At 67.9% G+C, this 51,000-nt stretch carries 58 protein-coding genes, 4 tRNA genes and 1 pseudogene (1 of these 63 cut by a window edge); 32 read left to right on the forward strand and 31 right to left on the reverse strand.

The annotated features are described in order from the left end of the window. The 6 genes in view from AWC03_RS20215 to AWC03_RS20240 are tightly spaced (at most 42 nt apart) and all read right to left on the reverse strand, a layout consistent with a single transcriptional unit that may run on beyond the window. Positions 1 to 2,220, reverse strand: partial view of an arabinosyltransferase domain-containing protein gene (locus tag AWC03_RS20215; RefSeq protein WP_085242495.1) — the 5' portion only. It extends 1,047 nt beyond the left edge of the window; the window shows 2,220 of its 3,267 coding nt (coding positions 1-2,220); its start codon is at positions 2,218 to 2,220; its stop codon lies beyond the left edge, outside the window. A gap of 10 nt (positions 2,221 to 2,230) precedes the next feature. After that, on the reverse strand, positions 2,231 to 4,117 hold the full coding sequence (locus AWC03_RS20220) for a galactan 5-O-arabinofuranosyltransferase (RefSeq protein WP_085242496.1): 1,887 nt from the start codon (positions 4,115 to 4,117) through the stop codon (positions 2,231 to 2,233). A gap of 2 nt (positions 4,118 to 4,119) precedes the next feature. Beyond that, positions 4,120 to 4,884 carry a decaprenylphospho-beta-D-erythro-pentofuranosid-2-ulose 2-reductase gene (locus AWC03_RS20225; protein ID WP_085242497.1) on the reverse strand — a complete coding sequence of 255 codons (765 nt, stop codon included), beginning with the start codon at positions 4,882 to 4,884 and terminating at the stop codon, positions 4,120 to 4,122. Between the two features lie 11 nt (positions 4,885 to 4,895). Then, positions 4,896 to 6,287: a decaprenylphosphoryl-beta-D-ribose oxidase gene (locus tag AWC03_RS20230; RefSeq protein ID WP_085242498.1), complete on the reverse strand. Its 1,392-nt coding sequence runs from the start codon at positions 6,285 to 6,287 to the stop codon at positions 4,896 to 4,898. A 32-nt stretch (positions 6,288 to 6,319) separates the two neighbouring features. Next, positions 6,320 to 6,748: a GtrA family protein gene (locus AWC03_RS20235; RefSeq protein ID WP_085242499.1), complete on the reverse strand. Its 429-nt coding sequence runs from the start codon at positions 6,746 to 6,748 to the stop codon at positions 6,320 to 6,322. A gap of 42 nt (positions 6,749 to 6,790) precedes the next feature. Then, positions 6,791 to 7,270, reverse strand: coding sequence for a GreA/GreB family elongation factor (locus AWC03_RS20240; RefSeq protein WP_085242500.1), 480 nt, complete (start codon positions 7,268 to 7,270; stop codon positions 6,791 to 6,793). Positions 7,271 to 7,456: 186 nt separating this feature from the next. Here AWC03_RS20240 and AWC03_RS20245 point away from each other — a divergent pair, with 186 nt between their 5' ends. Continuing rightward, entirely contained in the window at positions 7,457 to 7,810 is a 354-nt protein-coding gene (locus AWC03_RS20245; RefSeq protein ID WP_085242501.1) for a DUF732 domain-containing protein, read from the forward strand. A 1-nt stretch (position 7,811) separates the two neighbouring features. Here AWC03_RS20245 and wzm read toward each other — a convergent pair whose 3' ends face one another. The 5 genes from wzm to AWC03_RS20270 are packed head-to-tail and all read right to left on the reverse strand — an operon-like array spanning position 7,812 to position 12,998. Continuing rightward, positions 7,812 to 8,642 carry a galactan export ABC transporter permease subunit Wzm/RfbD gene (wzm, locus tag AWC03_RS20250; RefSeq protein WP_085242502.1) on the reverse strand — a complete coding sequence of 277 codons (831 nt, stop codon included), beginning with the start codon at positions 8,640 to 8,642 and terminating at the stop codon, positions 7,812 to 7,814. Next, on the reverse strand, positions 8,639 to 9,667 hold the full coding sequence (gene glfT1, locus AWC03_RS20255; RefSeq protein ID WP_085242503.1) for a galactofuranosyltransferase GlfT1: 1,029 nt from the start codon (positions 9,665 to 9,667) through the stop codon (positions 8,639 to 8,641). Before glfT1 ends, wzm begins: the two co-directional genes overlap by 4 nt. Next, positions 9,664 to 10,461: a galactan export ABC transporter ATP-binding subunit Wzt/RfbE gene (wzt, locus tag AWC03_RS20260; protein WP_085242504.1), complete on the reverse strand. Its 798-nt coding sequence runs from the start codon at positions 10,459 to 10,461 to the stop codon at positions 9,664 to 9,666. The genes glfT1 and wzt overlap by 4 nt, the downstream gene beginning before the upstream one ends. Before the next feature lie 11 nt (positions 10,462 to 10,472). After that, on the reverse strand, positions 10,473 to 10,979 hold the full coding sequence (locus AWC03_RS20265; RefSeq protein WP_085242505.1) for a bacterial proteasome activator family protein: 507 nt from the start codon (positions 10,977 to 10,979) through the stop codon (positions 10,473 to 10,475). Positions 10,980 to 11,000: 21 nt separating this feature from the next. Continuing rightward, on the reverse strand, positions 11,001 to 12,998 hold the full coding sequence (locus tag AWC03_RS20270; protein WP_085242506.1) for a DUF6541 family protein: 1,998 nt from the start codon (positions 12,996 to 12,998) through the stop codon (positions 11,001 to 11,003). A gap of 127 nt (positions 12,999 to 13,125) precedes the next feature. On the opposite strand from AWC03_RS20270, the gene AWC03_RS20275 reads away from it, so the two are divergent. Further along, positions 13,126 to 14,322, forward strand: a complete 1,197-nt coding sequence (locus tag AWC03_RS20275; protein WP_085242507.1) for a cysteine desulfurase-like protein — start codon at positions 13,126 to 13,128, stop codon at positions 14,320 to 14,322. 149 nt (positions 14,323 to 14,471) lie between these two features. Here the strand turns inward: AWC03_RS20275 and AWC03_RS20280 are convergent, their stop codons facing one another. After that, positions 14,472 to 15,440 (reverse strand): NAD(P)H-quinone oxidoreductase, encoded by a 969-nt coding sequence (locus AWC03_RS20280; protein WP_085242508.1) that lies wholly within the window; start codon positions 15,438 to 15,440, stop codon positions 14,472 to 14,474. A gap of 35 nt (positions 15,441 to 15,475) precedes the next feature. On the opposite strand from AWC03_RS20280, the gene AWC03_RS20285 reads away from it, so the two are divergent. Then, a tRNA-Ser gene (locus tag AWC03_RS20285) sits at positions 15,476 to 15,562 on the forward strand. 6 nt (positions 15,563 to 15,568) lie between these two features. On the opposite strand, the pseudogene AWC03_RS27945 reads toward AWC03_RS20285, so the two are convergent. From AWC03_RS27945 to AWC03_RS20305, 4 genes and pseudogenes are all read right to left on the reverse strand, one after another. Next, positions 15,569 to 15,727 (reverse strand): annotated as a pseudogene (locus AWC03_RS27945) (Rv2629 family ribosome hibernation factor); the annotation flags it as partial. 252 nt (positions 15,728 to 15,979) lie between these two features. After that, positions 15,980 to 16,171, reverse strand: a complete 192-nt coding sequence (locus AWC03_RS20295) for a hypothetical protein (RefSeq protein ID WP_085242509.1) — start codon at positions 16,169 to 16,171, stop codon at positions 15,980 to 15,982. Between the two features lie 29 nt (positions 16,172 to 16,200). Beyond that, positions 16,201 to 17,439 carry a lipase LipE gene (gene lipE / locus AWC03_RS20300; protein ID WP_085242510.1) on the reverse strand — a complete coding sequence of 413 codons (1,239 nt, stop codon included), beginning with the start codon at positions 17,437 to 17,439 and terminating at the stop codon, positions 16,201 to 16,203. A gap of 25 nt (positions 17,440 to 17,464) precedes the next feature. Further along, positions 17,465 to 18,289 (reverse strand): crotonase/enoyl-CoA hydratase family protein, encoded by an 825-nt coding sequence (locus AWC03_RS20305; RefSeq protein WP_085242511.1) that lies wholly within the window; start codon positions 18,287 to 18,289, stop codon positions 17,465 to 17,467. A gap of 23 nt (positions 18,290 to 18,312) precedes the next feature. On the opposite strand from AWC03_RS20305, the gene AWC03_RS20310 reads away from it, so the two are divergent. Beyond that, positions 18,313 to 18,897, forward strand: coding sequence for a TIGR03086 family metal-binding protein (locus AWC03_RS20310; protein WP_208859306.1), 585 nt, complete (start codon positions 18,313 to 18,315; stop codon positions 18,895 to 18,897). A 149-nt stretch (positions 18,898 to 19,046) separates the two neighbouring features. Here the strand turns inward: AWC03_RS20310 and AWC03_RS20315 are convergent, their stop codons facing one another. Then, entirely contained in the window at positions 19,047 to 19,508 is a 462-nt protein-coding gene (locus tag AWC03_RS20315; RefSeq protein ID WP_085242513.1) for a DUF4334 domain-containing protein, read from the reverse strand. 10 nt (positions 19,509 to 19,518) lie between these two features. Further along, on the reverse strand, positions 19,519 to 20,586 hold the full coding sequence (gene hisC / locus AWC03_RS20320; protein ID WP_085242514.1) for a histidinol-phosphate transaminase: 1,068 nt from the start codon (positions 20,584 to 20,586) through the stop codon (positions 19,519 to 19,521). Between the two features lie 84 nt (positions 20,587 to 20,670). Here hisC and AWC03_RS20325 point away from each other — a divergent pair. Together AWC03_RS20325 and AWC03_RS20330 are read left to right on the forward strand one after the other, a co-directional pair. Beyond that, positions 20,671 to 20,762 (forward strand) — tRNA-Ser (locus AWC03_RS20325). 30 nt (positions 20,763 to 20,792) lie between these two features. Beyond that, positions 20,793 to 20,865: transfer RNA gene (locus AWC03_RS20330), tRNA-Arg, on the forward strand. 39 nt (positions 20,866 to 20,904) lie between these two features. Here AWC03_RS20330 and AWC03_RS28150 read toward each other — a convergent pair. Together AWC03_RS28150 and AWC03_RS20335 are read right to left on the reverse strand one after the other, a co-directional pair. Then, positions 20,905 to 21,030 carry a hypothetical protein gene (locus AWC03_RS28150; protein ID WP_276327147.1) on the reverse strand — a complete coding sequence of 42 codons (126 nt, stop codon included), beginning with the start codon at positions 21,028 to 21,030 and terminating at the stop codon, positions 20,905 to 20,907. 291 nt (positions 21,031 to 21,321) lie between these two features. After that, complete coding sequence (locus AWC03_RS20335; protein WP_249025924.1) at positions 21,322 to 22,320, reverse strand: phosphotransferase family protein; 999 nt, start codon at positions 22,318 to 22,320, stop codon at positions 21,322 to 21,324. A gap of 196 nt (positions 22,321 to 22,516) precedes the next feature. Here AWC03_RS20335 and AWC03_RS20340 point away from each other — a divergent pair, with 196 nt between their 5' ends. The 5 genes from AWC03_RS20340 to AWC03_RS20355 all read left to right on the forward strand — a co-directional run bounded on the left by AWC03_RS20340 (position 22,517) and on the right by AWC03_RS20355 (position 26,413). Continuing rightward, the gene (locus tag AWC03_RS20340) at positions 22,517 to 23,455 is read left to right on the forward strand and encodes a class I SAM-dependent methyltransferase (RefSeq protein WP_085242516.1); all 939 of its coding nucleotides are present in this window, start codon (positions 22,517 to 22,519) and stop codon (positions 23,453 to 23,455) included. A gap of 129 nt (positions 23,456 to 23,584) precedes the next feature. Next, positions 23,585 to 23,833 (forward strand): hypothetical protein, encoded by a 249-nt coding sequence (locus AWC03_RS20345; protein WP_085242547.1) that lies wholly within the window; start codon positions 23,585 to 23,587, stop codon positions 23,831 to 23,833. Positions 23,834 to 23,843: 10 nt separating this feature from the next. Next, complete coding sequence (locus AWC03_RS27515; RefSeq protein ID WP_090419013.1) at positions 23,844 to 23,999, forward strand: DUF6131 family protein; 156 nt, start codon at positions 23,844 to 23,846, stop codon at positions 23,997 to 23,999. A 151-nt stretch (positions 24,000 to 24,150) separates the two neighbouring features. After that, complete coding sequence (locus AWC03_RS20350; RefSeq protein ID WP_085242548.1) at positions 24,151 to 24,855, forward strand: response regulator transcription factor; 705 nt, start codon at positions 24,151 to 24,153, stop codon at positions 24,853 to 24,855. Then, a complete protein-coding gene (locus AWC03_RS20355) occupies positions 24,833 to 26,413 on the forward strand; it encodes a sensor histidine kinase (protein WP_244275098.1) in 1,581 nt (526 codons plus the stop codon). The genes AWC03_RS20350 and AWC03_RS20355 overlap by 23 nt, the downstream gene beginning before the upstream one ends. Here AWC03_RS20355 and AWC03_RS20360 read toward each other — a convergent pair. Continuing rightward, the gene (locus AWC03_RS20360; protein ID WP_085242517.1) at positions 26,406 to 26,882 is read right to left on the reverse strand and encodes a lipoprotein LpqH; all 477 of its coding nucleotides are present in this window, start codon (positions 26,880 to 26,882) and stop codon (positions 26,406 to 26,408) included. The genes AWC03_RS20355 and AWC03_RS20360 overlap by 8 nt on opposite strands. Positions 26,883 to 27,054: 172 nt before the next feature. Between AWC03_RS20360 and AWC03_RS20365 the strand changes: the two genes are divergently transcribed. Next, a complete protein-coding gene (locus AWC03_RS20365; RefSeq protein ID WP_167542685.1) occupies positions 27,055 to 28,935 on the forward strand; it encodes an alkyl/aryl-sulfatase in 1,881 nt (626 codons plus the stop codon). Positions 28,936 to 29,008: 73 nt separating this feature from the next. Here AWC03_RS20365 and AWC03_RS20370 read toward each other — a convergent pair whose 3' ends face one another. From AWC03_RS20370 to AWC03_RS20390, 5 genes are read right to left on the reverse strand one after another with little or no spacing between them, the layout of a single operon-like run. Then, positions 29,009 to 29,980: an NADPH:quinone oxidoreductase family protein gene (locus AWC03_RS20370; protein ID WP_085242519.1), complete on the reverse strand. Its 972-nt coding sequence runs from the start codon at positions 29,978 to 29,980 to the stop codon at positions 29,009 to 29,011. Further along, complete coding sequence (locus AWC03_RS20375) at positions 29,980 to 30,582, reverse strand: TetR/AcrR family transcriptional regulator (RefSeq protein WP_085242520.1); 603 nt, start codon at positions 30,580 to 30,582, stop codon at positions 29,980 to 29,982. The genes AWC03_RS20370 and AWC03_RS20375 overlap by 1 nt, the downstream gene beginning before the upstream one ends. Next, positions 30,579 to 31,886: an acyl-CoA dehydrogenase family protein gene (locus AWC03_RS20380; RefSeq protein ID WP_085242521.1), complete on the reverse strand. Its 1,308-nt coding sequence runs from the start codon at positions 31,884 to 31,886 to the stop codon at positions 30,579 to 30,581. Before AWC03_RS20380 ends, AWC03_RS20375 begins: the two co-directional genes overlap by 4 nt. Before the next feature lie 41 nt (positions 31,887 to 31,927). Then, positions 31,928 to 32,692: an SDR family NAD(P)-dependent oxidoreductase gene (locus AWC03_RS20385; RefSeq protein ID WP_085242522.1), complete on the reverse strand. Its 765-nt coding sequence runs from the start codon at positions 32,690 to 32,692 to the stop codon at positions 31,928 to 31,930. A 1-nt stretch (position 32,693) separates the two neighbouring features. Next, complete coding sequence (locus AWC03_RS20390; protein WP_085242523.1) at positions 32,694 to 33,740, reverse strand: phosphotransferase family protein; 1,047 nt, start codon at positions 33,738 to 33,740, stop codon at positions 32,694 to 32,696. 146 nt (positions 33,741 to 33,886) lie between these two features. Between AWC03_RS20390 and AWC03_RS20395 the strand changes: the two genes are divergently transcribed. Both AWC03_RS20395 and AWC03_RS20400 read left to right on the forward strand, forming a co-directional pair. Next, positions 33,887 to 34,495, forward strand: a complete 609-nt coding sequence (locus AWC03_RS20395) for a histidine phosphatase family protein (protein WP_085242524.1) — start codon at positions 33,887 to 33,889, stop codon at positions 34,493 to 34,495. Positions 34,496 to 34,504: 9 nt separating this feature from the next. Next, on the forward strand, positions 34,505 to 35,551 hold the full coding sequence (locus AWC03_RS20400) for a phosphotransferase family protein (RefSeq protein WP_085242525.1): 1,047 nt from the start codon (positions 34,505 to 34,507) through the stop codon (positions 35,549 to 35,551). Between the two features lie 6 nt (positions 35,552 to 35,557). On the opposite strand, the gene AWC03_RS20405 is transcribed toward AWC03_RS20400, so the two are convergent. Further along, a complete protein-coding gene (locus AWC03_RS20405) occupies positions 35,558 to 35,911 on the reverse strand; it encodes a LapA family protein (protein ID WP_085242526.1) in 354 nt (117 codons plus the stop codon). A gap of 100 nt (positions 35,912 to 36,011) precedes the next feature. On the opposite strand from AWC03_RS20405, the gene AWC03_RS20410 reads away from it, so the two are divergent. Genes AWC03_RS20410 through AWC03_RS20430 form a run of 5 tightly spaced genes read left to right on the forward strand, consistent with a single transcriptional unit; the run spans position 36,012 to position 40,061 of the window. Further along, positions 36,012 to 36,959 (forward strand): ABC transporter substrate-binding protein, encoded by a 948-nt coding sequence (locus AWC03_RS20410; protein WP_085242527.1) that lies wholly within the window; start codon positions 36,012 to 36,014, stop codon positions 36,957 to 36,959. Next, positions 36,956 to 38,047, forward strand: a complete 1,092-nt coding sequence (locus tag AWC03_RS20415) for an ABC transporter ATP-binding protein (protein ID WP_085242528.1) — start codon at positions 36,956 to 36,958, stop codon at positions 38,045 to 38,047. The genes AWC03_RS20410 and AWC03_RS20415 overlap by 4 nt, the downstream gene beginning before the upstream one ends. Before the next feature lie 3 nt (positions 38,048 to 38,050). Then, complete coding sequence (locus AWC03_RS20420) at positions 38,051 to 38,737, forward strand: ABC transporter permease (RefSeq protein ID WP_085242529.1); 687 nt, start codon at positions 38,051 to 38,053, stop codon at positions 38,735 to 38,737. Next, the gene (locus AWC03_RS20425) at positions 38,734 to 39,465 is read left to right on the forward strand and encodes an ABC transporter permease (protein ID WP_085242550.1); all 732 of its coding nucleotides are present in this window, start codon (positions 38,734 to 38,736) and stop codon (positions 39,463 to 39,465) included. The genes AWC03_RS20420 and AWC03_RS20425 overlap by 4 nt, the downstream gene beginning before the upstream one ends. Before the next feature lie 41 nt (positions 39,466 to 39,506). Further along, a complete protein-coding gene (locus tag AWC03_RS20430; protein ID WP_420845686.1) occupies positions 39,507 to 40,061 on the forward strand; it encodes a putative glycolipid-binding domain-containing protein in 555 nt (184 codons plus the stop codon). Here AWC03_RS20430 and AWC03_RS20435 read toward each other — a convergent pair. Next, positions 40,024 to 40,968, reverse strand: coding sequence for a prephenate dehydrogenase (locus tag AWC03_RS20435; protein ID WP_085242531.1), 945 nt, complete (start codon positions 40,966 to 40,968; stop codon positions 40,024 to 40,026). The two genes, AWC03_RS20430 and AWC03_RS20435, sit on opposite strands and share 38 nt — an antisense overlap. A gap of 128 nt (positions 40,969 to 41,096) precedes the next feature. Between AWC03_RS20435 and AWC03_RS20440 the strand changes: the two genes are divergently transcribed. The 3 genes from AWC03_RS20440 to AWC03_RS20450 all read left to right on the forward strand — a co-directional run bounded on the left by AWC03_RS20440 (position 41,097) and on the right by AWC03_RS20450 (position 42,306). Further along, a complete protein-coding gene (locus tag AWC03_RS20440) occupies positions 41,097 to 41,618 on the forward strand; it encodes a tRNA adenosine deaminase-associated protein (RefSeq protein ID WP_085242532.1) in 522 nt (173 codons plus the stop codon). A 110-nt stretch (positions 41,619 to 41,728) separates the two neighbouring features. Further along, entirely contained in the window at positions 41,729 to 42,187 is a 459-nt protein-coding gene (locus AWC03_RS20445; RefSeq protein ID WP_085242551.1) for a nucleoside deaminase, read from the forward strand. Positions 42,188 to 42,216: 29 nt separating this feature from the next. Further along, a tRNA-Ser gene (locus AWC03_RS20450) sits at positions 42,217 to 42,306 on the forward strand. Between the two features lie 37 nt (positions 42,307 to 42,343). Here AWC03_RS20450 and AWC03_RS20455 read toward each other — a convergent pair. Both AWC03_RS20455 and AWC03_RS28350 read right to left on the reverse strand, forming a co-directional pair. Further along, on the reverse strand, positions 42,344 to 43,477 hold the full coding sequence (locus AWC03_RS20455; protein ID WP_085242533.1) for a tyrosine-type recombinase/integrase: 1,134 nt from the start codon (positions 43,475 to 43,477) through the stop codon (positions 42,344 to 42,346). Beyond that, complete coding sequence (locus AWC03_RS28350; RefSeq protein ID WP_211279259.1) at positions 43,464 to 43,940, reverse strand: helix-turn-helix domain-containing protein; 477 nt, start codon at positions 43,938 to 43,940, stop codon at positions 43,464 to 43,466. Before AWC03_RS28350 ends, AWC03_RS20455 begins: the two co-directional genes overlap by 14 nt. Before the next feature lie 121 nt (positions 43,941 to 44,061). Between AWC03_RS28350 and AWC03_RS20465 the strand changes: the two genes are divergently transcribed. From AWC03_RS20465 to AWC03_RS20500, 8 genes are all read left to right on the forward strand, one after another. Further along, positions 44,062 to 44,256: a helix-turn-helix domain-containing protein gene (locus AWC03_RS20465; protein ID WP_142278448.1), complete on the forward strand. Its 195-nt coding sequence runs from the start codon at positions 44,062 to 44,064 to the stop codon at positions 44,254 to 44,256. A 151-nt stretch (positions 44,257 to 44,407) separates the two neighbouring features. Further along, positions 44,408 to 44,614 carry a hypothetical protein gene (locus AWC03_RS20470; protein WP_085242534.1) on the forward strand — a complete coding sequence of 69 codons (207 nt, stop codon included), beginning with the start codon at positions 44,408 to 44,410 and terminating at the stop codon, positions 44,612 to 44,614. Then, entirely contained in the window at positions 44,611 to 45,348 is a 738-nt protein-coding gene (locus AWC03_RS20475) for a bifunctional DNA primase/polymerase (protein WP_085242535.1), read from the forward strand. The genes AWC03_RS20470 and AWC03_RS20475 overlap by 4 nt, the downstream gene beginning before the upstream one ends. 164 nt (positions 45,349 to 45,512) lie before the next feature. After that, positions 45,513 to 46,970 (forward strand): hypothetical protein, encoded by a 1,458-nt coding sequence (locus tag AWC03_RS20480; protein WP_211279260.1) that lies wholly within the window; start codon positions 45,513 to 45,515, stop codon positions 46,968 to 46,970. Then, on the forward strand, positions 46,967 to 47,395 hold the full coding sequence (locus AWC03_RS20485) for a helix-turn-helix domain-containing protein (protein WP_142278449.1): 429 nt from the start codon (positions 46,967 to 46,969) through the stop codon (positions 47,393 to 47,395). Before AWC03_RS20480 ends, AWC03_RS20485 begins: the two co-directional genes overlap by 4 nt. Next, a complete protein-coding gene (locus AWC03_RS20490) occupies positions 47,350 to 48,285 on the forward strand; it encodes a hypothetical protein (RefSeq protein WP_085242537.1) in 936 nt (311 codons plus the stop codon). Before AWC03_RS20485 ends, AWC03_RS20490 begins: the two co-directional genes overlap by 46 nt. A gap of 93 nt (positions 48,286 to 48,378) precedes the next feature. Continuing rightward, complete coding sequence (locus AWC03_RS20495) at positions 48,379 to 48,702, forward strand: hypothetical protein (RefSeq protein WP_085242538.1); 324 nt, start codon at positions 48,379 to 48,381, stop codon at positions 48,700 to 48,702. A gap of 260 nt (positions 48,703 to 48,962) precedes the next feature. Then, on the forward strand, positions 48,963 to 49,463 hold the full coding sequence (locus tag AWC03_RS20500) for a phage terminase small subunit P27 family (protein ID WP_085242539.1): 501 nt from the start codon (positions 48,963 to 48,965) through the stop codon (positions 49,461 to 49,463). Here AWC03_RS20500 and AWC03_RS27315 read toward each other — a convergent pair. Further along, the gene (locus tag AWC03_RS27315; protein ID WP_158089986.1) at positions 49,447 to 49,593 is read right to left on the reverse strand and encodes a hypothetical protein; all 147 of its coding nucleotides are present in this window, start codon (positions 49,591 to 49,593) and stop codon (positions 49,447 to 49,449) included. The two genes, AWC03_RS20500 and AWC03_RS27315, sit on opposite strands and share 17 nt — an antisense overlap. Before the next feature lie 280 nt (positions 49,594 to 49,873). Between AWC03_RS27315 and AWC03_RS20505 the strand changes: the two genes are divergently transcribed. Both AWC03_RS20505 and AWC03_RS20510 read left to right on the forward strand, forming a co-directional pair. After that, positions 49,874 to 50,314 (forward strand): Panacea domain-containing protein, encoded by a 441-nt coding sequence (locus tag AWC03_RS20505; RefSeq protein ID WP_085242540.1) that lies wholly within the window; start codon positions 49,874 to 49,876, stop codon positions 50,312 to 50,314. A gap of 143 nt (positions 50,315 to 50,457) precedes the next feature. Continuing rightward, entirely contained in the window at positions 50,458 to 50,763 is a 306-nt protein-coding gene (locus AWC03_RS20510) for a hypothetical protein (RefSeq protein ID WP_085242541.1), read from the forward strand. Positions 50,764 to 51,000: the final 237 nt, after the last annotated feature.

The raw sequence follows: 51,000 nt of genomic DNA on the forward strand, positions 1-51,000 counted from the left end.
AAGCGCCTCCAGATTGGACCGACCCACCGACCACGCGGGGTACTGATCGACCATCGCCAGGGTCAGCGACGCGACTTCGAACACCACCAGCGCCCACGTCGCGATTGCCAACGGGGACTGGATGATTCCCGCTGCCCGCGCCCCGTACCGAGTCCGTGGTGGGCCGTTATCGGGCGACACGAAGTGGAACCACGCCGCCAGCGCCAGCACCACGACGGTCAGCCCGAGCAGCGCGGTGGCGAACGCATAGTGCCATGCCGGGAACGAATTCGACCACGGCACACCGAAATTCGATACGTACCACCAGCCGTTGACGCTGGCGAACGACAGCGCCACCAGGAACAGCACCGCCGCGGCGAACATGGTGCGGTTGCGGCGGGACCGCATCGCCGCCGCGGTCACGGCGACCGCGGCCAGCGCACCCAGCGACCCGGCCAGCCCGGCGAACACGCCGAAGTGGTGGGTCCACTTGGTCGGGGTGAACATCATCGCGATGAACGAGATGATGGTGATCCCGACGATGCGGCGGCTCGGCCCCGCGGCCGTGCCCGGAATCCGGCCCTTGCGCAACGACATGGCGACCGTGATGCCGAGCGCCAGGACGAGCGCCAACACGGCGAAGCGGCGGGCGACCGATCCGTCGGGGCTGGCCATGAACAGCCGCTCGTAGCGGATGTGTTCGTCGAACCAGCTCAGGCTGGGCCCCACGGCGCGCTTGAGCATGCTGGCCTGCACCTCGCCGGCCAGGGTCTGGTCGCGGAAGATCAGGATGGCGGTGACGGTGACCGCGGCGAACAGGGGCGCGACCAACGGCAGCGCGCCGAACAGTTTGGATCGGCGGTGCAGGATGGTCCGCAACGGCCCGATCGCGACCAGCAGGGCACCGATCGAGGCGATGCCCGTCGGCCCGGAGAACAGCGTCAGGGCGCCGATGATGCAGGCGACCGCCACCGGCAGCAACCGGCTGGTGGCCACCGCGCGTTCGACCGAGCACCAGGTCAGCAGGATGCCGAGCGCGATGATCGGCTCGGGCCGCAGGCCGTTGTTGAGCGGCAGCCACACGGCCAGGAACATGCCGGCCGCCGTCCAGGCCGCCCCGCGGTTGTGTTTGACGGCGTGGCCCAGGCGGGGAATGACCTCGCGGCTGATTACCCACCAGCACGTCAGCGCCATCGCCAGGGTGGGCAGCCGCATCCAGATGCTGGCGGTGCTGACGTGCGCCCACAGGGCCAGCAGGTCGTAGTACCAGCCGAAGGGGGCCTCCGGCGTGCCGAACCAGCGGTAGTAGTTGGCCATGTAGCCGGCGTGCTCGGACACCCGGGCCATGGTCAGGATGTAGCCGTCGTCGGAGGTATTGGCGCCGACGAACTGCCACCACACCAGCACCGCGATCACCAGCGCGTCCAGCGCGCTGACCGACCACCAGCGCGACGGCAGGAAGCGATGGTGCCGGGTGCCGTCGGCGGTGTCGAGCAGGTGCAGCGCGACCAGGGCGGCGGCGGTCAGCACCACCCCGAGGATCATCGCCGCCATCTTCAGCTGGCTGGGGCTGCTGCTGTAGCGGGTGTCGATGGTCGCCGAGAAGCTCAGGCCCGCCGGCGCCGGCCCGGTGAGGTCGGTGAACACGCCGACGATCTGGGGCCGGAAGTCGTAGCCGCTCTTCTCCCCGCGCAGCGGCGAGCCGGGGTGCTGTGCGTTGGGGCCCTGGGCCAGCCCGACGAACTCGGCGGTGACCTTCTCGGCGTGCGCGGTGAAGGTCAACCGCTGGCAGGCCGGGCTGAGCACCTGGCTGAGCGGGGCGGTCACCACCGCGACGTTGCGCACCACGACCACCAGGTAGTCGTTGGCGCGCTGGATGAGCAGCCCGCGGTCCACGGCCTTGGGGGCCTGCTTGGGCACCGTCGACAACAGCACCGTCTTGCCGGCGTTCTGCGGGCCGGTCAGCCCGGCGGCGGCCTGGCACGGCACGGTGACGCTGAGGTCGGTGGCCACGTACCCGATCAGCGGCGCGTCGACGCTGCCGAAGGTGCCGTTCTGCGGCCAGTTGAGCTGCGCGGTGGTCTGGTTGACCGGCAGCAGTGGGGTGGCGATGGCCAGCAGCGTCCCGAGCAGCCCCGCGACGGTGGCCACCAACCGGGCGATCCGGTGGTTGGCACCCCTGTCGGTCACGGTGGTAGATGCTAGTTCTTCGACGCCCGGCGGCGAGGTGTCGGTGCTCATCAGCGGCCCGTCAGTGGCTTGCCGGAGGTTTGCGGACGGCCACCACGAACGGGCCGGCGCCGTGGACGACGAACTGGGGGCTGTCGAAGAGTGCGGCCCGCAGATCGACGGTGTAGCGGCGGACGTTGGGCTGGTTGGGGTAGACGTCCTCGGCGAGCCGCAGCGTGTAGTTGCCGTTCGCACCGCGGCGCATGAGGAAGACCGTGGGCGGCGGCCAGGGGCAGGTGTCCAGCGCGTGGATGAGCTCGTCGGCGGACTTGAGCTTGGACCACTTCTTGATCTGGGCGGCCCGCAGGTCGAACTGCGCCAGCGGGTTGGCGTAGTGCGACGTCAGCCCCTGGAATCCCCAATAGGGATAAAAGGACAGGAAGCTGTAGTCGGCGGTCATCACCACGGTCTGGTCGCGGGGCCTGCCGGTCACGGTCGCAATGGTGTGGTCGATGTCGGGATAGAACTTCTCCGAGCTCGGCGGCCGCCGGTCGCCGCGCTGGCCGTTGCCGTCGGTGTCGGTGTAGGCGATGGTGAGATCGGGGCGCAGCACGTCGGGAATGTCCTGGCTGAACGCGATCGCGGCGGCCAGGCCGACGGCCCCGGCGACGGGAAGGGCGGCGCGGCTCCGCGCGGACAGCGCCCGCGCCGCTTCGACGAACCCGAACGCCCCCGCGGCCACCAGCAGCACGGTCAGGGTGGGCTGGAGCCGGAACGACAGCAGCGTGGTGCGCGCCAGCGTGGTCAGCATCGACAGCAGCGACCACACGTAGACGGCCAGCACGCCGATGGCCAGGGCGCCGGCCCGCACCGAGGATCGGGCGCGCAGCACCAGCCACAGGGCGCCGAGCAGGCAGATCGCGCCCAGCAGGGAGAACTGCAGCATCGGGAAGGTCAGGACGGCGCCGTCGGCCGGCAGATAGTGAAAGGCGCTGCCGGAGTTGCTGATCGGGCTTCCGGCCGCCCGGACCAGGAACGGCAGCCAGGTGGTGGCGGCGATGACCGCGGCCAGGACGGCGATGACGGCCAGCCGGCGCAGCGGGTCGAGGGCGGCCCTGACGCCGCCCGGCCTGTTTTGATGCCAGCGCAGGACCGCCAGCCACAGCGCCATCAGCGCGACGGTGAAGGCGCCGAACCCGAACAGCAGCGAATACCAGGTGGCCGTCCAGCCGAGGAACAACCCGCCCCCCGTGACGGCGGCCCAGCCGCCCCCGCGCTCGTCGCCGCGCAAGCCCGACCACGTCAGCACCAGCACCGGGGGCAGCAGCACGGTGATCATCGCCGAGTAGGGCTCGGGCGAGCCGTAGGCGAGCGTGGCCGCCGCGGTCGCCGTCGTGACGATCAACGCGTACTCGAAGCGGACCATCCGCCACCACAGGACCAGCGCGACGGCGACGGCGACGGTGATCGAGGTGATCGCCCACGGCTTGTAGATCTCCCAGGCGGGCGTGCCGCTCAGCGCCGCGGCCCGACCGCCGATCCAGAACCAGCCCGGCGGGTAGAACGGCGGCAGCCCGAGGTAGGTCATGTCGCGCAGGGCCGGGCTGTCGGCGAACCGGGTCAGGTACTCGGTGCGGAACTGCTGGTCGACCGAGATGCCGAACAGATAGAGCTTGGTCGCGCCCAGCGGCATGCCCAACGTCACGACGGTGAACGCGGACACGAAGGCCAGCCCGCCGAGCTGGGCCGCCCAGCGGTACCGGCCGGACCGCCCCCACGCCCAACCGACGGCGACCAGGCCGGCCAGGCAGCCGACCTGCCCCACCGTGGTCAGCGCGTGCAGCTGGTTGGAGGACGGGAAGGCCGGCCACTGCACGCGGGCGATAGCCGCCAGCGACACGGCCGCGACGACGACGGCCACCGCGGCCGCCAGCGCGATCTGGCCCAGGGCGGCCAGCGCGTTACGCATGATCAGATCGGCAGCTTGCGGAACACGCTCCGCGGAATGTGTCGCAACACCATCATCACGTAACGGAATGCTGCCGGCGCCCAAACCAATTCCTTACCCTTTGCGGCGGCGGTCACCGCGAGGTTGGCGACATACTCCTTGTCCACGGTGAGCGGGGCCTCCTTGACGTGCGCGCTCATCCGGGTACGCACCTGACCCGGGCGGATCACCAGAACGCGAACCCCGTACTCGCGCAGCGCTTCCCCGAGTCCCAGATAGAAGCCGTCCAACCCCGCCTTGGTGGAGCCGTAGACGAAGTTGGACCGCCGCACCCGCTCCCCGGCGACCGTGCTCATCGCGATGATCTGGCCGAACCCCTGGGCGCGCATCTTCTCGCCGAGCAGCACCCCCACCGAAACGGCGGCCGTGTAGTTGATCTCGGCGGCCAGCACGGCCTTGTGCTGGTCCTGCCACAGCTCTTCGGCGTCGCCGAGGATGCCGAAGGCGACGATCGCCACATCGACGTCACCGTGGGCGAACGCCTCCTCGATCATCTTCGGGTGGCTGTCGGGGTCGGTGGCCTCGAAGTCGATCAGCTCCACCGACCGCGCGCCCGCCGCCTTCATCTGGGCGACGGCGGCATCGCGGCCCGGGTCATTGGGCATGGCGGCCAGCACAATTCGGGCGTGCGCGTTCTGCAGGTAGCGCTCGCAGATGGCCAGCCCGATCTCGGACGTGCCGCCCAGCAGCAGGATGGTCTGCGGATTCCCCACCGCATCTAAAACCATTGACGCACCATTTACAGCAGCTCCAAACGTCGGGCCATGTCCGATGCGAACACCCCGGAGGGGTCCACCTTGCGCCGCACGGCGATCCATTCGTCGATGCGCGGGTACATGGCGTGGAAGGTCTCGGCACTCACCCGGGAATCCTTGGCGGTGTAGACGCGGCCCCCGAATTCCAGTACACGCCGGTCGAGTTCGTTGAGGAACTCGTTGATGCCCGGCTTGTTGGGGAAGTCCATCGCGACGTTCCACCCGGCCATCGGGAAACTCAGCGGCGCGCGGTTGCCCGGGCCGAAAAGTTTGAACACGTTCAGCGCCGAATAGTGGCCACGGGTCTGGATCCAGCGGATGATGGCCTTGAATTCGTCCATCGCGTCCGGCGGCACCAGGAACTGGTGCTGGGCGAAACCCATTGGGCCGTAAGCATTGTTCCAGCCGCTGACCAGGTCGAGCATGTGGTAGAACTGCGACAGATTCTGGATCTTGCCGGTGTAGTTTCCGCCGAGCCGGTAGTACACCTCGCCGATGGCCATGAACGAGAGCTTGTTCATCGCGCTGACCGGGAACACGTCGGGCACCGTGAGCAGTTGCGGCGCATCGAATTTCAGCGGGTTCTTGGCCAGCTTCTTGGGCAGTTGGTCCAGCTTGGCCAGGCTGCCGCGGCTGATGGCGGCGCGGCCCAGCTTGGGCGGCGGGCTGATCAGGTCGAACCACGCGCTGGAATAGGTGTAGTTGGCCTCGCTGCCGTCGAGGTGGGCCGCGACCGTCTCGTCGAGGTCCTTGGTGGCCAGCCCGTCGGCGATGAAGTAGGCCGTCTCCGTCGGCGTCATCTCGATGGTGGCGCGCAGGACGATTCCGGTCAGGCCGTTGCCGCCGACGGTGACCCAGAACAGCTCGGCGTCGTCCCCGTCGGGGGTGAGGGTGCGGACGGTGCCGTCGGCCATCAGCAGGTCCATCGAGCGCACGTGGTTGCCGAAGCTGCCCGCGCTGTGGTGGTTCTTGCCGTGGATGTCGCACGCGATCGCCCCGCCGACGGTGACCTGTCGGGTGCCCGGCAGCACCGGAACCCACAGGCCGAACGGCAGGGCGGCCTTCATCAGTTGGTCCAGGCTGACGCCGGCGTCGACGCCGACCAAGCGGGTGTCGGCGCTGATCGAGTGGATGCGGTTGAGCCCGGTCATGTCGATCACCAGGCCGCCGCCGTTCTGGGCGTTGTCGCCGTAGGACCGGCCCAGGCCGCGCGCGATCACGCCCCGCCCGTGCGGGCCGCCGGATTCGGCCACCCGGGCGACCGCTTTGGCGATCAGCTCGGGGTCGCGGGTCGAGAGCACCTCGGCCACCGACGGCGCGGTGCGGCCGAAGCCGGTCAGCCGGGTGGTGGTGGTCGGAACGTCGGTGCTCAACATCGTCAAAGAGGGTACCGCTTGCGGACGTCGGCTCAGCGGATGCGGAAGATTACCGCTCGCTGGACGATGAAGTTGATCACCGTCGCGGTGCCCTGGGCGATCACGAACGCGACCGGGATCGCCCACCCGCGGTAGTGCAAAAGCGCCAGGCACAGATGGTTGAGCCCGACCTGCACGGCGAAGGTGATGGCGTAGAGGAGCATGACCGCGACGAAGCGTGCGGTGCTCGGGGCCGCCTGGAACGTCCACCGGCGGTTGATCAGGTAGGCGGTGATGGTGCCGACGACGAAGCTGGTGGCCTTGGCCAGGTCGACCTGGACGCCCACCGCCTTGTAGAGGATCAGGTACAGGCTGAAGTCCACGACCCCCGCCAGGCCGCCGGTGACGACGAACCGCGTCACCTGTGTCGTCAGGCTCAGCTGCGGGCTGGGCGGCGCGGCATCGGGCAGCGGGGCAACCATTGGGGGGAGTCTATCGGGGCGGCCGGAACGGCCGGGGACGCGTCAGCGGGGGAGTTTGACCGCTATCAACTCGACCTGCTCCTCGCCCTGCGGCGTCGAGTAGGTCACCGTGTCGCCCGCCTTGTGCCCGGTCAGGGCCTGGGCCAGGGGGCTGCGCGCGGTCAACGTCTCGCCTTCCCCGCCGGCGGGCGTCTCCTCCACGATCGAGATCACGCGCATCGTGACCACCTCACCGTCGGAGAACCGCAGGGTGACCTCGGTCCCGCCGGGCAGCGTCTCGGATTCGTCCGGTTGCGACGGCCCGGCCCGCAGCCGGCGGTCCAGCTCATTGATCCGGTCGCTGAGCCCGACCAGCTCCTCGGCGCGCTGGATCGCCTCGGCCGCATCGCCGTGATCGCCCACCATGCCGCGGTCGTTCCTGACCTCGACCTCGAGGCGGTCGCGCCGCTGCCGCAGCCGCTCCAGCTCCGCGGCCAGGCTCTCCCGTGCCGCGTCCGCCGCTGATTGGACCTTCTTGCTCACGTCGATGGACCTTTCGTCCAGTTTGCTCAGGTGGCGTTCCAGTGTTGCACCACGGCGCGGCGGCCGCCACCATTATCGGGCAAGCGCCCATCCGCGTTGCGTAACCGATATTCGAGTGGTTTGCGGGATCCCACAACGACTTCTCGGAGCCGCCCACCGGACGCCACGGTCCCTATCGTTGTCACTATGAACGTCGATCTCCGGGCGCTGGGTGCGGGCCTGCTGTGCGCCGCGGTGTTCTGCTCGCCCCCGGCGGCGGCGGATCCGCCCGACGACGCCTTCGTCGGCGCCTTGGCGGAGAACGGGATCGTCATGAACGACCCGGACACCGCGATCTCGATGGCCCACACCGTCTGCGCCGGGCTCGACAAGAAGCAGAAATCGAGCGTCCTGGCGATGAAGGTGATGAAGGACGCCAACCTCTCGGCCCGGCAGGCGGGGTTCTTCGTCGGGGCGTCCGTCTCCGCCTACTGCCCGCAGTACAAAGGGCAGACCGACGGTTCGCTGGACTGGCTGAATGTGCCGCCCCCACTGATGTGAGCTACACCCAGTACGGCACCCGGGCGCGGTACTGCCGCATCGCGAACGCCGCCAGCACCCAGCCGACGACCGTCAGTGCCACCACCACCGCCCAGTGCCGCAGCTCCTGGTGGGCGCCCAGCAGCGGGGCGCGCACGATGTCCAGGTAGTGCAGCAGCGGGTTGAGCTCGACGATGCTCGACCATCGTCCGGCGCCCTGCTGCCTCAAGGTGTCGTCGTTCCAGATGATCGGCGTCATGAAGAACAGCAGCTGGACGACCGAGAACAGCAGCGGACCGATATCGCGGTAGCGGGTCGCCAGGATGCCGAAACACAGTGACACCCAGATGCAGTTGAGCACGATCAGCCCCAGCGCGGGGATCACCGAGAGGTCTGCCCACGACCACGGCTTGGGGAAGATGATCGCGATGACGACGTAGATGACGATGTTGTGCGCGAACAGGATCATCTGCCGCCACACCAGCCGGTAGACGTGCACGCTCAGCGGCGTCGGCAACTGCTTGATCAGTCCCTCGTTGGCGACGAAGACGTCGGCGCCCTCGAGGATGGCGGCGTTGATCAGGTTCCAGATGATCAGGCCCAGCGTGACGTACGGCAGGTGCACCGAGAGCTCGAGGTGAAACAGCTTGGAGTACAGGCCGCCCATGGCGACGGCGGTGGTGCCGGTCGCGATGGTGATCCAGAACGGTCCCAGCACCGAGCGGCGGTAGCGCTGCTTGATGTCCTGCCAGCCCAGGTGCAGCCACAGCTCGTGCCGGCGGAAACCGGCCACCAGATCGCCCCGGGCACGGGTGAAGGTCCGCGACTGGGCCGCGGCGTCGAGAAACGTCACTGGGGTCCTCCAGGTTCCGATGGTGGCGACCCGCTTCGCCCGGCTTCGCCGCGCTCGCGATCGCCACGACGTTCCGATGGTGGCGACCCGCTTCGCCCGGCTTCGCCGCGCTCGCGATCGCCACCAGGCTTGCCGAATTGCTCATGGCGTCCCAAGCGGCGCAAGCGAATCCATTCGGCCAGGCCCTTGGGGTCGCGCCGGGTCACCAGGAAGTACCAGCCGAACCGAACCCACTCCTGAATCAGGAGCTTGCGCAGGCCCGGTTGTGCCAACAGGTAGCCGCGGTTGCGATAGGTGTAGAACCGCTTGTTGGGGTCGTCGGGGTATTGGGTGTGCATGCGACCGCCCAGGATCGGGCGGAATTCCGCCGAACCGCACGGGTGCAGGTAAACCGCGTCCAGGCAGGTGCCGAACGGCAGGCCCGATCGCACCAGCCGCCGGTGCATTTCGACCTCGTCGCCCCGGATGAACAGCCGCAGGTCGGGGACGCCGATCGCTTCGAGGGTGGTCGCCCGGAACAGCGCGCCGTTGAACAGCGAGGCTATCCCGGGCAGCAGGTCCTGTCCCGCTTCGGTGCGCAATTCGCTTGCGCGCCTGCGCCATACCAGGCCGCGGCGCAACGGGAATGCGAGCCGCTCCGGGTCGTCGGAGTTGCACACCATCGGCGACACCTCGGCCAGCGCGTGCCTCTCGGCGCACGCCAGCAGGGTGGCCAGCACGTGCGAGTCCTGTGGGCGCCCGTCGTCGTCGGCCAGCCACACCCAGTCGGCGCCCTGGGCCAGCGCGTGCAACATCCCCAGCGCGAAACCGCCTGCGCCGCCGAGGTTTCGGCGGGAGGCCAGATAGGTGGTCGGGATCGGTTGCGCGGCCACCAGATCGCCCACCCGGCCGGAACCGGGGCCGTCGTTGTCGATCACGATCAGGTGGTCGGGTAACCGGGTCTGGCTGCTCAGCGTGCCCAGCGACTTGGCCAGCTCGTCGGGGCGCCGGTGGGTGACGACGACGGCGATCACGGTCTCGGTCATATCTCGTTGCGCGTTTCGGCCAGCACCTCGCGCACGTGCCGGGCCGCGTCCTCCCCCTCGTAGGCGCGCACCACCTCTTCGATTCCGCCGGCCATCCGGATCACGCCGTGGTCGATCCACATCGCGGTCTTGCACAGCCGCGCGAGGAATTCGTTGGAATGGCTGGCGAACACCAGGATTCCGGACCGTTCCACCAGGCTCTGCAGCCGGGACTGGGCCTTCTTCATGAAGTCGGCGTCGACCGCGCCCAACCCTTCGTCGAGCAGCAGGATCTCGGGGTCGATGCTGGTGACCACGCCCATCGCCAGCCGCACCCGCATTCCGGTGGAGTAGGTGCGCAGCGGCATCGACAGGTAGTCACCCAGTTCGGTGAACTCGGCGATCTCGTCCACCTTGGCCATCATCTGCTTGCGGGTCTGCCCCAAAAACAGCCCGCGGATGATGATGTTCTCGTAACCGGAGATCTCGGGGTCCATCCCGATCCCCAGGTCGAAGATGGGAGCTACCCGTCCGGTGACCTCCGCCCAGCCGCGGGTGGGTTCGTAGATGCCCGAAAGCAGCCGCAGCAGAGTCGATTTCCCGGCGCCGTTGTGGCCGACCAGGCCGACTCGGTCGCCCAGCTCGAGCGACAGGGTGATGTCCCGTAGCGCCTCGACGACGACGACGTTGGAGCTGTTGCGCCCGATCGTGCCGCCCGCCTTGCCCAGGAACGCTTTCTTCAGGGAGCGCGACTTCGCGTCGAAAATGGGAAATTCCACCCACGCGTTGTGCGTCTCGATGTGAGGACCCGCCACCGTGCTGCGCTTTACAGGTACTGACCGTGTCCGGATCCGCCGGGCTTGCCGACGCCGGGGGGCAGCGCGCCCTGACGCATGTTCTCCAGCTGCGCGCGGGCGGCCATCTGCTGGGCGAACAGCGCAGTCTGGATGCCGTGGAACAGCCCTTCCAGCCAGCCGACCAATTGGGCCTGGGCGATGCGCAGTTCGGCGTCGGACGGCGCCGCGTCCTCGTTGAACGGCAGGGTGAGGCGGTCGAGCTCTTCGCGCAGTTCCGGCGCCAGGCCCTCCTCGAGTTCGCGGATGCTGGTGGCGTGGATCTCACGCAGGCGGTTGCGGCTGGCCTCGTCGAGCGGTGCGGCACGCACCTCCTCGAGCAGTTGCTTGATCATGGTCCCGATGCGCATCACCTTGGCGGGCTGCTCAACCAGATCGGTCAGGGAGCGCTCGTCGGAGTCGTCCTCCGTCACCGCCGTGGTCCGCGGGTCGACGTCGCCGATGATCTCGATGCCATCGTCGTCGTTGCGGGTACTCAATCCATCACCATCCTTTGCGGACTAAGAGTGCGGCGCCGCGCCGCTTCCGCGCCATTCGTAGATTCGGGCTCCACCATTGTCGTAGATCAGCGCCCACGACGGTGATTTATCCAGTGACACTAGTCCGTCGGGTACGGCGAACCCGCGGACCGTCGGCCGGCTGGTGTAGATGTACCGGATATTGAGCGCTTTGATCGCCTCGACCACCCGCGGGTCGGACTCGCCCTTGCGGGCGTAGGCCCAGAAGATGTAGCGGTTGGGGCCCGGGCCCATCTGCTGGGGGTAGTCGTAGTGGGTCCACAGCGGGTGCAGGTCGGCGACGGCGTACATCCACGCGGTGCCGTCGGTGTTGGCGTTGCCGATCACGGTGTTGTGCGCGCCGGGCAGCGTGGCCAGATAGGCCATGGCCATCAGGTCGCGTTGGTCGATCATCACCGAGTCGTACTTGTCGCCGAATAGGAACAGGTGTCGATAGAAGTAGTGGCGGGCGGTCAAGACGGTCGTCGCCACCAGCAGGACCGCCGTGGCGGCGGTCCACACCGGTGCGGGTTGGGGGCACCTCCCGCTTGTGGGGGACGGTTTGAATCGGCCGGCGACCCGTTTGGCGCCGGCCACCACCACCATGACGATCACGAACAACGCGACCCCGGCCATCGGTTGCAGCAGCAGGGTGATCGCGGCCGAGATCCGACGCGGGTCCTTGTAGAAGAACTCCCCGAACGCGCCGGCGATCGCGCCGACCGGGCCGCCGAGCGGGGTTCCCGCGTCGACCTCGACCACGACGAGCAGGAGCCACACCGCCAGCGGCCACCAGATCCTCTTGTAGGCGAAGAAGGCGCCGCCGATGATCGCGAGCGCCATGAGCCCGTACTGGTACGGGAAGTCGTTGAGGTGGCGCGAGTGCTGGAAGACGGCGTCGAACAGGCCTCGCTTCTTGCTGAGGTAGGTGAGGAACGAGTGCCCGGCGATGATGTCTTCCTGCTGACGGACGCTGATGAACTGCGGCAACAGGATCAGCGCGGTGGCCACGGCCACGCCGGCAAGCGTCACTGCGTCGGCGACGCGGCCGCGGACCGGGCGCCGCAGCACGTCCAGCATCCACCAGGCGACGACGAACAGCACGACGATGAACCCGCCGGTCAGGTGGACCGACATCACCCCCACGAAGGCCAGCACGGCGGCCGGGATCCGGTCGCGGTGGCGCAGCGTCGAGGCGATGAGCACGAACGTCGGCACGACGACCCCGTAGGCCGCCAGGTTGGGCATCGCGGCGACACCGAATTCGACATAGGGGAGGGCGGTGAACGACACCGACAGCGCGGCGGTGGTGGCGGCCGCGCCGGCGGTGAGCCATTGGCCCCAGTGCGGGCGCAGCAGCCGCCAGGCCAGCATCGCCGCGCTGGTGGGGAACAGCCAGACCGACACCGCCACCGAACCCAGCGTGTAGCCGGTGGTCGGCGCCGCCCCGGTGAGCTGACAGAACACCGCCACCCACGCGTGGAACACCGACGGGTAATACAGGGTCTGGTGCGTTTCGACGTTGCGCAGCTCGCCCATGTGGGTGGACGATGCCTGCCCGGTGTCGAGGATGAAGCGCACCTCGTTGGCGTGCCAGACGGCGTCCCAGGTGCTGGGGATGGTCTGCCAGTGGGTGGCCAGGCCGCGGTAGGCCGCCCACATGATGAGCAGGGCACCCAGCAGCACCCCGGCCGCCACCGTGATCGCGGGCCAGCCCCCGATGCCGCGGGCTTCGGCCGCGGTGTCGCGATAGCGGCCGAGCAGTAGCTGCAGGACCGTCATCACCAGGCACACCACGACCAGCGTGGCCAGCGCCGTCCAGCCGTTCCAGGGGATTCCGACCGCGCCGAACGGGATGATCGCCAGCGCGACCGCACCGTAGGTCAGCGCCGGGCCCACCGCGACCGCGATGGGCCAACTCAGCTGACTGACACGTGCGATGATCGCTCCGGGCGCTATCAGCAAAAACAATGCGATCAGCGTTCCGAACCAGAGCCCCACTCGACTAGTATGGCTGGCCGGGTGTCCTGGCTCGGGAAGCCACCGGCTGGCCGCAACGGCTCGAGCGTTCCGGGCACCCGCTACCGTCACGGTTTCGCCGAAATGCGCAAGCTCTAAGGTGGCTGGCATGGCTTACGACGTCGCCCGGGTGCGCGGACTGCATCCGTCATTGGGTGACGGGTGGGTGCACTTCGATGCGCCTACCGGGATGCTGATCCCCGATTCGGTCGCGACCACCGTTTCGACGGCCTTCCGCAGGTCCAGCGCCACCACGGTCGGTGCGCATCCCTCGGCGCAGCGCAGCGCCGCCATCCTGGAGGCGGCGCGGGCGGCGGTGGCCGACCTGTTCAACGTGGATCCGGCGGGCGTGGTGCTCGGGGCCGACCGCGCGATCCTGCTGTCGGCGCTGGCCGAGGCGTCGTCCTCGCGGGCGGGGCTGGGCTATGAGGTGGTGGTCAGTCGCCTGGACGACGAGGCGAACATCGCCCCCTGGCTGCGGGCGGCGCACCGCTACGGCGCCAAGGTCAAGTGGGCCGAGATCGACATCGAGACCGGCGAGCTGCCGACGTGGCAGTGGGAGGGCCTGATCGGCAAGTCGACCAGGCTGGTGGCCGTCGCATCCGCGTCCGCGACGCTGGGCACGGTCACCGACCTGCGGGCGATGACCAAGCTGGTGCACGACGTCGGCGGGCTGGTCGTGGTCGACCATTCCGCCGCGGCGCCGTACCGGTTGCTCGACGTGCGGGAAACCGACGCCGACGTGGTGGCGGTGAACGCCCTGGCATGGGGCGGTCCGCCGATCGGCGCGGTGGTGTTCCGCGACCCGGCGCTGCTCAATTCGTTCGGCTCCATCTCGACCGACCCGAAGGCGACCGGCGCGGCGCGCCTCGAGATCGGTACGCACCAGTTCGGTCTGCTGGCCGGGGTGGTCGCCAGCGTCGAGTATCTGGCGGCGCTCGACGAGTCGGCCCGCGGCAGCCGACGCGAACGCCTGTCGGTGTCGATGCAATCGGCCGGTGCGTATCTGAACCGGGTCTTCGATTACCTGATGGTGTCGTTGCGGTCACTGCCGTTGGTCATGGTGATCGGCCGTCCGGAGGTGCGGATCCCCGTGGTGAGCTTCGCCCTGAACGGCGTGCCCGCCGAGCGGGTGGTGCAGCGGTTGGCCGACAACGGGATTCTGGCCGTCACCAACGAGAACTCCCGCGCGCTCGACGTGCTGGGCGTCAACGACGTTGGCGGTGCGGTGACCGTCGGGCTGGCGCACTACTCGACGACGGCCGAGGTCGACCAGCTGGTGCGCGCGCTGGCGTCCCTGGGCTGAGCCGCTCAGACCGTTAACACTCGAGAGTGCAGCCATGGCTTTCGGTGTGCGCTCACGGCGGGGATGCCGCCAAAATGGCGCCCGCACAGCACGCTCGAAGCCCTAGGCGCACACTCGACGGGCCGGGCTCGGTAGAAGTCGCGAGCCGCTCAGACCGTGAGCACGATCTTTCCGGTGACCTCGCCCGACGTCAGCCGTTGGTGCGCCTGAGCGGCCTGCTGAATCGGCATGCGCGCGCCGATGATCGGCCGGACGCGGCCCTCGGCGATCATCGGCCACACCTCCCCGATCACCGCCTGCACGATCTCGGTCTTGCTGTTCGGCCCGGTCACCGGGCGGGCACGCAGCGTGGTGCCGATGACGCGGGCGCGCTTCGCCAACAGCTTGCCGATGTTCAGCTCGCCCTTGATGCCGCCCTGCATGCCGATGATGACCAGCTGCCCGTCGGTGGCCAGGGCGTCGACGTTGCGGTCCAGGTAGGCCGCCCCCATGATGTCGAGGATCACGTCCGCGCCGCCGCTTTCGCGCAGCCGCTCGACGAAGTCCTCGTCGCGGTAGTTGATGGTGATCTCGGCGCCGAGCTCGCGGCAGAATTCCAGCTTCTCCGGCGAGCCGGCGGTCACGGCCACCCGGGCGCCCAGCGCCCGCGCGACCTGGATCGCGTGGCTTCCGATGCCGCTGGCGCCGCCGTGCACCAGCAGCAGCTGGCCCTTGCCCAGGTGGGCGGTGAGCACCAGGTTCGACCACACGGTGCAGGCCACTTCCGGTAGCCCGGCCGCGTCGATCAGGTCGACGCCGTCGGGGATCGGCATCACCTGGCCGGCGGGGACGGCGACGTACTCGGCGTAGCCGCCACCCGCCAGCAGCGCGCAAACCTGTTGTCCGGCAGGCCAATTGGTGACGCCGTCACCGGTCTCGGCGACCACGCCGGACACTTCCATGCCGATGATGTCGCTGGCGCCCGGCGGCGGGGGATATTTGCCGGCGGCCTGCAGCAGATCGGCCCGGTTCACGCCGGCAGCGGCGACCTTGATCAGCACCTCGCCGGGCCCGGCGGATATGTCCGCCACGTCTTGCCAGGAAAGCTGATCGGGGGATTCGGCGACGATGGCGCGCATGGGGCCACGCTACCGACCCCCGTTACCCTTATAGCGGTGGCGTGGCAGAGCGGCCTAATGCACTCGCCTTGAAAGCGAGAGACGGCTAACACCGTCCGGGGGTTCAAATCCCTCCGCCACCGCGCGTGTCAGCCGGCGCTCTGGTGCAGCGTCGGCGCGTAGCGAAGCAGCGCGCCGACCCCGTCGGCCGGGGCGATCCGCTCGTCGGTGCGCACCAGTGACGCCCCGACGGAAATCGCGAACAGCGGCAGGGCCTCATCGGCCCGCAGCGTCTTGCCCGCGGCCGCTGCGGCCGATCGGCGGGGCGCAGGCCCAGAACGGCACGCCCGATGTCCTCGATCACCGCCGTATCGGCGCCCTGTCTTCCCAGTTCTTCTTCCAGCCCACGCCATTTCAGCTCGAGCTGAGCTTCGGCGTCGTGGGTGTCGTGCGAGTCGTCGAAGTAGAGCGAGGCGAATGGCGCGGGGGCCTCTAGCAGCTTGCGGAAGCGTTCAGAGTCCATGTCTTTTCGGGTGCCCCGCGTGTCGGGGTGCAAAACCCTAGTAGCTGCGGTCGCCTTCGCTGTGGTCGAAGAAGCGCCATGCGCCGTTGGCCTCGACTTCCATGCGCCAGCCCAGTTCGTTGCCCTCGACGGCCTCGTCGGCGAACCACGCGTGTGCCTTGTCGGCGCTTTCGATGTCCTTGGTCGCGACAACGTCGCCCTTGGGGTTGAGCACTCGGTAGGTAGCCATGGCGGCAGTGTTCCCACCGTCGGGTGCCCTCAATCGGTGGCGATCTCGGCAGCGATGGTGTCCATCAGGGCGGTGTAGCGCTTGGCTTCCGGGTCGCGCCCGGGCTTGCCGCTGCTGATCACGCCGGCCGCCAGCCCGCGCGCGGGGTCGGCCCAGATCGCGATGTTGACCAGGCCGAGGTTGCCGAACGCGTGGGGAGCGTGCAGGCCGAACGGCCCCCACCGGTCGGTCCCCAGGATGAAGCCGGTGCCCCAGCGCGCGGGTTGCAGCCCGACCGCGAAATCCGGTCGCAACCGCCGGCATTCCCTGACCGCGCCGTACATCGTCTCCGGGCTCACCACCCGCACGCCGTCGAGATTGCCGCCGCGACGCCATATTTCGGCGAACCGGGACATTTCGTTGGCGGTCGACACCGTGTTGGACGACGGGATGATCGTGTTGAGAAAGAGCGGGGTGTTGGTGATCGGGATCATCTCGTGCACGGTTCCGCCGATCGCCTTGCGGAAGATCTGCGCCACTATCGGCGGGAGCGGGCGGCCCGTCGCGTGGCTGGGCGCGACCAGGGGCAGGTCCTCTTTGGCGACACCGAAATTCGTCCACCGGAAGCCGAGCGGATCGAGGATCTCCGTTGCGAGGATCTCGCGAATCTCCTTGCCGGTGGCGGCGTACACGATCTCGCGGACGAGCGGGCCCCAGGTCAGCGCGTGGTACATGTGGAACAGCCCGGGCCGGTAGATCGGCCGCAGCTCGCTGAGCTTCTGCTGCGCGTATTCGTGGTCGTCCGCGCGTTTGACATCCGGCTTGGGCCCGGTGGGGAAGGGCAGCCCGGCGCTGTGCGTCATCACGTGCCGAATGGTGATGCGGTACTTGCCGTGACTGGTGAAGGTGGGGATGTAGTCGCAGACGCGGTCGTCGAGTGAGAAGACGCCGCGCTCGACGAGCATGTGCACCACGGTCGCCGCGATGCCCTTGGCGGCCGAATAGACGCAGAACGGCGTGTCGGTCGTGACCGGGATCTTCTCGGCGTCGGGTGCGTCGCTCGGGGCGTTGCCCCAGCCGTGGCCGATCGCCCGGTTGAGTACCACGCGCCCGTGCCGCCGGATGCACAGCTGGATGGCCGGGTGGAAGCCGGCCTGGTACCAGTGGCGCGTGGCGGCCCAGATCCGCTCGACGGCGGCGCTGTCGATCTCCGAGTGGTCCTCGTCGCCGATCGCCGTCACGGCGTCCAAGTCGGCCGGGAGGCGGATCTTGCCGTCTGGTGTCGTCACCTCAGCGAGGGTACGTGGCCGCGGATCACTCCCCGGTGAACTGCGGGGGGCGCTTCTCGAAGGTCGCCGCGATGCCCTCGGTCAGGTCCTTGGAGGGCAGGAAGGCGGCGTTCCATGCGGCGACGTAGCGCAGGCTCTCCGATACCGCGGCGGTGCGCTGCTGGTCGAGGACGTCCTTGACGCCGTGGACGGTCAGCGGCGGGTTGGCGGCGATCTCGGCCGCGGTGGCGCGCGCGGCCGCCAGCGCGGCCTCGGCGTCGGCGTAGACGTCGTTGACCAGGCCGATCTTCTCGGCCCGGGCCGCGTCGATGTCCTTGCCGGTCAGCGCCAGTTCGCGCAGGTGCCCGTCGCTGAGGATGTACGGCAGGCGGGCCAGGCTGCCGACGTCGGCGACGATGGCCAGCTTGACCTCGCGCACCGAGAATTTGGCGTCGGCGCTGGCGTAGCGGATGTCGACGGCGGAGATCAGGTCGACGCCCCCGCCGATGCACCAGCCGTGCACCGACGCGATCGTCGGGGTGCGGCAGTCCGCGACCGCGGTGATCGCGCCCTGCATGCGCTTGACCTCGCGGTGGAAGACCGCGCGCGGGCCGGCCAGGGCGTCGCCGGACAGCAGCGGGGTGAAGGAGCCGCCCATCGCGGGTACGTCCAGCCCGTAGCTGAAGTTCTTGCCCGAGCCGGTCAGCACGATGGCCCGCACCTCGGGGTCGGCGTCCAGGGTCGCGAACAGCTCCGGCATCTCCGACCAGAACGCCGGGCCCATCGCGTTGCCCTTGCCCGGCCCGATCAGCGTCACCTGCGCAACGTGATCTTTGGTCTCCACCGTCACGGATTCGTATGCTTGCGCCATATCGAGACCGTAGCGTGGCAAAGATGGCTCCTGATTTGCGGCCCGGCCCCCATTCCCCGCCCACCGACGAACTGCACAGCGCCGAGGACACACTCGGGGTGTTGCAGCGGGTGCTGCACACGATCGCGGCCGACGACCTGCCGCGGCGGACGCCGTGCGCCGAGTTCGACGTGGCGCAGCTGACCGAGCATCTGCTGAAGTCGATCGCCGGGCTCGGGGGCATGGTGGGCGCGGAGATGCCGGCGCGCGAGCAAGGCGATTCGGTGGAACGGCAGGTGGTCGCCGCGGCCCGGCCGGCGCTGGATGCCTGGCATCGGCGCGGGCTGGACGGCACGGTGCCGTTCGGCAACAGCGAGCTGCCCGCCAAGACGGCGTGCGGCATCTTCTCGGTCGAATTCCTGGTCCACGCCTGGGATTACGCCGCGGCGGTGGGCCACGAGGTCAACGCCCCGGAACCACTCTCCGAATACGTGTTGGGGTTGGCGCACACCATCATCCGACCGGAGATCCGCGCCGGGGCCGGGTTCGACGACCCGATCGACGTCCCGGCCGACGCCGGCGCGCTCGAGCACCTGGTCGCGTTCACCGGGCGTGACCCGGCACGGTAGCTCGAGGGGCTCTGCCATCGCGGTGTGCGACTAGGGCTTTGAGTGTGCACGCAGGGCGGGGTTTGGCTCCGATTCCCGACCTGGACGCACACACGAGGCCGTCAACGCACACCCGAACGGCCGGCCCGACACACCGGAAGGCTGAGGCGCTACACCCGCTCGAGGTAGAAGTAGTAGTACCGGCCGTTATCCCGGACGCCCTTGCCGTTCATGATGCCCATGACGGCGTTGTCGTCGATCTTCTTGAAGTGGTCGTGCACGGGCTGGCCGTCGTAGACCATCGTCGCGGTGACCTCCCCGCGGAACTCTTCGAGCCAGAGGCTGGCCTCGCCCTTGCCCATCTCGACGTTGGAGAACTTGTTGCCGTCGGCGTCCAGGCAGACCAGCGGCTGCACGTCCCGGGCCGACTTGAAGGTCTTGCCGAACCACCCGGCCTTCTCCAGCTGCCCGTTCATCCGGTGGCCGGTGCGGAATTCGCCGCCCTTCCACTCGCCCAGCATCCCCTCGATCGTGGCGGGCTCGAGGCCGGCCCAGAAGTCGTCGAGCTCAGTGTCGGGGATGTCACCGCCGCGCTCCTTGAACTCGGTGAACAGTTTGCGCGCCAAGTCCAACGGAGTCTCCTTACGGTTCGGTGCGGGAAATCCACTCCCGGGCGAAGTGCAACAGGGCGTCATTCTCCTCCACGGCGCCGATGGTGATGCGCACCCCCTCGCCGGCGAACGGTCGCACCACCAGTCGCGCGTCGGCGGCCTGCTCGGTGAAGTCCGTGGTACGAGAGCCCAGCGGCAGCCAGATGAAGTTGGCCTGCGACGGCGGCAGGGTGAACCCGGCGTCGCGCAGCGCGGTGCTGACGCGGGTGCGCTCGGCGACCAGTGCGTCGGTCCGGGCCATCAGCTCGTCGGACGCCTCCAGTGACGCGATGGCGGCCGCCTGCGCGACGTTCGTCACGGCGAACGGCATGACGACCTTGTCCAGCGCGGTAATCAGCTCCGGGTGACTGATCGCATAACCGACGCGCAGGCCGGCGAGCCCGTAGGCCTTCGAAAAGGTCCGCAGCACAACGACATTGCTGCGGGACAAGGCCAACTCCAGGCTGTTGGGCACGAGGCCGTCGCGGATGTATTCGACGTAGGCCTCATCGATGGCGATCAGGATCTCCGGCGGCACCGCCTCCACGAAACGGGTCAGGGCGTCCGGATCGACGACGGTCGACGTCGGATTGTTCGGGTTGCAGACGAAGATCAGCCGGGTGCGATCGGTGATCGCGGCAAGCATGGCGTCGAGGTCGTGGGTGTGGTCGGTCAGCGGCACCTTGACCGCGGTCGCGCCGGACACCTGGACGATGGGCAGATAGCACTCGAAGCTGCGCCAGCCCATGATCACCTCGTCGCCGCCCGCGGACGTGATCTGCACCAGCTGCTGACACAGGCTGACCGAGCCGCTACCGACCGCGATGTGCTCGGGCGCGACGTCGGAACCCAGGTGCATGGCCAGGGCCGCCTTGAGGTCGACGCTGGCGTTGTCGGGGTAGCGGTTGACGACGGCGACGGCGCGCTCGATCGCCGCGTGCACACTGGGCAGCGGACCGTACACGGTCTCGTTGCTGGCCAGCTTGATGGAGCCCGGCACGTTCTTGCCGGGGACATAGACTGGCAGTCCGACCAGTTCGGGACGCAAGCGGGCGGTCACTTCGACAGTTTATGTCGCGGATGTGTACGCTATGGCCGGTTCCGCGAGACCGGAAAGGGGTCGGGTACCCTCGAACAGTCCAAGGGAGGCGTGCCAGAGCGGCCGAATGGGGCTCACTGCTAATGAGTTGTCCCCCTCAAAGGGGACCGGAGGTTCAAATCCTCTCGCCTCCGCCAAGGAACACGACGCACGACAATTGAACACGGGCGCCCGTAGCTCAACGGATAGAGCATCTGACTACGGATCAGAAGGTTAGGGGTTCGAATCCCTTCGGGCGCGCTCACTGCAGGCGTATATTTGACTGCCTCGGGCAACAATTCAGTTCCGCGCGAACCATCGGAGTTGAGCCATGTCCCGTATGACCAGAACCCTCGCCGCCTTGATGATCGCCTCGAGCGCTTTCATGATGTCGGGTTGCGGCTGCACCACAACTGCTGGTGTCACCACCTGCACCTTGATGTAAGCGGTCGAAGCTGTTGTGCCGTCAAGTTTGACGGAACCGGGGCCTGCCCGGATCGTCGGGGTGGGCTGGGGCGGGGACAACAGTTCCGTCCGTGAGAATCGGAGTCGGGCACGCCACGACTCCGTGAGATCAGGCGCCCTGATGGCCGCCACGATCCCCCTGATCGCCGCCGCCACCGCCGTGGTACCAGTGCGGCCGGACGGCGGCCCGGGTGCGTCCGCGGTAATGGATTTGTTCGCGGTAACGCGGCAGGACACGGAGTTGCCGGGGGATCAGGGCTCGTTCTCGATGAGGCCCAGCGCGCGCTCGAACAGGTGAACCGTGGCCGCGTGCAACTGGTCGCCAACCTCTTTCTCGGCCTTGCCCGCACAGGCCCGGGCGAGCGTGCCCTCGATGACGATCCCCAGCTTGAAGCAGGCCAGCACGGTGTACCAGGTGATGTGCGACAGGTTGCGGGTGGTGTTTGCCGCATAGCGCTCGAAGAGCTCGTCGGTGCTGGCCAGCCCCTCCTGCCCGCCGAGGGCGTGGCTGAACACGCTCGACCCGTCGGGCTGGCGCCAGGTGGCCAGCAGCCAGCCCAGGTCCAGCAGCGGATCCCCGATCGTGCACATCTCCCAGTCGACGATCGCGACCACGTCCGGGCCGGTGTTGGAGAACATCACGTTGGCGGCGTGGTAGTCGCCGTGCATGATCCCGGGCGTCCACGTGGCCGGCCGATGGCGCTCCAGCCAGGCCGACACTTCCGCGATGCCCGGGATCCGCGGCCCGGGGTAGCCGTCGTACTCGTTGTAGGAGTCCAGCTCGGCAAGCCAGCGTGGAACCTGGCGTTCCAGGAAGCCCTCCGGTTTCCCGAAATCGCCGAGACCCACCGCGAGATGGTCGACGGCGCCCAGCTTGGCCAACGCATCGGCCATTGAGAGGCCCATGCCGTGCCGCACGCCGGGATCGCCCGTATGCAGCGGCGGCAGTCCTTCGCCGGCGTTGAATCCCTCGACCGGGTCCATCAGGTAGAAGACGGCGTCGCCCAGCACGGCGGGGTCCTCGCACGCCGCGATCAGGTGGGGGTGCGGCACGTCGGATCCGGCCAGGGCGGCAAGGACTTTCGTTTCCCGCAGGATGACGCTGTTGCTCCGGGGACGCAGGTGCCGCGGGCCCCGCCGCAACACGTACGGCCGGCCGGCCCTGGTGAACCGGATCATGACGTTCTGCGTTCCGCCCGTGACGGCGGTGACGTCCTCCAGCGGGCCCTCGCCGAGTCCCCGCCCGGACATCCAGGCCGCGACGGCGTCCAGGTTCACGGCATCCACGTTCAGCCGATACCGATCTCGTCCATGTCAGCGCTCCTCCGCAACCCTGTGGGCAGTCTGGGAAAAAGCGTAGGCCACCGCCGGGAACGGGCTTCGGGCGGCGGAGCCTGGAACAATAGTGTGCGCAACTAACTGAATCTTGCTCCTGAAGGGACTGGCGATGCCGCGTACCGACAACGACTCCTGGGACATCACCCAAAGCGTGGGGGCCACCGCATTGGGTGTCGCGGCGGCGCGGGCCGCCGAGACGGAGAGCGAGAACCCACTCATCAGCGACCCGTTCGCGCGCGTGTTCGTGGACGCGGCCGGCGAAGGCATGTGGAGCATCTATGCCGATCCTGAGCTGCTGGCCAAGGCGGTGGAGCTCGAGCCCGACGTGCGCACGCGCATCCAGCTGATGATCGACTTCATGGCCACGCGGACAGCCTTTTTCGACGAGTTCTTCCTGGGCGCCGCCGAGTCCGGCGTACGGCAGGTGGTGATCCTGGCCGCCGGGCTGGACGCCCGCACCTGGCGGCTGCCGTGGCCCGACGGCACGGTCGTCTACGAACTCGATCAACCCAAGGTCCTGGAGTTCAAATCCACCACGCTGCGCGAGCACGGCGCGCAGCCCAGGGCGCGGCTGGTCAACGTGCCCATCGACCTGCGGCAAGACTGGCCGAAGGCTTTGCAGGAGGCCGGGTTTGACGCGTCGAGGCCCGCCGCCTGGTCGGCCGAGGGCCTGGTGCGTTACCTGCCGGCGCAGGGCCAGGACCTGTTGTTCGAGCGCATCCATTCGCTCAGCGCCGACGGCAGCTGGCTGGCTTCCAACGTGCCGGGCGAAGGGTTCACCGACCCCGATCTCGTCCGGCGTCAGCGCGAGGAGATGCGGCGCATGCGGGCAGCGGCGGCCAAGCTGGTCGATTCCGAGATCACCGATTTGGACGACCTCTGGTATCCCGAAGAGCGCACCGCCGTCGACGCCTGGCTGCGGGAGCGCGACTGGGATGTCGCCACGGCGACGTTCGCCGAACTGATGGCTCGTTACGGTCGCAGCGTTCCTCAGGACTCCGAGGGCGCGGTGCCGCCCACCCTGTACGTGTCCGCGCGGCGACGTTAGCTAGCGCGTCAAACCACTTCGATTCGGTCCCCGGGCTCCGCTGGCGCACTGCCGAATTCACCCGCGACGAATGTTTAGACATAAGTCGAATGGGTAACTATGCTCCACGAGAAATTTTTCTCGACCACATTGGAGGGCACCATGCGTGGCAGCGGAATCATCGGCACCCTCGCCCTGGTATGGCTGCTCATCGGGGTATTCGCGGCATGGCAACGCGACTACTTCAAAGGTGACTCGACCAGCTGTGTCACGGCGGGCAACATCGCGTTGACCGTCATCGCGGGGCCTTTGAATTACGGGGGCGTCAACCCGAAAGTCAAGGACTGCCATGTTCCGCAGCCCAGTTCAATGCCTGGTGTTTTACTGCCCCTCACCTAAAGGAGTCGTCATGATTGTCTTGGGCGTAGTCCTGCTTATTCTCGGGTTTGTATTCAGCGTCCCATTGCTGTGGGAAATCGGCGTCGTCGTGTTGGTCATCGGCGCCGTGTTGTGGATCATGGGCTCGATCGGTCGTCCAGTCGCCGGCCGGCGCTATTGGTATTAGCCACCACGCCGGGAAACGGGATCGCGCGACTGTCCGGCAGTCGCGCGATCCCGTTCACAGCTGGCGCAAAGCTGCGCCATAGCGGCGGCTCAGCACGGTGCGGATACTGGAACTCGTGACACAGCCCCGCGCCTCCGTCGAACGGGTGGTCATGTGTCGCGCGGACGGCAATCCGATCAATGTGTTGGTCGTGGACGACGAGTCCGTCCTGGCCGAAATGGTGTCGATGGCGCTGCGGTACGAGGGGTGGAACATCGCCACCGCCGGCGACGGTGCTTCGGCCATTGCCGCCGCCCGGGCCCAGCGCCCCGACGTGGTCGTCCTCGATGTGATGCTGCCCGACATGAGCGGGCTCGACGTCTTGCACAAGCTGCGTGAAGAGAACCCGCAGCTCCCGGTGCTGCTGCTGACGGCGAAAGATGCGGTGGAAGACCGCATCGCCGGGCTGACCGCGGGCGGCGACGACTATGTCACCAAGCCGTTCAGCATCGAAGAGGTGGTTCTGCGGCTGCGCGCGCTGCTGCGGCGCACCGGGGTGACGACGCTGGACAGCGGCGCGCAGCTGACGGTCGGCGACCTGGTGCTCGACGAGGACAGCCACGAGGTCACCCGGGCCGGCGAGCCGATCGCGTTGACCTCCACCGAGTTCGAGTTGCTGCGGTTCATGATGCGCAACTCCAAGCGGGTGCTGAGCAAGGCCCAAATCCTCGACCGGGTATGGAGCTACGACTTCGGCGGCCGGTCGAACATCGTCGAGCTCTACATCTCCTATCTGCGCAAGAAGATCGACAACGGGCGCGACCCCATGATCCACACGCTGCGGGGCGCGGGTTATGTCCTCAAGCCGGCTCGCTAGGAGCGATCGCAAGCGCGGCGAAGCCGGGCGCAGCGGGTCGCGATTTTTGGCTAGGCGCGCTGAGCCGCGGCGGGCCTGGTCGCTGCGGCTGCGGCTGCTGGTCGGGCAGATCGTCGTGCTGGCCTTGGTGTGCGTCGGAATCACCGCGGTGACCGAACTGGCGCTCAACCACCACCTGGTCAAGCAGCTCGACGGGCAGCTCGCCGGTACGTCGTTCCGTTCGGCGCTGATGTATCCCGAACCGAACCACCCGGGATGGCGGCGCGAGCACTCCTACTATCCGCGGCCGGGCCCCGGCCCGCGATTCCTGGACGCCCCCGGCCAGCCGGCAGGCATGTTGGCCGCGGTCGTCAATCACGGCGAGATCGTCGACGCCGGCTACCTCACGAGCAGCGGCACCCGCGCCGCGCTGACCCCGACGGCCCAGAGCCAGCTGGAACGGATAGCCGCCAGTCGCGCGCCGGTCACCGTGGAGCTGGACGGCCTCGGCCGATACCGGGTGGTTGCGGCCCCGAGCCGGAACGGCGCCGACACGATCGTCACCGGCCTCTCGATGTCCAACATCGACGCCACGCTGATCCGGATGCTGATCATCTTCGCCCTCGTCACCGTGGTCGCGCTGGCGGCCGCGACCATCGCCGGGGTGGTCATCATCCGCCGGGCGCTGGCGCCCCTGCGCCGCGTCGTGCAGACCGCGAGCAAGGTGGCCGACCTGCCGCTGGATCGCGGGGAGGTTCAGCTGCCGGTCCGGGTGCGCGAATCGGACGCGAATCCCTCCACCGAGGTGGGCCAACTCGGGTCGGCCCTCAACCGGATGCTGGACCACATCGCGTCCGCGCTGTCGGCGCGGCAGGCCAGCGAGACCCGCGTCCGTCAGTTCGTCGCCGACGCCAGCCACGAGCTGCGCACCCCGCTGGCCGCGATCCGCGGCTACACCGAACTCACCCAACGCATGGGGGACGACCGCGAGGCGGCGGCGCACGCGATGAGCCGGGTCGCCTCCGAAACCGAACGGATGACGCGGCTGGTCGAGGACCTGCTGCTGCTCGCCCGCCTGGACTCCGGCCGCCCGCTGGAACGCGAACCGGTCGATTTGTCGCGGGTGGCCGTCGACGCGGTCAACGACGCGCATGTGGCCGGGCCGGACCACCAGTGGGAACTCGACCTGCCGGAGGAACCTGTGATCGTCACCGGTGATGCGGCCCGGCTCCACCAGGTGCTGACCAACCTGCTCGCCAACGCCCGCCTGCACACCGGCGCGGGCACGGTGGTGACGACGCGCCTGGGCACCGAGCCTGATCACACCGTGCTGCAGGTGATCGACAACGGCCCCGGCATCCCGGTGGCACTGCAATCCGAGGTGTTCGAGCGGTTCGCCCGCGGCGATACCTCGCGCTCCCGCAAGGGCGGCAGCACCGGGCTGGGTCTGGCGATCGTGTCCGCGGTCGTCAAGGCCCACAACGGGACCATCACGGTGGACAGTTCACCCGGCCATACCGAGTTCACGGTGCGGTTGCCACTCAACGGGTGGCAACCGCCCGCAACCTCGGCTAGCTAGAGCAGGTGACGTCGATTTCGAACGGCTTGTTCACGGGCTGCATGGGGTTGGCCATGTCGACCCCGGTGGCCGTTCCGGTGATCTTGTAGCTGTTCCCGTTCTTCTCGGCGGAGGCGTTGCCCTGGCCGGTTCCCGAGGTGTACCCGAGCGTCACACCGTTGACGTTGCCCAGGCCAACGGATTTCACCTGCGGCGGGTTGGCGTCGGTGAGCACGGCGGCGATGCCGGTCGCTGCGCCACCGATCGCGATGTTGACGGTGCCGCCCGCGGACGTGCACACGACGGAGCCGCTCACGTTCTGGTCCTTGCCGTCGATGAGGACCTTGGTTCCGCTGGCGGCGCCCGCCGAGGTGTTCACGGCGGAGCTGGTGCCCGAACCGCCCGAACTCTGCTTGTTACTCGAACAGCCGGAAACTCCGGCGGCCAGAATTGCCGCTCCAGCCACCGCGACGATCAGTCCACGCTTCACGGGTTCTCCTTTGCCCGATAGTTGCGGCCCTCGGCATTGAGGGCCGTGGGGGCAGTATGCGGGTTAACTAGTCCGCGAATCCAGGGTTCCGGGTAATCGGTTTTTGTGTCCATTGGCCACTTGACGAGATCCGATGGAATGGCCCCGGTCAACGGCACGTCGGTGGCACTGTATTGGCGTGCAGCACAAACCCCCCACCGCAGTCATCGACGCGGCGCACCGCGCACACGCGCTGCCATTCGATGACGACGCGGACTTCCACAACGCTGACCGCGGGTTCATCGCCGCTCTGTCGCCGTGCGTGATCAAGGCGGCCGACGGCCGGACGGTGTGGGACAACGACGCCTACTCCTTTCTGCGCGGTCAGGCGCCGGCGTCGGTGCACCCCAGCTTGTGGCGGCAGTCGACACTGGCCGCCAAACAAGGCCTCTACGAAGTGGTGCCCGGCATCTACCAGGTCCGTGGCTTCGACATCTCCAACGTCACGTTCGTCGAGACCGATACGGGCGTCATCGTCATCGACCCATTGGTGTCCACCGAGGTCGCGGCGGCGGCGCTGGCGTTGTATCGCGCCCACCGGACGGGCGAACGCCCCGTCGTCGCGGTGATCTACACCCACAGCCACGTCGACCACTTCGGCGGCGTGCTGGGAGTCACCTCACAGGCGGACGTGGACGCCGGCGCGGTGGCCGTGCTGGCGCCGGAAGGCTTCGCCGAGCACGCCGTCCGGGAGAACGTCTACGCCGGTCCGGCCATGGCGCGGCGGGCCACCTACATGTACGGCACCCTGCTGCCCCGCGGGCCGCAGGACCAGGTCGGTTGCGGCCTCGGCCAGGCGCCGTCCACCGGTGAGGTGGCGATCATCGTCCCCACCATCGACGTCCGCGAGACCGGCGAGAGGCACACCATCGACGGCGTGGAGATCGAGTTCCAGATGGCACCCGGCACCGAGGCGCCCGCCGAAATGCACTTCTACTTCCCGCGTTTCCGCGCGTTGTGCATGGCCGAGAACGCCACCCACAACCTGCACAACCTGCTGACCCTGCGCGGCGCCCTGGTGCGCGACCCGCACGCGTGGTCCGGTTACCTCACCGAGGCGATCGACACCTTCGCCGACCGTGCCGACGTGGTGTTCGCCTCCCACCACTGGCCCACCTGGGGCAGGGAGAGCATCGTCGAATTCCTTTCACTGCAGCGCGACATGTACGCCTACCTGCACGACCAGACGCTGCGACTGCTCAACCGGGGCTACACCGGGGTCGAGATTGCGGAGATGTTCCAGATGCCGCCGGCGCTCGAGCGCGCGTGGCACACCCACGGGTACTACGGTTCGGTCAGCCACAACGTGAAGGCCGTCTACCAGCGTTACATGGGCTGGTTCGACGGCAACCCGGCCAGGCTGTGGCCGCATCCGCCGGAGGCCCTCGCTCCCCGCTACGTCGAGGCGATGGGCGGAATCGACCGAGTGGTCGAGCTGGCCCGGACGGCGTTCGACTCCGGCGACTTCCGTTGGGCGGCAACGCTGCTGGATCATGCCGTCTTCGCCGACAGCGCTCATGCTGGCGCGCGTGCGCTCTACGCCGACACGCTCGAGCAGCTGGCCTACGGTGCCGAGAACGCGACGTGGCGCAACTTCTTCCTCAGCGGCGCAACCGAATTGCGGGGCGGGAACTTCGGCACCGCGACTCAGGCCACCTCGCCCACCATGCTGTCGCAGCTGACCCCTGAGCAGATCTTCGACAGCCTCGCCATCCGGGTCGACGGGCCGCGCAGCTGGGATCTCGACCTCGCCATCGACATCGCCTTCGCCGACCTGGCCGTCAACTACCGGCTGACCCTGCGCAACGGAGTGCTCGTCCACCGCAAGGCGGCGGCCGAGCCCGCGACGGCGACCGTGACGGTCCGGCTGGACGGCAAGTCCCGGCTGCTGGCCGCGGCGCTGGGCGACTTCAGCTCGCCGGGTCTGCAGATATCCGGCGACCAGGCGGCGCTGCGGGCCTTCCTGGGTGCGCTGGACCAGCCCGACCCGGGCTTCAACATCGTCACGCCCTAGTTGGCCTCGCGAGCAGACACAGAATCGCATCAAACTCGCCGACTTTGTGCGACTTTGCGTCTGCTCGCGCAAACTAGCGCGCCACCTCGATGACGACCTTGCCCAACACTTTGCGGTCGGCCACGTGCCGCAGCGCGGCGGCGGTTTCGGACAGCGGGAACCGCGCACCGATGTACGGACGAATCGTGCCGGCGGCGAACATCTCCGAGAGCTCCCGCATGTCGCGGGCGGCCTCGTCCGGGTGGTCGGTCATGAAGGTGCGGATCTCCATGCCCCGCACGCAGATGTCCTTGAGCAGAACGAGATTGAGCGGGATGGCCGGTATGGACCCCGCGGCATAGCCCAAAGTGACGAAGGTGCCACCGCGGGCCAGCGCCCGCAGCGCCGGCTCGGCGTACGGCCCGCCGACGGGGTCGATGACCACTCGGGCGGCATCGCCGGTGAGCTCGCGGATGCGCGCCTTCAAGTCCTCCCGGTCATAGTCGACGGTCGCCTCGGCGCCGCGTCGACGGCACAGGTCCAGTTTCTCGGGGCTCGACGCGGCGGCCAGCACCCGGGCCTTCATGGCGACGGCCAGGTCGACCGCGGCCAGCCCCACGCCGCCCGCGGCTCCCAGCACGACGACCCAATCCCCTTCCGCCACCGCCGCGGTCGAGCGCAAGGCGTGATACGCGGTGCGGTACGTCACGCCGAAGGCCGCGGCCGAAGCGAAGTCGGCGTCGTCGGGGATGAGCGACGCCTGGCCCGCATCGAGCAGTGCGCGTTCGGCGAACGCCCCGAAGGTGGTTCCGGACACGCGCTGACCCGGCGCGAACGGCGCGCCGGCGCCGGTGGCGATCACCTCTCCGGCGATCTCGTTGCCCGGGATGAATGGCGGCGGGATCTTGACCTGGTACTTGCCGGCGATGAACAGCACGTCGGGGAAATTGACAGCGGCGGCATGCACCCGCACCAGCAGCTGCCCGGGGGCCGGAACCGGCTCGTCGACGTCCTCGAGAACCAGATCTTCCGGTGAGCCATAGGAGCGGCAGACGATCGCGCGCATCAGCTGACCCCCAGACCACGCAGGCAGAATCCCACCAGGTGTGCGATGTCGTCGGACCCGGGCCGGTCGGCCGAGCCCACGTATCGTCGCATACTCGCCGCCGTGCAACTGAACACCGCCTCGACGTCGCGGTCGACATCTCTGCTGCCCAGTGCCGCAACGGGTTCGACGAGCAGGTCGCGCAGCGGCCGCAGCATCTCCCGGTCCACCGCTCGCCAATCCGACAGCTGTCCGGCGGCCGCTCGGCTCATGCTGATCAAGTGCGGGTCGGCGACCTGCGCCAGCGTGCCCTCGATCCAGCGAGCGACCCGCTCGCGCGGCTCGCTCTCCTTGGCCATCTGGTGCTCGAGGTAGGACACGACGATGCTGACCCCGCGCTCCATGACGGCCAGGATGAGATCGTCCTTGCCGGCGAAATAGCGGTAGAACGCCTTGTTCGACGTGCCGGCCTCGGCGACGATGTCGCTCACCCGCGGCGGCTCGGGCGCGACCCGTTCCATGACTCGCACCGCGGCAGACAGGATGCGCTCCACCTCTTCGGTGGCCTCCCGCTGGCGGTCGTCGAGCGCCCGCTCGACCGCCGCGGTCACCCTGCTGCTCACGGCGAATCGGGCAGCGCCGGAACGCGGTCGACGAGGTCGCCGTACTTGGTGCGGGCGGCCTCCCGACGGATGTCCAGCAGCTCACTGGGCCACTCGGGGTCCTCGGCCTCGTATCCTTTGAGCAGTAGCCGGGCCAGGTTGACCTTGTGGGCCTCGGTCGGCCCGTCGGCCAGGCCAAGCGCCACCCCGCCGAGCAGCACGTTGACCAGCGGCAGCTGGTCGGTGGTGCCCAGCGCCCCGTGCACCTGGATCGCACGCAGCCCAATGGATTTGAGCACTTGTGACGCCAAGATCTTGCAGGCGCCGATCTCGGCGCGGGCCGCATGTTCGCCGGCGGTGTCGATCAGCCACGCGGCGTGCAGCACCGCCAGCCGGAACGGCATCAACTCGGTGTAGGAATCGGCGATGAATGCCTGCACCAACTGTTTGTCGGCCAGCGAACTGCCCTGAGTGAAACGGCTTTTCGCGCGGCGGGCCATCATCTCCACCGCGCGTTGGGCGACCCCGATCGATCGCATCGCGTGGTGCAGCCGCCCGCCGGCCAGCCGTGTCTGCAGGATCATGAAGCCCTGGCCGGGTTCACCCAGCAGCGCGTCCGACGGCACGCGCACCCCGTCGTAGTGCACCAGCGAATGCCCGGGTTCGTGCGGCAGCGCACCGACCAGATGATGGGTGGCCTCGATGGTCAGGCCATCGGTTCCGGCCGGCACCAAAAACGTCGACGCGCCGCGGTGGACCGGCACGTCCGGGTCGGTGATCGCGACGACGATGAAGAACGAGGCCACGGAGGCGTTGGAGGAGAAGTACTTTCGCCCGGTGATCACCCAGTCGTCGCCGTCGCGGAACGCGCGCGTCCGGAAAACCCGCGGGTCGGCGCCGCCCTGCGGCTCCGTCATGGAAAAGCAGGAGAAGATCTCCCCGGACAGCAGGCCCGCGAGGTAGCGGTCCTTCTGCTGCTGGGTTCCGAAGCGGGCGATGATCTCCGCGTTGCCGGTGTCAGGCGCCTGCGTGCCGAACACGATCGGCGCCCACGGGCTCCGGCCCAGGATTTCGTTGATCAACGTCAGCTTGACCGCGCCGAAGCCCTGCCCGCCGAGTTCGGGCCCCAGATGTGGTGCCCACAAACCCTGGTCGCGCACCCGCTGTTTGAGCGGGTCGACGATCCGGCGGCGCTCGTCGTTCAGCGGCAGGAACTCGCAACCCGGGAACAACACCTCGAGGGGTTCCACCTCTTGGCGGACGAACTGCCGGATCCACTCCAGCTTCTTCTCGAACTCCGGTTCGGTGGAGAAGTCCCACGACATTCGGATACTCCTATTCGTTCATTGGCGCCGACCCCGCCGCGTCACGGAATTCCGCCGTCGGCGCGCAGGATCGAGCCGGTGGTGAAACTGGACGCGTCGGATGCCAAAAATAATGCCGCGCCGACGATTTCGGCCGGGTCCCCGGCGCGCTGCAGTGCCAGGTGCCCGAACGGCTTGCCCTCGGCCGCCTCGAGGTTCCAGGCCTTGCTCACATCGGTCAGAAACGGTCCGGCCATCAGTGTGTTGACCCGCACGGCCGGTCCGAAGGCCTTCGCCAGCGCCTCGGTCATCGCGTTGAGCCCGGCCTTGGCGGCGGCGTAGGGGATGATGTCGGGCGTGGGGCGCAGCGATCCGGCCGTGCTCACGTTGATGATCGACCCGCGTCCGGCCGCCACCATCCGCTCGCCCACCAAGGCCGACAACCGGAACGGCCCCTTGAGGTTCAGGTTGACCACCGCGTCGAACAACTTCTCGGTGACATCGGTCAGCTTGTCGTACAGCGGTGACATCCCGGCGTTGTTGATCAGTGTGTCGACCTTGCCGAAGCGGTCATAGGTGGCCTCGACCAGCCCGTCGAGCTGATCCCAGCGACCGACGTGCACCTGATACGGCATGGCGGAGCGACCGGTTTCGGCTTCGATCTCCTTGGCGGTGGTCACGCAGTTGTCCATGTTGCGGCTGGCGATCACGACGTCGGCGCCGCAGCGCGCGGCGGCGAACGCCATCTCGCGGCCCAGTCCGCGGCTGCCGCCGGTGACCAGCACGACTCGGTCGGTGAGATCGAAAAGCTGGTCGGCGTAACCCATTTCAGTGGCCCCGGGAGGGCAGCGAGCGCGCGAGCTCGGCCGCGGTCGCGATCAGCTGCGGGATCATCGTCCCGAAGGCGTCCTGGATCTTGGGGTCGACCTTTCTGGTGCGCACCCCCGCAGCGTAAGTCTTTTCCAGCACGATGCCGAGCTTCCAATTGGCCAGCACCAGGTAGTAGTCGATGTTCTCGGTCGACAGCCCGCTGACCGTCTCGTAGTGCGCCAGCAATTCGCTTCGGCGGGGCATGCCGCTCATGTCCAGATAGAACCCGTCGGCGCGCGGCTCTTCACCGTCGTAGCCGAGCAGGCACCACGCCAGGTCCAGCAGCGGATCGCCGACCGTCGTCATCTCCCAGTCCACGATCGCGGCGAGCCGCGCCGGCGCGCCGTGGGCGAACATCACGTTGGCGAATTGGTAGTCGCCGTGCATGATGCCCGGTCGGTACTGCGCGGGCCGGTTGTCGCGCAGCCAAGCCGCGGCCTCGTCCAGGCCGGGCAGCTCGCGCACCTGGTAGGCGCTCAGGAACGCCAGCCAGCGATCGACCTGCCGGTCGTGGAATCCGTCCGGGCGGCCGAAGCCCTCCAGCCCTTGGGCGCGCCAATCCACCCGGCCCAGCTTGGCTGCGCCCTCGACGAGTTCGAAGGCCAGCCCGCGGCGGGCGTTCAATTCGGTGTCGAACGGCGGTTGCCACCCGCCGTCCATCGGGCTCCAGCCGTCGATGGCCTGCATGACATAGAAGGGCATCCCGAGGACGGTGCCGGTGTCGTCGGCCGCGATCAGCGCCGCGTGCGGGACGTCGGTGCCGGACAGCGCTCGCACCAGCCGGATCTCGCGCAGCAAGCCGTCGATGCGGGCGGCGTCGGCGCGGGCACCGGGCATTCGCAGCACCATCCGCTCGCCGCCGCGCTCGAGCAGGTACAGCGTGTTCTGCGAACCGCCCTTGAGCTGTTGCAGCCGCGGTTCTTCGCCGCTTCCCGGTGCGTCGTTCGCATCCAGCCAGCGACCGAGCACGCCCGCATCCAGTTGGGACTGGTCTACCGTCGTCATTCGCACACCCCGCTCTCTGTGCGGAGAATAGCATTCTCCCGACGGACCGCCGACCTTTCGGCTCCCGCGTGCGCCCGCATTTTGCGGCGGCCGGTCCGCGTGCTTTGAATGAACACGTCGCGCCCCGCACAGACAGGAACCAACACATGCAATTGCTTCTGGTCCGGCACGCGCTGCCGCTGCGCAGCGAACACGGCGAGGGTTCCGATCCCGACCTGTCGGACGAGGGACTGGCGCAGATCGAGCGGCTACCCAGGGCGCTCGACCGCTTTCCGATCTCCCGGGTGGTGAGCAGCCCCCAGCGGCGCGCCATCCAGACCGCCCAACCCGTCGCGACGGCGCGGGAACTCACGGTGGAGATCGACGAGCGATTCGCCGAATACGACCGTGACCTTCCCCTGTACATCCCCGTCGAGCAGATCCGCGAGGAAATGCCCGAGGAGTGGGCGCGCCTGGCCCAAGGGCACCTGCCCAGTGCGGTCGACGAGGACGCGTTCCTGGCGCGGGTGCGCGCGGCCGTCGACGACCTCGTCGTCGCCGCCGAACCCGAGGACACCGTCGCAGTGTTCAGCCACGGCGGGGTGATCAACGTCCTGCTGCACCAGATTCTGGGGACGTCCCGGCTGTTGTCGTTTCCGGTCGACTACGCGTCGATCACCCGGTTGCTGTTCTCCCGATCCGGTCAGGCGACGGTGGCGGGGGTCAACGGGGTCGAGCACGTGTGGGACCTGCTACCGCGAAATCAGAGGTGGTAAACAAGTCCGGTGACTTCAGCTGACCAACTCGAAGGGCTGGACCTGGCCTCGCTGGACGCCTACCTGCGTTCGCTGGGCATCGGGCGCGACGGTGAGTTGCGCGCGGAGTTCATCTCCGGTGGCCGCTCCAATCTGACGTTCCGGGTCTACGACGACGCGACCAGCTGGCTGGTGCGGCGCCCGCCGCTGCACGGGCTGACCCCGTCGGCGCACGACATGGCGCGCGAGTACCGGGTGGTCGCCGCGCTGCGGGACACACCTGTACCCGTGGCGCGCGCGATCGCGCTGTGCGAGGACGAATCCGTGCTGGGCGCCCCGTTCCAGATCGTCGAATTCGTCGCCGGCCAGGTGGTGCGCCGCCGCGCGCAGCTGGAAGCCTTCAGCCACACCGTCATCGAGGGCTGCGTCGACTCGCTGATCCGGGTCCTCGTCGACCTGCACAACGTCGACCCGGCGGCCGTCGGCCTGTCCGATTTCGGCAAGCCCAGCGGTTACCTGGAGCGCCAGGTGCGGCGGTGGGGCTCGCAGTGGGCGTTGGTGCGGCTGCCCGACGACCGCCGCGACGCCGACGTCGAACGTCTCCATTCCGGCTTGCAGGAAACCATTCCCCAGCAGAGCCGCACGTCGATCGTGCACGGCGACTACCGGATCGACAACACCATCCTGGACGCCGACGACCCGACGAAGGTGCGCGCCGTCGTCGACTGGGAGCTGTCCACCCTCGGCGACCCGCTGTCCGACGCGGCCCTGATGTGCGTGTATCGCGACCCCGCGCTGGACCTGATCGTCAACGCCCAGGCCGCCTGGACCTCGCCGCTGCTGCCGACGGCCGACGAGCTGGCCGACCGGTATTCGTTGGTCGCCGGCCTGCCGCTGGCGCATTGGGAGTTCTACATGGCGCTGGCCTACTTCAAGCTCGCGATCATCGCCGCGGGCATCGACTTTCGCAGGCGGATGTCGGACCAGGCCCGCGGGATGGACACCGACCACATGCCGGAGGTCGTGGCGCCGCTGATCTCCCGCGGGCTGGCCGAGCTGGCCAAGCTGCCCGGCTGAGGCGCGCTAACCCTTACGCGCCGCCGCGTGGTGCTTCTTGGCCGCCCGGCGCAGCTGCAATATCCGCGCGGTGCCGACGGCCACCGTGATCAGGCCGCCGACCACCGCCGCCAGCAAAATGGCCACCCCCAGCGGCAGGCGCCAGTGCCAGCCCAAGAACGTAAAGGGGGTCTCCGCCGTGTTCTGGGTGATGAAGATCAGCAACAGAATCAGGATCAGGAAGCCGCCGATCAGGGACGACCACAGCGCACCGGCGCGGGTGAACCCGATCGCCGGTTCCTTGGGCGCGGTGCCCGGTGTGGGCGCCGCGGCGGGTTTGGCGGGCGGCTGGCTGGGCGAGTCAGGGGTGTGGCTGCTCATAGTGTCATCTTGGTCCCATCGGGCGAGGAATGAAACCAAACCGCGCAACCGGCCTGCCGGGTCCCGGCGCCCGCGCGATTCTGCCGTTAGTGTCGGCGGTATGACGATGCCGTCGCGCGCGCACCGCGCGAGCATCCAAACGGCGGTGTGGCTCACGGCGATCTGCGTTCTCGCGGCGTGCAGCAGCTCCGACCCGCTGGGCGGCGCGGTCAGCAGCCCCAAATCCATCGTGGTGGGGTCGGGTGACTTCCCGGAATCTCAGATCATCGCCGAGATCTACGCACAAGCATTGCAGGCCAACGGTTTCGACGTGGGCCGGCGGATGGGGATCGGCAGCCGGGAGACCTATATTCCCGCGCTCAAAGACCATTCCATCGACCTGGTGCCCGAGTACATCGGCAACCTGCTGCTGTACTTCGCGCCCGAGTCGACGGCGACCATACTGGACGCCGTCGAGTTGGAACTCGACCGCAAACTTCCCGGGGACTTGGCGATCCTGACTCCGTCGCCGGCGTCCGACACCGACACCGTGACCGTGACCGGTGACACGGCTAATGCCTGGAAGCTGAAGACGATCGCCGATTTGGCGGTCTATTCGGCGGATGTGAGGTTCGGCGCGCCCTCGGCGTTCGCGACCCGGCCGGCCGGACTGCCGGGTCTGCGGCAGAAGTACGGACTCGACATCAGGCCCGGCAACTTCGTCGCCATCGACGACGGTGGCGGCGCGGTGACGGTGCGCGCACTGGTGGAGGGAAGGGTCAACGCCGCAAACGTTTTCACCACGTCACCGGCCATCCCGCAGAATCACTTGGTGGTGCTCGACGACCCCGCGCACAACTTCTTGGCCGGCAACATCGTGCCGCTGCTGAACTCGCAGAAGAAGTCGGACCGGCTCAAGGAGGTGCTGGACGCCGTGTCGGCGAGGCTGACCACCGCCGGGGTGGCCGGACTCAACGCCGCGGTGGCGGGGAACTCCGGCGTCGATCCAGACCAGGCCGCGCGGAAATGGCTGCGGGACAACGGCTTCAATCATCCGGTCGGCCAATGATCGTCTTCGACGAAGTGAGCAAGGCCTTCGCCGACGGAACCACCGCGGTGGACCGGTTGAGCCTGACGGTCCCGAGCGGGGAGTTGACCGTCTTCGTCGGTTCGTCTGGCAGCGGAAAGACCACGGCGCTGCGCATGATCAACCGCATGATCGAGCCGACGTCCGGCGTCATCACCGTCGACGGGGTGGACGTGTCCACCCTCGACCCGGTGCGGCTGCGCCTCGGCATCGGCTACGTCATCCAGCACGCCGGACTGATGCCGCACCTTCGGGTGATCGACAACGTCGCAACGGTTCCGGTGCTGAAGGGGCAATCTCGGCGGTCGGCCCGCGCCGCCGCCTACGCGGTGCTCGAACGCGTCGGGCTGGACGCCCGGCTCGCCGGCCGCTACCCCGCGCAGCTGTCCGGCGGTGAGCAACAACGCGTCGGCGTGGCCCGTGCGCTGGCCGCCGACCCGCCCATCCTGCTGATGGACGAGCCGTTCTCGGCCGTCGACCCGGTCGTCCGGCTCGATCTGCAGAACGAAATCCTGCGGCTGCAAAGCGAATTGCACAAGACGATCGTGTTCGTCACCCACGACATCGACGAAGCGCTCAAGCTCGCCGACAAGGTCGCGGTGTTCCGGGCCGGGTCGTTACAGCAGTACGACGACCCGGCGCGGTTGCTGTCGCGCCCGGCCAACGATTTCGTGGCAAGGTTCATCGGCCTGGGCCGGGGCTACCGCTGGCTGCAACTCATCGATGCCGCCGGCCTGCCGCTGCACGACGTGCAGCGCATCCCGGCGGATGACCTGTCGAGGATCTGCCCGGCGGATGGCTGGGCGGTGGTGGTGGATGGCGCCGGCGCGCCGCTGGGCTGGATCGACACCGAAGGGGTGCGCCGGCATCGCGGGGGTGCGTCGTTGTCCGACAGCATGAGCGGCGTCGGCTCGCTGTTTCGTCCCCACGGCAACCTCAGCCACGCGCTGGACGCGGCGCTGTCGTCGCCGTCGGGGGTGGGCATCGCCGTCGACGACGGCGGCAGGGTCATCGGCGGTGTGCTCGCCGGCGACGTGCTGGCCGCGGTGGAAGCCCGACGGCGGGGCTGAGCGATGCACTACCTGCTCACCCACCTCGATGACGCCTGGGTGCTGACTCTCGTCCATCTGCGGCTGTCGTTGGTGCCGGTGCTGATCGGCCTGGCGATCGCGGTCCCACTGGGCGCGGCGGTGCAGCGTGCGCCGGTTGCGCGACGGCTGACGACGGCCACCGCGAGCGTGGTGTTCACCATCCCGTCGCTGGCGCTGTTCGTGGTCTTGCCGATGATCATCGGGACCCGGATCCTCGACGAGGCCAACGTCATGGTCGCGCTGACCGCCTACACCGCGGCGCTGCTGGTCCGGGCGGTGCTCGAGGCGCTGGACGCGGTGCCGGCCCCGGTGCGTGACGCCGCCACCGCGGTCGGCTACTCGCCGATCACGCGAATGCTGAAAGTCGAACTGCCGCTGTCTGTTCCGGTTCTGCTGGCTGGGCTGCGGGTGGTGGTGGTGACCAACATCGCGATGGTCTCGGTGGGTTCGGTGATCGGCATCGGCGGCCTGGGTGCCTGGTTCACCGAGGGCTACCAGACCAACAAGAGCGACCAGATCCTCGGGGGCATCATCGCGCTCTTCGCGCTGGCGATCGTCATCGACGCGTTGATCGTGGTGGCGGGCCGGCTGGTCACACCGTGGGAGCGGGCCGCGCGCCCGCCGCGCCGACGGTCGGTGGTGGCCCCGATCGTGGGCGGCGCGCGATGAACTTCGTGCAGGGCGCCGTCGCCTTCCTGTTGACCGCCGAGAACTGGACGGGTCCGGTCGGGCTGGCGGCGCGGGTCTTGGAGCATCTCGAGTACACGGCGCTCGCGGTGGGCGCCTCGGCCCTGATCGCCATTCCCGCCGGGCTGATCATCGGGCACACCGGCCGCGGCACCCTGCTGGTGGTGGGCGCGGTCAACGGGTTGCGCGCCCTGCCGACGCTGGGCGTGCTGCTGCTCGGAACGCTGCTGTTCGGGCTCGGCGTTGGGCCGCCACTGGTCGCCCTGATGCTGCTGGGTGTCCCGGCGCTGCTGGCCGGCACGTATGCGGGGATCGCCAACGTCGAGCCGGCCGTGGTCGACGCCGCCCGTGCGATGGGAATGACGGAGGCTCAGGTGCTCCGGGTAGAGGCGCGCAACGCGCTGCCGTTGATCCTGGGCGGGTTGCGCAGCGCCACGCTGCAGGTGGTCGCCACCGCGACGGTCGCGGCCTACGCGAGTCTCGGCGGGCTGGGCAGATACCTGATCGACGGAATCAAGGAGCGCGAATTTCACCTCGCCCTGGTCGGCGCCTTCATGGTGGCCGCGTTGGCGCTCGCGCTCGACGGGCTGCTGGCGTTGGCGGTGTGGGCATCGGTGCCGGGCGGCGACCGCCTGCGCATGGCCGCCGGCCGGCGCGAGCGCCGGGCAGGTACGCGACCGTCGACGGGCACGATTACGGTAGATGAGTGAACACAGATTCCTCTGATTCGAGTCGGCGGGTATGGCAGGCGATACTCACCTGGCGTGCACAGGACGTATCGCGGATGGAATCGGTACGAATTCAGGTGTCCGGCAAGAGAATCAAGGCCAATGGCCGCATCGTGGCCGCCGCCACCGCAACCAATCCGGCGTTCGGCGCGTACTACGACCTGCAGACCGACGAGACCGGCGCCACCAAGCGGCTCGGCATGACCGTCACGCTGGCCGAGCGGGAACGTGTGATCTCCATCGCCCGTGATGAAGAGAACATGTGGCTGGTCACCGACCATCAGGGCGAGCACCGGGCGGGGTACAACGGAGCCCTCGACTGCGACGTGGTGTTCAGCCCGTTTTTCAACGCGTTGCCCATCCGCCGGCTCGGCCTCCACGAAAGGCCGGACTCGGTCACACTGCCGGTGGTCTACGTCAATCTGCCTGATATGTCCATCACCGCGGACGTCGTGAGCTACAGCAGCTCGGGCGGCCTCGACGGCATCAAGCTGCGCTCCCCGGTCGCCGATACCGTCGTGAGCGTCGACGAAGAGGGGTTCATCGTCGACTATCCAGGCTTGGCAGAGCGGATCTGATCACCCCGCCCGCCCGGCCGGCGGCGGCCAGCTCCTCGCGCCAGTTCTCGGCGCCGATGACGACGTGGAAAATCTCGGAACGCGGGAAGTTGTCGTAGCGCGTCCGGGCGGCGTGCCCGGCCTCGACGAGTTCGGCCACCGAATTGTTCCCGACCAGGGATTCACGGGCCCGGCTCAGCAGCTCGATGACCCGGCCGGCGGCCGGCACCAGCTGGTCGGAGTTGCCCTCACACATCGCGCGCACCAGGTCGGGGGCGGTGGCGGCCACCCTGGTGCCGTCGCGGAAAGATCCGGCGGCCAGCGCGAAGGCCAGCGGGACCTCCCCGGCGATGACCGCCAGGGCCTCGGCGAGCAGGTGCGGCAGGTGTGAGATGGCGGCCGCCGCGGCGTCGTGGTCGTCGGACTTGGCCGGCACCACCACCGCGCCGCAATCCAGCGCCAGCGTCATCACCATCGACCACACCGCCGGGTCGACGTGGTCGTCGACGCTGACCACCCACGGCGCCCTGGTGAACAGGCCGGGGTTGCCCGCGCCCCAGCCCGAATGAGCGGTGCCGGTCATCGGGTGACCACCGACGAAACGTTCCTGCAGACCGGCCGCGACGACCTCGTCGAGCACCGCCCGTTTGACGCTGGTGACGTCGGTCAACGGACAGTTCGGGGCCAGTTCGCCCACGTGGGCGAGCATGCCGGCCATCGCCGGCATGGGCACCGCCAGGACGATCAGCGCGCCGGTGTCGGCTGCGCGGGTCAACGTGACCGCCAGGTCGGTGCTGGCGTCGAAACCGTCGGCGGCGGCTCCGCGTGCACCCTCCACCGACCGGTTGTAGCCGAACACCTCCCGGCCCGCCGCCTCGGCGGCCCGCATGATCGAGCCGCCGATCAGGCCCAGCCCGAGCACGCACACCGGTGGTTGAGAAACGGGGCTAGCCACAGACCAAGGTTGGCACAACCCGGCGGCGCGGTGCGGTCAGACGTTGCCGCGTTTCGCTCCATCTGGTCAGGGGGCCTCGTCTGCGACTACCGTAAGCGGCCATGGGAGCACAACGGGCCCCAGCCCAAGGCCCGTCCGCGGATACGCCGGACGGTTTCGGCGTAGCGGTCGTGCGCGAAGAGGGCCAGTGGCGGTGTTCCCCGATGGCCCGGAAATCGCTGATGAGCCTCAAGGCCGCCGAGACGGAGCTGCGGGAGCTGCGCAGCGCCGGCGCGGTGTTCGGGCTGCTGGACGTGGACGACGAGTTCTTCGTGATCGTGCGCCCGGCGCCGTCGGGCACGCGGCTGCTGTTGTCGGACGCCACCGCCGCGTTGGACTACGACATCGCCGCCGAAGTGCTGGACAAGCTTGACGCCGACATCGACCCCGAGGATCTGGAGGATTCGGATCCTTTCGAGGAGGGCGACCTCGGGTTGTTGGCCGACATCGGCCTGCCCGAGGCGGTGCTGGGCGTGATCCTCGACGAGGCCGACCTGTACGCGGACGAGCAGCTTGGCCGCATCGCCCGGGAGATGGGCTTTGCCGACCAGCTGTCGGCCGTGATCGACCGCATCGGTCGGTGATCGCGAGCGCGGCGAAGCCGGGCGATGCGGGTCGCCGCCATCAGGCCCGGTCGGTGATCGCGAGCGCGGCGAAGCCGGGCGATGCGGGTCGCCGCCATCAGGCCCGGTCGGTGATCGGTGACGAAGACCTGATCCGTGCCGCGTTGTCGGTCGCGGCGACGGCGGGTCCCCGCGACGTGCCCATCGGTGCGGTGGTCGTCGGGGCCGACGGAACCGAACTGGCCCGCGCGGTGAATGCCCGGGAAGCTCTGGGCGATCCCACGGCGCACGCCGAGATCCTGGCGCTGCGCGCGGCCGCCGGCGTCCTCGGCGACGGCTGGCGGCTGGAGGGCGCCACTCTCGCGGTCACCGTCGAACCGTGCACCATGTGCGCCGGCGCACTGGTCCTGGCCCGCATCGGCCGGCTCGTGTTCGGCGCGTGGGAACCCAAGACCGGAGCGGTCGGATCCCTATGGGACGTGGTCCGCGATCGGCGGCTCAACCATCGGCCGCAAGTACGCGGCGGCGTGCTCGCCGAAGAGTGCGCCGCACCGCTGGAGGCCTTCTTCGCCCGCCAGCGATTGGGGTGAGGGGCTCACGGTTAGGTAAGCTGCTCGGCGGTGGCGTGTCCGAGCGGCCTAAGGAGCACGCCTCGAAAGCGTGTGACGGCTAACACCGTCCGAGGGTTCAAATCCCTCCGCCACCGCCAACGCCCTCTGGTTGTTAACGCAGCTTAGAGGGTGTTTTCATGTTTGCTGGCCGACCTGGTGCACATTCGGTGCCCACATTTTGCCCACACTTCCGAGTGAGTAGGACTTGTGCAAAGTGACCGCAACCGCATCAAGGTCGGTGTCGAACAGGTCTGCGTAGGTGTCCAGAGTGACCTTCGCCGACTGGTGTCCAAGCATCCGCTGCAACGCCAGGACATTGACGCCGGCCGACACCGCCAGTGACGCGCAAGTGTGCCGTAGGTCGTGGGGAGTGATTGCCTGAACGCCCGAGCGCTTCACCGCGCCGTGAAACCACCCGCGGGTCGACTTCGGCCGCGGAAGGAACGCGCCTTCGGGGCCGGGGAACACCAAAGTGCCGGCGTCCTTGTCTTTGCATCGCTGGGACAGCTCATCAAGCACGAACGACGGGACTGGAATACACCTCGTTTTGCGGCCCTTGGTCGGGCCGACCGCGTGGTCAACACCGAGCTGTACCGCGTTCTCGGCAACAACCAGGCGCCGCTTGAGAAACTCGACATCACGCACTCGGAGTGCAATCGCCTCGCCCCAGCGCAAACCGCAGAAGGCCAGCACGAGCACCAGGGCGCGGTGTTCGCCGGCTTCGGCCGCCAGCCGATGCACGTCATCAGCGGTCAGGTACACGTGCCGACGCGCCGCCTTACGAGGCAGCCCCTCAACACCTTTCGCCGGGTTCACAGCCAGCCTCTTGGCCTTCACCGCGTCGGCCAGAACTCCGGATAGAACGCCCTGAGCTCGCAGAACTGTTGTGGCGCCACGGCCATCGCGAACCATCTGGGCTATCCATGCTTCGACGTCGGGAACGGTGATCTTGGATACCTGCCAGCCTCCCCATTTCGGTTTGACGTGCACACGCCAGGCTGACTCGATCATGCGGTAGTTCGACGCTGCGGTGGCCTGTTCCTTGCGAGTCAGCCAGTCCGGCGCCAGCTCGCCCACCGTGATCCTGCCGGCAGTCTCCGGGATGAACTCGCCGGTGAGCTTCTTCACCTCGACGGTATTGGCGAACGCCTCCGCGGCTTTCTTGGTTCTGAAGCCTCGCTTGTCGGTCTGCCGGTTATCGGGCTTGCGATACCGAACACGGTAAAGCGTTGACCCACTGGCAGTTTCGTACTTACTAATCGTCGCCATCGGTGCCCCTGGACCATCTGGCCCACTCCCAGGCGGGCACGCCGTTCGCCTCAAACAACGGCCGGGACACATTGGCCCACGACGGTGGAGTACGCGTGATGTCTGCCTTAAGCCAGTTCCACAGTTCCCCGAGATACACCCTGTGTTCGACCCCGGTGACCTCAACCTTCGCATCAGGGTCGGGAACCGCCGGCATTCCCGGCAGCAGCAACGAGATTGGCGAAACCCCGAGGGCCAGAGCCAAAGCGACGAGGTCGTCAGCGTCTACTCGCCGCCCACCCGACTCGATCTTGCGCAGGCCCCATGTCGGTATCTCGCGCTGAAGGGACTTGAGTCGCGCCGCAAGTTCTGTGTACGCGAGGCCGCGAGCCTGACGTATCGACCTAATGTTTTTGGCGACAGTCGTGCCAGTTTTCCCCAGAGAGTCGAGTGGTTCCCACTGCTCTTCATCACGTCTCACCACGCCATCACATTAAATGAGGAAAATCCTCGTTTCAATGATGTTCTTGACACTCAAGCTCAGTTGAAGTAAATCTATCTGTGAACGAGGAAAATCCTCGTTTGAAGGGAGGAAAGGTGACTCTATGGACGCGCTGCCGGCCTTGATGACGACCGCCGAGGTAGCGGACTTAATCAGAGCGAGCAAGGAATCTCTCAACCAGGATCGTTATCTCGGTCGAGGATTGCCCTACGTCCGAATTGGCCGCAAGATCCGTTACCGCCGCGAGGACATTCTGAAGTACCTGAGCGACAACACGATTCGTGGCGGCGCGGCCTAATGTGTGATCGCCCGCAGCAGGATCACGCCGACCTCGGGCTGGTCGACGACGACCGGACCGAGGACTTACGCAGAACGGCCCCCGTTGACCCGGTGTTACCAGCACCGGCGGGGACCGCTCCAACCCACCAACCACAAGAAAGTAGGCAACCGTGACGATACCCGCTGATGCTGCCCTGCGGGAGCGGCACCTGAAATCGGCCCGCGAGCACATTTTGCAGGCTGTTCGGTGCGTCGAGGGTTTGGCCGGCCGGCCCGGCGCTGACCTCGACTACTTGTACGCAGAGCGCCGTGAATTGAGGCACATCGCCGAATGCCTGGCCGACATCCTCGGTGATGTGCCGGGGGTGGTTTGGTGACCACAGAACTGCCCGGTTCTCCGCTGGGGGTCATGCTGGGACATGGCTTTTCGGTCGGGCCGCTCGACGGAAAGCTACCCCGCACCGCCCACGGGATACATGACTTCACCCGCGACCGCGACGTGATCGCCTCGTGGGCCAGGAAATACCCGGGCACGAATTGGGGAGTCACTCAGCGAGGCGTGGTCGCGCTCGATGTTGATCCACGCAACGGTGGCCGGGCATCGGCGCTCAAACTCCGGCCCGAACACGCGACGTTGTGCGTGCAGACCGGCGCAGGCGGGTGGCACATCTACTACCGGGTGTCCGGCCCGGTGCGGGGCAAGGTCCACGGTGTTCCCGGTATCGACGTGAAAGCCGGCGGCGCGGGGTATTTGGTCGCGCCTGGTTCGATCCACCCGATCACCGGGAAGCCGTATCGGCTGCATCGTGACGCCCCCATCGCGGCTGTACCCCAACACATCTGGGCACTGATCGCCGCCTCGACGTACACCGCACCCAGCGTGCCCGTACAGCCATCGGGTGACAGGTGGGGCGGTTTGATCCACGCGGTGCAGACCGCGCAGCCCGGTAACCGTAACGGCACCCTGTTCTGGGCCGCAGCCCGTGCCGCAGCCGACCAAGCACCCGCCGCCGTCTACTCGGCCATGGCCGCCGCAGCCCACCAGATCGGGTTACCGGCCGGCGAGATCCAGCAGACCATCCGATCCGCCCAGTCAAAGGGAACATCGTGAACGACGACTTTTGGTCGGCCCGGCCGATTCTGGCGCACCTTCACCAGTTCGCTCAGGCTCGGCGGCGCTGCCCGTGGGCTGTGCTGGGTGTGTGCCTGGTCCGCGCCAACGGCATCATTCCGCCGTCGGTGGCGTTGCCTCCGCACGTCGGTGGCCGGGCCAGCTTGAACACCTTCGTGGTGCTGGCCGGCCCCTCTGGCGCGGGCAAGGGCACCTCTGAGTCGGCGGCACGAGACGCCATCTCGTTTCGCTGGCATCACGGTGGTGTTGTGGACCTTCCTGAGTTCCCGATCGGGTCCGGGGAAGGCGTTTCGCGTACTTTCATGCCGCCCACGCCCGGCAAGGGCAAAGACGGCATTGAGGCCCAGGCAGAGCAGATCACCACCGCCGTGTTTTCGGTGCCCGAGGTCGACACCGCCGCCGGCTTGTTCTCCCGCTCGGGCTCGACGTTGGAGGGCGAGCTGCGCAAGGTGTTCTCCGGTGAGCAGCTCGGTTTCACCAACGCCCAGGCCCACACCCGCACCCGGGTGGCGGCGCACTCGTATCGGTGTGGGCTGATCGTCGGCGTGCAGCCCGGCCGGGCGGGAGCGCTGCTCGACGGGGCGGACGGCGGGACGCCGCAACGCTTCGTGTGGCTGCCGGTGCTGGATGCGGATGCGCCTGAGGAGCGTCCCGCCGAGCCCGCGCCGGTCGTGGTCACGCAGCCCCGATTCTCAGGTGATCTCGCGGTCCCGGAAGTCGCCCGGCAGGCTATCGACGCTCACCAGCTTGCGATGCACCGCGGCGAAGTCGACCCGCTCGACGGGCACAAGTTGTTGGTGCGGCTCAAGGTGGCTACCGCCTTGATGGTGCTCGACGGCCGCGACGGGCAACCGGCCCTGAGCGATGAGGACTGGCACCTTGCCGGCGTGGTGATGGCGATGTCGGACCGCACCCGCGCATGGGTGCAACAGCAACGGGTCGAGGCGTCTCGCCGCGTCAACCGTGGCCGGGCTCTGGCTACCGCGGAACGCGACGAGGTTATCTCGGACCGCAAACTCCAGCGGGCCAAGGAAGCGGTGCTGCGGTGGTTGGCAAGAGCATCTGGCGAAACATTCGGTGCCGACCTTCGCCGGAGGCTGAAGGCGGACCTTCGCGTCAACTTCGCTCCGGCCGTATCTGAGTTAGCTGACGAGGGTCGAATCATCGTCATCGAGACCGACAGGGGAAGCCGCTACCGTTTGATGCCCGAAAGTACACCGTGTACCGAAAGTACACCCGTGTATTCGCAGGTCAATAGCGGTGTACCCGAAGTACACGGTGTACCTCCCGCTTATGTAGCAGAGGTCGATTCTGCCAGTTCGTCATCCGACGCCGAAGAAGCCGGGCGTCAAAGTCCGGTCGCTGCGCAGACCCCCACACCTAGCGAGGAGCCCATGAATCCACCCCGCCCGAAAATTTGCCGGCGGTGCAACGTCAGTCTCCCGAAAGCCGCGACCCGCCCGCTGTGCGATGACTGTGACGGCGCACCGCCCCGGCCGCCGGCCACCCGGAAAGCATCCGAAACCAAGCCCCTGCGGGTGGTGCACGGAGGCGCCGACCGCGCGGACGGCCCACTCCTCCAATTGCCTCTCAGCAAATGACAACGCGGGTGCGCGAAGCGGGTCTGACATTCGGCGCCGTGCTGCCGCCGCGGTGGCTTCAGATGGCCGTCGCTGATGCCGCCCTGGCGTCCCGCAGCCGCCGGTTCAACGGACTGCCCGAGACCTCGGAGCACCGGACTTACGTCGACGCCCTCACCGAGGCTTTGTCCGCGGCGCGACACAACGACGTCGTTGATCGCGAGCCGGTGCAGGCTTATCCGCAGACCCTCCCGACCCTGACGGTCGAACAGGCCGCCGCCATGTTGGGAAGGTCGAAACGCCAAACACAGAGGCTTGCACCGCGACTCGGAGGCCGTATCGTCGCCGGCCGCTGGCTACTCGACGAACAGGCCGTACGACAACACTTGGAAGGCAGCACATGGTCCACTTCTTCGCCAGCGGAGGCGCAGCGCCCCCCGCGCTGATCGGCGGATCGACCGGATACAACCGTGATGGCTTTCGCTGCCACCTGAGCGCAGTCGAGACATGCACCCAGGCCGGTATCGCGCCACCAGCCCAGTGGGAGGCCCTGAAGGACCGCTACGCCGCGTACATCAACATGGGCAACCCCAGCACCGACCGGCTGGCCGCCGAGGTTGTGCAGCCAACCGGGGCCGACCTGGCGACGCTGCGGGCGGTGGCAGTCGCCGAGGAGCAGGCCACCGGCGGCGCCGACGCCACCGTCAACGAACGGGTACAAGCCGCTGTGCTGCGTCAACTCGAAGCGTTGTATTCGGCCGTGGCGAAGCGCAATTACCGAACCGCTGCCGACTGCTACGACACGGCGGCCAAACGCTTCACCGGCGCCGCCAACACCGTGAATGTGGAATCCAGCGGTGACATGCTCATCAGCGCCAGCGGTGCGCAGAGGGAAGCCTGGTTGCAGGCACCGAGCCTGGCAGCCGATTTGGACGCAGCCCGCCATGTGCTGTTCGCCGCTGCCACCCTGGCCGGCGCATCCCCAGACGTAGCGTTTGTCAGCGCAGCCACCGATGCCCGCACCGTTGAACATCAGATTGCCCTGGCATGCGATCCCGGGCGCGCGCACCGCCGCAAGGTATGGCTGGCGTGGGCGACAACCGATGGCCGCACCGGGAAATGGGGAGCACTGCACGCCCTGGGCGTCAAACTCCGCGCCGCCGGCGACCCCACGAAAACAGTCCCATACAAGCAGCCCGAACAACCCGTCGCTGTATCGAAACCAGGTGGGAGACTTGGGTATTGGGATCCACACGACGGCGACCTACCCCGCGGCTGGCAGCCCGTCAACACCGGCTGGATAGCCGAAAAACCGTCGACCAGCGGCGTCCTCTAAGACCGGGCAGGCGCTGGGGATGGCTTTCTTCCACGGCTTGTTCATCCCCAGCGCCGAGCCCCCATCCAACAACCGAAGCGAAAGGCCCCAATCATGGCACTCAACAAAGCGAGCTACTACACCGGCGAAGGCCCCGAAATCCCAGCCGCCGGAAACGATTACGGCGCACCAACACCCCACGCAGCCAAGTCCAATCAGCGACCATTCGAGGCACCCAACACCAACCCCGACGGCACCTACGGGGGAGTCGGCTCTGTGACGCCCAACGACTACATGTTCGGCAACCCGGCTACCCCAGCGACCTACCAGCCCACCACCGGCGATGCCTCAGACACCGCGAGCCCGGCGCAGGACGCCGCCAACACCAGCTTCAACAACGCCAGCATCCACGACAACCAACCGTGGACGGCCACATAACACCCACAGACCAGCCCGGGGGGCCGGGCGCTTTTCTCCTTTCGGACCGTCCCCCCGGGCTGCCCCACCCGCGAGAATCCCCGTTTTTTGCACCCCCGGCGCGGCGACCCGTTGCCCAGCTCGCACACGCCGGACTGCTACAGAAGTTCGTTTTTGGGTTGATCGGCACGAATCCGGTCGGATTGCACCGGAATGGCGTTGATCAGCGCGAATCGCGGCCAATGGTCGCCGGGCGGCCCCGGACGAGATAGGAGGTAGCGATGCCCAGACGGCCGAAACCGCAGTACGTGGCGCCTTCAAGGCCGCCTTCGGCGCCGGTTAAGCCTCGTCCAATTCCGCGGTGCCCGGCCGGTTTGGGGGAGGCTGGGCGCGCGGCGTGGAAGCGGGTATGGGCGCTTCACTGGGTGGTGCCCGAGCGGCACATGATCATCGTGACCCGGTATTGCACACTGCAAGACCTGCTGGCCCGCGCGCTATCCCAGGTCGAGAATGACGGCATGACGTCGGCGGGTTCGACCGGTCAGCGGCGTACGCATCCGTTGCTGGTAGAGGTGCGGCTGTTGAGTACCGAGTGCAGGCTGATCGAGTCGGAGTTGGGGTTGACGCCTGCGTCCGAGTCCCGGGCCGGCGCCACCAAGGAGTTGCCGCGCCAACACTTGGACGACCTGATAGCCAAGCGGCGGCGGATACTGGACGGCCACGGCGACGACGACGACGGCGACGGCGACGACCCACGGAAGCGGCTTAGGCCCGTGAATTGAGTTCCGTGATCGCTTTGGCGTAGGCCCGGTCCATCGCCGTGCCGTGGGCCAGCAGGCCGGCCAGACGTCGATCGCATTCGTGGGAGAGCGCCACCAGGTGTTCGGTGTAGGCGTCGCTGTCGATGTCCATGACGCCAGTATGGCAGCCGCCCACCGCCATATCTCGTATCGTTACCCCGTTGGTGCAGCCGAACGGGCCGGTAAGCGCGGTGCGGGCGTCGGACCCATGATGAGCAGTGTCCGCCCCGCCGCTGCACCCCAACAGGGGCACTACGGTGGTGTGCTGTGGGTGCGATCCAGCCGGGGTGAATTCTGCGTGTGGCGGGTAAACACGTCAGTACGGCGTGTCATACTTGCGCCGTAATCAGCGAACGGTTGTGTCCGGGCTGACGTTGGGAAGGGCAAAGTCCATGGCAAGCGTTCATGATGTAGCGACCTACATCCTGGAGCGGTTGGGTCGGATGAGCGCCATGAAGCTCCAGAAGCTCGTCTATTACTCCAAGGCTTGGCACTTGGTATGGGAAGACGCCTCCCTGTTTCCTGAACAGATTCAGGCCTGGGCCAACGGGCCCGTCGTGTACGAACTCTACAAATCGCATCGCGGCAAATTTGAGGTCACTGCCAAGATGGTGAAAGGCGACTCGGGCAATCTGACGGACAACGAGAAGGAATCCGTCGACGTAGTACTCCAGCACTATGGGAGCCTCAAGGCCTACGAGCTGAGCGACATGACGCACCGAGAGGCGCCGTGGAGGGATGCTCGAGACGGCCTGCCGGCGGGCGCTCCCTGCTCGACTCCAATCACTGACGTCGCGATGTACGAGTACTACCTGGGACTCGTCGGGGCGTAGTGGGCGGCCCAACGAAGCGGCCGAAGCTGGTTCCGGAGTCTAGCGCTTCGCCTCGGCCGGAGAAGCGTGCGGTCTCCAGCCCTCCCCAACCAGAGCAGACTCTGCGGTTCCGGTTTGGTCGCCTCGATCACGGCAAATGGGCATTGTGCAAGATCGACCGCAAGCATCACAAGCGCCTGCTGGACCGCCTCGCGTACTTCGAGAAAATGACTGTGGGACAGGCCAGGTCGAACGATCTTCTGGCCGACTACGAGATGGCCGAATGCCCAAACCAGGCGGCACGCAAGCGGCTAAACAACCAATACGACGGCCAAGACTCAATCTGCCGACTCACTATCGCGCCTAGCGAGTCATTGCGGCTCCTGGGGATCCGCGAAGGGCACGAGTTCCACATCGTGTGGTGGGACGCCAACCACGAGATCTGGCCTGAGGGTAAGCAGGTGCGGTAATTCCGCTGGATGGGAGGCCCACGCCCACCTTGTGCCCACAAACTGCCCACAGTTACACATAACTAAATTTAACTACACTGATGTGTTTTCGCACCTCAAATGGGCTGAAGCAGGTCATCGAGTCCCGAAAATAGGGTTCAAATCCCTCCGCCACCGCCAATGTGATGAGTCGAGTCATAGGTGACAGATGAGTCGCGTCATGGGTTACAGATTCCCCGGCCATCGGCCGGGGTTTTT

The organism is Mycobacterium europaeum (assembly GCF_002102155.1).
Taxonomy (GTDB): Bacteria; Actinomycetota; Actinomycetes; order Mycobacteriales; family Mycobacteriaceae; genus Mycobacterium; species Mycobacterium europaeum.

Coding starts and splice junctions, on each gene's coding strand:
- AWC03_RS20220 (WP_085242496.1), bottom strand. CDS start 4,117: ATGCGTAACGCGCTGGCCGCCCTGGGCCAGATCGCGCTGGCGGCCGCG.
- AWC03_RS20225 (WP_085242497.1), bottom strand. CDS start 4,884: ATGGTTTTAGATGCGGTGGGGAATCCGCAGACCATCCTGCTGCTGGGC.
- AWC03_RS20230 (WP_085242498.1), bottom strand. CDS start 6,287: ATGTTGAGCACCGACGTTCCGACCACCACCACCCGGCTGACCGGCTTC.
- AWC03_RS20235 (WP_085242499.1), bottom strand. CDS start 6,748: ATGGTTGCCCCGCTGCCCGATGCCGCGCCGCCCAGCCCGCAGCTGAGC.
- AWC03_RS20245 (WP_085242501.1), top strand. CDS start 7,457: ATGAACGTCGATCTCCGGGCGCTGGGTGCGGGCCTGCTGTGCGCCGCG.
- glfT1 (WP_085242503.1), bottom strand. CDS start 9,667: ATGACCGAGACCGTGATCGCCGTCGTCGTCACCCACCGGCGCCCCGAC.
- AWC03_RS20275 (WP_085242507.1), top strand. CDS start 13,126: ATGGCTTACGACGTCGCCCGGGTGCGCGGACTGCATCCGTCATTGGGT.
- AWC03_RS20280 (WP_085242508.1), bottom strand. CDS start 15,440: ATGCGCGCCATCGTCGCCGAATCCCCCGATCAGCTTTCCTGGCAAGAC.
- AWC03_RS20295 (WP_085242509.1), bottom strand. CDS start 16,171: ATGGCTACCTACCGAGTGCTCAACCCCAAGGGCGACGTTGTCGCGACC.
- AWC03_RS20305 (WP_085242511.1), bottom strand. CDS start 18,289: ATGGCGCAAGCATACGAATCCGTGACGGTGGAGACCAAAGATCACGTT.
- AWC03_RS20310 (WP_208859306.1), top strand. CDS start 18,313: ATGGCTCCTGATTTGCGGCCCGGCCCCCATTCCCCGCCCACCGACGAA.
- AWC03_RS20335 (WP_249025924.1), bottom strand. CDS start 22,320: ATGTCCGGGCGGGGACTCGGCGAGGGCCCGCTGGAGGACGTCACCGCC.
- AWC03_RS20340 (WP_085242516.1), top strand. CDS start 22,517: ATGCCGCGTACCGACAACGACTCCTGGGACATCACCCAAAGCGTGGGG.
- AWC03_RS27515 (WP_090419013.1), top strand. CDS start 23,844: ATGATTGTCTTGGGCGTAGTCCTGCTTATTCTCGGGTTTGTATTCAGC.
- AWC03_RS20350 (WP_085242548.1), top strand. CDS start 24,151: ATGTGTCGCGCGGACGGCAATCCGATCAATGTGTTGGTCGTGGACGAC.
- AWC03_RS20355 (WP_244275098.1), top strand. CDS start 24,833: ATGTCCTCAAGCCGGCTCGCTAGGAGCGATCGCAAGCGCGGCGAAGCC.
- AWC03_RS20370 (WP_085242519.1), bottom strand. CDS start 29,980: ATGCGCGCGATCGTCTGCCGCTCCTATGGCTCACCGGAAGATCTGGTT.
- AWC03_RS20380 (WP_085242521.1), bottom strand. CDS start 31,886: ATGTCGTGGGACTTCTCCACCGAACCGGAGTTCGAGAAGAAGCTGGAG.
- AWC03_RS20385 (WP_085242522.1), bottom strand. CDS start 32,692: ATGGGTTACGCCGACCAGCTTTTCGATCTCACCGACCGAGTCGTGCTG.
- AWC03_RS20390 (WP_085242523.1), bottom strand. CDS start 33,740: ATGACGACGGTAGACCAGTCCCAACTGGATGCGGGCGTGCTCGGTCGC.
- AWC03_RS20395 (WP_085242524.1), top strand. CDS start 33,887: ATGCAATTGCTTCTGGTCCGGCACGCGCTGCCGCTGCGCAGCGAACAC.
- AWC03_RS20405 (WP_085242526.1), bottom strand. CDS start 35,911: ATGAGCAGCCACACCCCTGACTCGCCCAGCCAGCCGCCCGCCAAACCC.
- AWC03_RS20410 (WP_085242527.1), top strand. CDS start 36,012: ATGACGATGCCGTCGCGCGCGCACCGCGCGAGCATCCAAACGGCGGTG.
- AWC03_RS20415 (WP_085242528.1), top strand. CDS start 36,956: ATGATCGTCTTCGACGAAGTGAGCAAGGCCTTCGCCGACGGAACCACC.
- AWC03_RS20420 (WP_085242529.1), top strand. CDS start 38,051: ATGCACTACCTGCTCACCCACCTCGATGACGCCTGGGTGCTGACTCTC.
- AWC03_RS20425 (WP_085242550.1), top strand. CDS start 38,734: ATGAACTTCGTGCAGGGCGCCGTCGCCTTCCTGTTGACCGCCGAGAAC.
- AWC03_RS20440 (WP_085242532.1), top strand. CDS start 41,097: ATGGGAGCACAACGGGCCCCAGCCCAAGGCCCGTCCGCGGATACGCCG.
- AWC03_RS20455 (WP_085242533.1), bottom strand. CDS start 43,477: ATGGCGACGATTAGTAAGTACGAAACTGCCAGTGGGTCAACGCTTTAC.
- AWC03_RS20465 (WP_142278448.1), top strand. CDS start 44,062: ATGGACGCGCTGCCGGCCTTGATGACGACCGCCGAGGTAGCGGACTTA.
- AWC03_RS20485 (WP_142278449.1), top strand. CDS start 46,967: ATGACAACGCGGGTGCGCGAAGCGGGTCTGACATTCGGCGCCGTGCTG.
- AWC03_RS20490 (WP_085242537.1), top strand. CDS start 47,350: ATGGTCCACTTCTTCGCCAGCGGAGGCGCAGCGCCCCCCGCGCTGATC.
- AWC03_RS20495 (WP_085242538.1), top strand. CDS start 48,379: ATGGCACTCAACAAAGCGAGCTACTACACCGGCGAAGGCCCCGAAATC.
- AWC03_RS20500 (WP_085242539.1), top strand. CDS start 48,963: ATGCCCAGACGGCCGAAACCGCAGTACGTGGCGCCTTCAAGGCCGCCT.
- AWC03_RS27315 (WP_158089986.1), bottom strand. CDS start 49,593: ATGGACATCGACAGCGACGCCTACACCGAACACCTGGTGGCGCTCTCC.
- AWC03_RS20505 (WP_085242540.1), top strand. CDS start 49,874: ATGGCAAGCGTTCATGATGTAGCGACCTACATCCTGGAGCGGTTGGGT.